The sequence below is a fragment of the Gordonia aurantiaca genome (genome assembly GCF_039939235.1).
GTDB lineage: Bacteria > Actinomycetota > Actinomycetes > Mycobacteriales > Mycobacteriaceae > Gordonia.
In genome coordinates this window covers 1-56,770 of the sequence record NZ_JBDUUF010000007.1, presented here as the reverse complement: position 1 = coordinate 56,770, position 56,770 = coordinate 1, and the positions used below count along the sequence as shown (strand labels likewise).

General features: G+C 68.3%; 53 protein-coding genes, 1 tRNA gene, 1 other RNA gene and 1 pseudogene (1 of these 56 cut by a window edge). 23 read left to right on the top strand and 33 right to left on the bottom strand.

Annotated features, from left to right (window positions below):
- The 7 genes from nuoF to ABFT43_RS14475 form a co-directional block, all read right to left on the bottom strand.
- Positions 1-1,899 carry the 5' portion of an NADH-quinone oxidoreductase subunit NuoF gene (nuoF, locus tag ABFT43_RS14505; protein WP_347961059.1) on the bottom strand. The gene continues 153 nt to the left of window position 1, outside the view, so only the first 1,899 of its 2,052 coding nucleotides appear in the window; its start codon is at positions 1,897-1,899; its stop codon lies beyond the left edge, outside the window.
- Positions 1,896-3,287, bottom strand: a complete 1,392-nt coding sequence (nuoD, locus tag ABFT43_RS14500) for an NADH dehydrogenase (quinone) subunit D (RefSeq protein WP_347961058.1) — start codon at positions 3,285-3,287, stop codon at positions 1,896-1,898. The genes nuoF and nuoD overlap by 4 nt, the downstream gene beginning before the upstream one ends.
- Positions 3,287-4,009 (bottom strand): NADH-quinone oxidoreductase subunit C, encoded by a 723-nt coding sequence (locus tag ABFT43_RS14495; protein WP_347961057.1) that lies wholly within the window; start codon positions 4,007-4,009, stop codon positions 3,287-3,289. The genes nuoD and ABFT43_RS14495 overlap by 1 nt, the downstream gene beginning before the upstream one ends.
- Positions 4,006-4,560 carry a NuoB/complex I 20 kDa subunit family protein gene (locus tag ABFT43_RS14490; protein WP_347961056.1) on the bottom strand — a complete coding sequence of 185 codons (555 nt, stop codon included), beginning with the start codon at positions 4,558-4,560 and terminating at the stop codon, positions 4,006-4,008. The genes ABFT43_RS14495 and ABFT43_RS14490 overlap by 4 nt, the downstream gene beginning before the upstream one ends.
- Positions 4,561-4,599: 39 nt before the next feature.
- Complete coding sequence (locus ABFT43_RS14485) at positions 4,600-4,995, bottom strand: NADH-quinone oxidoreductase subunit A (protein ID WP_347961055.1); 396 nt, start codon at positions 4,993-4,995, stop codon at positions 4,600-4,602.
- A gap of 127 nt (positions 4,996-5,122) precedes the next feature.
- Entirely contained in the window at positions 5,123-5,563 is a 441-nt protein-coding gene (locus tag ABFT43_RS14480; protein WP_347961054.1) for a hypothetical protein, read from the bottom strand.
- A gap of 87 nt (positions 5,564-5,650) precedes the next feature.
- Entirely contained in the window at positions 5,651-6,727 is a 1,077-nt protein-coding gene (locus tag ABFT43_RS14475) for a D-alanine--D-alanine ligase family protein (protein ID WP_347961053.1), read from the bottom strand.
- A gap of 180 nt (positions 6,728-6,907) precedes the next feature.
- Between ABFT43_RS14475 and ABFT43_RS14470 the strand changes: the two genes are divergently transcribed.
- On the top strand, positions 6,908-8,218 hold the full coding sequence (locus ABFT43_RS14470; RefSeq protein WP_347961242.1) for a UDP-N-acetylmuramoyl-tripeptide--D-alanyl-D-alanine ligase: 1,311 nt from the start codon (positions 6,908-6,910) through the stop codon (positions 8,216-8,218).
- Here ABFT43_RS14470 and ABFT43_RS14465 read toward each other — a convergent pair.
- The 5 genes from ABFT43_RS14465 to ABFT43_RS14445 all read right to left on the bottom strand — a co-directional run bounded on the left by ABFT43_RS14465 (position 8,215) and on the right by ABFT43_RS14445 (position 14,262).
- Positions 8,215-9,264, bottom strand: a complete 1,050-nt coding sequence (locus ABFT43_RS14465) for a helix-turn-helix domain-containing protein (protein ID WP_347961052.1) — start codon at positions 9,262-9,264, stop codon at positions 8,215-8,217. The genes ABFT43_RS14470 and ABFT43_RS14465 overlap by 4 nt on opposite strands.
- Positions 9,261-9,938 carry a hypothetical protein gene (locus tag ABFT43_RS14460; RefSeq protein WP_347961051.1) on the bottom strand — a complete coding sequence of 226 codons (678 nt, stop codon included), beginning with the start codon at positions 9,936-9,938 and terminating at the stop codon, positions 9,261-9,263. The genes ABFT43_RS14465 and ABFT43_RS14460 overlap by 4 nt, the downstream gene beginning before the upstream one ends.
- Before the next feature lie 85 nt (positions 9,939-10,023).
- Positions 10,024-11,433: a glutamate decarboxylase gene (locus ABFT43_RS14455; RefSeq protein WP_347961050.1), complete on the bottom strand. Its 1,410-nt coding sequence runs from the start codon at positions 11,431-11,433 to the stop codon at positions 10,024-10,026.
- A gap of 128 nt (positions 11,434-11,561) precedes the next feature.
- The gene (locus ABFT43_RS14450) at positions 11,562-13,523 is read right to left on the bottom strand and encodes a YhgE/Pip domain-containing protein (protein WP_347961049.1); all 1,962 of its coding nucleotides are present in this window, start codon (positions 13,521-13,523) and stop codon (positions 11,562-11,564) included.
- A gap of 7 nt (positions 13,524-13,530) precedes the next feature.
- Positions 13,531-14,262, bottom strand: coding sequence for an ATP-binding cassette domain-containing protein (locus tag ABFT43_RS14445; RefSeq protein WP_347961048.1), 732 nt, complete (start codon positions 14,260-14,262; stop codon positions 13,531-13,533).
- A gap of 717 nt (positions 14,263-14,979) precedes the next feature.
- Between ABFT43_RS14445 and ABFT43_RS14440 the strand changes: the two genes are divergently transcribed.
- Positions 14,980-15,795, top strand: a complete 816-nt coding sequence (locus ABFT43_RS14440) for a tyrosine-protein phosphatase (RefSeq protein ID WP_347961047.1) — start codon at positions 14,980-14,982, stop codon at positions 15,793-15,795.
- Between the two features lie 39 nt (positions 15,796-15,834).
- On the opposite strand, the gene ABFT43_RS14435 is transcribed toward ABFT43_RS14440, so the two are convergent.
- Complete coding sequence (locus tag ABFT43_RS14435; RefSeq protein ID WP_347961046.1) at positions 15,835-16,632, bottom strand: MerR family transcriptional regulator; 798 nt, start codon at positions 16,630-16,632, stop codon at positions 15,835-15,837.
- 61 nt (positions 16,633-16,693) lie between these two features.
- Positions 16,694-17,188, bottom strand: coding sequence for a hypothetical protein (locus tag ABFT43_RS14430; RefSeq protein WP_347961045.1), 495 nt, complete (start codon positions 17,186-17,188; stop codon positions 16,694-16,696).
- 117 nt (positions 17,189-17,305) lie between these two features.
- Here ABFT43_RS14430 and tgt point away from each other — a divergent pair, with 117 nt between their 5' ends.
- The 3 genes from tgt (at position 17,306) to ABFT43_RS14415 (ending at position 21,216) form a co-directional block, all read left to right on the top strand.
- Positions 17,306-18,562 carry a tRNA guanosine(34) transglycosylase Tgt gene (tgt, locus tag ABFT43_RS14425; protein ID WP_347961044.1) on the top strand — a complete coding sequence of 419 codons (1,257 nt, stop codon included), beginning with the start codon at positions 17,306-17,308 and terminating at the stop codon, positions 18,560-18,562.
- Between the two features lie 223 nt (positions 18,563-18,785).
- On the top strand, positions 18,786-20,213 hold the full coding sequence (locus ABFT43_RS14420; RefSeq protein ID WP_347961043.1) for a hemolysin family protein: 1,428 nt from the start codon (positions 18,786-18,788) through the stop codon (positions 20,211-20,213).
- On the top strand, positions 20,206-21,216 hold the full coding sequence (locus ABFT43_RS14415; RefSeq protein WP_347961042.1) for a hemolysin family protein: 1,011 nt from the start codon (positions 20,206-20,208) through the stop codon (positions 21,214-21,216). The genes ABFT43_RS14420 and ABFT43_RS14415 overlap by 8 nt, the downstream gene beginning before the upstream one ends.
- A 27-nt stretch (positions 21,217-21,243) precedes the next feature.
- On the opposite strand, the gene gluQRS is transcribed toward ABFT43_RS14415, so the two are convergent.
- Entirely contained in the window at positions 21,244-22,158 is a 915-nt protein-coding gene (gene gluQRS / locus ABFT43_RS14410; RefSeq protein WP_347961041.1) for a tRNA glutamyl-Q(34) synthetase GluQRS, read from the bottom strand.
- A 158-nt stretch (positions 22,159-22,316) separates the two neighbouring features.
- On the opposite strand from gluQRS, the gene ABFT43_RS14405 reads away from it, so the two are divergent.
- The gene (locus tag ABFT43_RS14405) at positions 22,317-23,366 is read left to right on the top strand and encodes an ATP-dependent DNA ligase (protein WP_347961040.1); all 1,050 of its coding nucleotides are present in this window, start codon (positions 22,317-22,319) and stop codon (positions 23,364-23,366) included.
- Positions 23,367-23,372: 6 nt separating this feature from the next.
- A complete protein-coding gene (locus ABFT43_RS14400) occupies positions 23,373-24,455 on the top strand; it encodes a DNA polymerase domain-containing protein (protein ID WP_347961039.1) in 1,083 nt (360 codons plus the stop codon).
- Positions 24,456-24,480: 25 nt separating this feature from the next.
- On the opposite strand, the gene ABFT43_RS14395 is transcribed toward ABFT43_RS14400, so the two are convergent.
- Together ABFT43_RS14395 and ABFT43_RS14390 are read right to left on the bottom strand one after the other, a co-directional pair.
- A complete protein-coding gene (locus ABFT43_RS14395; RefSeq protein WP_347961038.1) occupies positions 24,481-25,437 on the bottom strand; it encodes a calcium/sodium antiporter in 957 nt (318 codons plus the stop codon).
- A gap of 115 nt (positions 25,438-25,552) precedes the next feature.
- A complete protein-coding gene (locus ABFT43_RS14390; protein WP_347961037.1) occupies positions 25,553-26,401 on the bottom strand; it encodes an NmrA/HSCARG family protein in 849 nt (282 codons plus the stop codon).
- Between the two features lie 80 nt (positions 26,402-26,481).
- On the opposite strand from ABFT43_RS14390, the gene ABFT43_RS14385 reads away from it, so the two are divergent.
- The 6 genes from ABFT43_RS14385 to ABFT43_RS14360 all read left to right on the top strand — a co-directional run bounded on the left by ABFT43_RS14385 (position 26,482) and on the right by ABFT43_RS14360 (position 33,490).
- A tRNA-Ser gene (locus ABFT43_RS14385) sits at positions 26,482-26,570 on the top strand.
- Positions 26,571-26,713: 143 nt separating this feature from the next.
- Positions 26,714-26,808, top strand: an RNA gene (gene ffs / locus ABFT43_RS14380) — signal recognition particle sRNA small type.
- Positions 26,809-26,883: 75 nt separating this feature from the next.
- On the top strand, positions 26,884-28,158 hold the full coding sequence (locus tag ABFT43_RS14375; protein ID WP_347961036.1) for an aminotransferase class I/II-fold pyridoxal phosphate-dependent enzyme: 1,275 nt from the start codon (positions 26,884-26,886) through the stop codon (positions 28,156-28,158).
- A gap of 109 nt (positions 28,159-28,267) precedes the next feature.
- On the top strand, positions 28,268-29,719 hold the full coding sequence (locus ABFT43_RS14370) for a glycosyltransferase 87 family protein (RefSeq protein WP_347961035.1): 1,452 nt from the start codon (positions 28,268-28,270) through the stop codon (positions 29,717-29,719).
- 43 nt (positions 29,720-29,762) lie between these two features.
- The gene (locus ABFT43_RS14365) at positions 29,763-32,612 is read left to right on the top strand and encodes a DNA polymerase III subunit gamma and tau (RefSeq protein ID WP_347961034.1); all 2,850 of its coding nucleotides are present in this window, start codon (positions 29,763-29,765) and stop codon (positions 32,610-32,612) included.
- Positions 32,613-32,662: 50 nt separating this feature from the next.
- Complete coding sequence (locus ABFT43_RS14360; RefSeq protein ID WP_347961033.1) at positions 32,663-33,490, top strand: M15 family metallopeptidase; 828 nt, start codon at positions 32,663-32,665, stop codon at positions 33,488-33,490.
- 67 nt (positions 33,491-33,557) lie between these two features.
- On the opposite strand, the gene ABFT43_RS14355 is transcribed toward ABFT43_RS14360, so the two are convergent.
- The gene (locus ABFT43_RS14355; protein WP_347961032.1) at positions 33,558-34,877 is read right to left on the bottom strand and encodes a class I SAM-dependent methyltransferase; all 1,320 of its coding nucleotides are present in this window, start codon (positions 34,875-34,877) and stop codon (positions 33,558-33,560) included.
- Positions 34,874-36,256 carry an FAD-binding oxidoreductase gene (locus tag ABFT43_RS14350; RefSeq protein ID WP_347961241.1) on the bottom strand — a complete coding sequence of 461 codons (1,383 nt, stop codon included), beginning with the start codon at positions 36,254-36,256 and terminating at the stop codon, positions 34,874-34,876. The genes ABFT43_RS14355 and ABFT43_RS14350 overlap by 4 nt, the downstream gene beginning before the upstream one ends.
- An 81-nt stretch (positions 36,257-36,337) precedes the next feature.
- Here ABFT43_RS14350 and ABFT43_RS14345 point away from each other — a divergent pair, with 81 nt between their 5' ends.
- The 7 genes and pseudogenes from ABFT43_RS14345 (at position 36,338) to ABFT43_RS14315 (ending at position 40,620) form a co-directional block, all read left to right on the top strand.
- Positions 36,338-36,775: an SRPBCC family protein gene (locus tag ABFT43_RS14345; protein WP_347961031.1), complete on the top strand. Its 438-nt coding sequence runs from the start codon at positions 36,338-36,340 to the stop codon at positions 36,773-36,775.
- Between the two features lie 88 nt (positions 36,776-36,863).
- Positions 36,864-37,763: a pseudouridine synthase gene (locus tag ABFT43_RS14340; RefSeq protein WP_347961240.1), complete on the top strand. Its 900-nt coding sequence runs from the start codon at positions 36,864-36,866 to the stop codon at positions 37,761-37,763.
- A 132-nt stretch (positions 37,764-37,895) separates the two neighbouring features.
- Complete coding sequence (locus ABFT43_RS14335; protein WP_347961030.1) at positions 37,896-38,225, top strand: hypothetical protein; 330 nt, start codon at positions 37,896-37,898, stop codon at positions 38,223-38,225.
- Positions 38,203-38,619 carry a YbaB/EbfC family nucleoid-associated protein gene (locus tag ABFT43_RS14330; protein WP_347961029.1) on the top strand — a complete coding sequence of 139 codons (417 nt, stop codon included), beginning with the start codon at positions 38,203-38,205 and terminating at the stop codon, positions 38,617-38,619. The genes ABFT43_RS14335 and ABFT43_RS14330 overlap by 23 nt, the downstream gene beginning before the upstream one ends.
- A 60-nt stretch (positions 38,620-38,679) precedes the next feature.
- Entirely contained in the window at positions 38,680-39,291 is a 612-nt protein-coding gene (gene recR, locus ABFT43_RS14325; RefSeq protein WP_347961028.1) for a recombination mediator RecR, read from the top strand.
- Between the two features lie 9 nt (positions 39,292-39,300).
- Positions 39,301-39,869 (top strand): annotated as a pseudogene (locus tag ABFT43_RS14320) (uridine kinase family protein).
- Between the two features lie 19 nt (positions 39,870-39,888).
- Positions 39,889-40,620, top strand: a complete 732-nt coding sequence (locus ABFT43_RS14315) for a uracil-DNA glycosylase (RefSeq protein WP_347961027.1) — start codon at positions 39,889-39,891, stop codon at positions 40,618-40,620.
- Positions 40,621-40,643: 23 nt separating this feature from the next.
- Here ABFT43_RS14315 and ABFT43_RS14310 read toward each other — a convergent pair whose 3' ends face one another.
- From ABFT43_RS14310 to ABFT43_RS14300, 3 genes are all read right to left on the bottom strand, one after another.
- The gene (locus ABFT43_RS14310) at positions 40,644-40,997 is read right to left on the bottom strand and encodes a hypothetical protein (protein ID WP_347961026.1); all 354 of its coding nucleotides are present in this window, start codon (positions 40,995-40,997) and stop codon (positions 40,644-40,646) included.
- A gap of 151 nt (positions 40,998-41,148) precedes the next feature.
- Entirely contained in the window at positions 41,149-41,871 is a 723-nt protein-coding gene (locus ABFT43_RS14305; RefSeq protein WP_347961025.1) for a type 1 glutamine amidotransferase, read from the bottom strand.
- Entirely contained in the window at positions 41,868-43,169 is a 1,302-nt protein-coding gene (locus ABFT43_RS14300) for a MurT ligase domain-containing protein (RefSeq protein WP_347961024.1), read from the bottom strand. The genes ABFT43_RS14305 and ABFT43_RS14300 overlap by 4 nt, the downstream gene beginning before the upstream one ends.
- A 75-nt stretch (positions 43,170-43,244) precedes the next feature.
- On the opposite strand from ABFT43_RS14300, the gene ABFT43_RS14295 reads away from it, so the two are divergent.
- Positions 43,245-44,312, top strand: coding sequence for an alpha/beta hydrolase (locus ABFT43_RS14295; protein WP_006901630.1), 1,068 nt, complete (start codon positions 43,245-43,247; stop codon positions 44,310-44,312).
- A gap of 63 nt (positions 44,313-44,375) precedes the next feature.
- On the opposite strand, the gene ABFT43_RS14290 is transcribed toward ABFT43_RS14295, so the two are convergent.
- The 3 genes from ABFT43_RS14290 to ABFT43_RS14280 form a co-directional block, all read right to left on the bottom strand.
- The gene (locus tag ABFT43_RS14290; RefSeq protein ID WP_051997250.1) at positions 44,376-45,389 is read right to left on the bottom strand and encodes an EamA family transporter; all 1,014 of its coding nucleotides are present in this window, start codon (positions 45,387-45,389) and stop codon (positions 44,376-44,378) included.
- 108 nt (positions 45,390-45,497) lie between these two features.
- Positions 45,498-45,863 (bottom strand): thioredoxin, encoded by a 366-nt coding sequence (trxA, locus tag ABFT43_RS14285; RefSeq protein WP_006901628.1) that lies wholly within the window; start codon positions 45,861-45,863, stop codon positions 45,498-45,500.
- Positions 45,864-45,959: 96 nt separating this feature from the next.
- Complete coding sequence (locus ABFT43_RS14280; RefSeq protein WP_347961023.1) at positions 45,960-47,192, bottom strand: MFS transporter; 1,233 nt, start codon at positions 47,190-47,192, stop codon at positions 45,960-45,962.
- A 143-nt stretch (positions 47,193-47,335) separates the two neighbouring features.
- On the opposite strand from ABFT43_RS14280, the gene ABFT43_RS14275 reads away from it, so the two are divergent.
- On the top strand, positions 47,336-48,217 hold the full coding sequence (locus tag ABFT43_RS14275) for a LysR family transcriptional regulator (RefSeq protein WP_006901626.1): 882 nt from the start codon (positions 47,336-47,338) through the stop codon (positions 48,215-48,217).
- A gap of 72 nt (positions 48,218-48,289) precedes the next feature.
- Here the strand turns inward: ABFT43_RS14275 and ABFT43_RS14270 are convergent, their stop codons facing one another.
- The 7 genes from ABFT43_RS14270 to ABFT43_RS14240 form a co-directional block, all read right to left on the bottom strand.
- Positions 48,290-49,441: an acyl-CoA dehydrogenase family protein gene (locus ABFT43_RS14270; protein WP_006901625.1), complete on the bottom strand. Its 1,152-nt coding sequence runs from the start codon at positions 49,439-49,441 to the stop codon at positions 48,290-48,292.
- Complete coding sequence (locus tag ABFT43_RS14265; RefSeq protein WP_016895397.1) at positions 49,438-50,172, bottom strand: TetR/AcrR family transcriptional regulator; 735 nt, start codon at positions 50,170-50,172, stop codon at positions 49,438-49,440. The genes ABFT43_RS14270 and ABFT43_RS14265 overlap by 4 nt, the downstream gene beginning before the upstream one ends.
- A gap of 302 nt (positions 50,173-50,474) precedes the next feature.
- Positions 50,475-50,795, bottom strand: a complete 321-nt coding sequence (locus tag ABFT43_RS14260) for a putative quinol monooxygenase (RefSeq protein ID WP_109239855.1) — start codon at positions 50,793-50,795, stop codon at positions 50,475-50,477.
- 93 nt (positions 50,796-50,888) lie between these two features.
- Positions 50,889-51,908 (bottom strand): LLM class flavin-dependent oxidoreductase, encoded by a 1,020-nt coding sequence (locus tag ABFT43_RS14255; protein ID WP_347961022.1) that lies wholly within the window; start codon positions 51,906-51,908, stop codon positions 50,889-50,891.
- A 58-nt stretch (positions 51,909-51,966) separates the two neighbouring features.
- Positions 51,967-53,178 (bottom strand): aminoglycoside phosphotransferase family protein, encoded by a 1,212-nt coding sequence (locus ABFT43_RS14250; protein ID WP_347961021.1) that lies wholly within the window; start codon positions 53,176-53,178, stop codon positions 51,967-51,969.
- A 13-nt stretch (positions 53,179-53,191) separates the two neighbouring features.
- Positions 53,192-54,130: a hypothetical protein gene (locus tag ABFT43_RS14245; protein ID WP_347961020.1), complete on the bottom strand. Its 939-nt coding sequence runs from the start codon at positions 54,128-54,130 to the stop codon at positions 53,192-53,194.
- A 36-nt stretch (positions 54,131-54,166) separates the two neighbouring features.
- Positions 54,167-55,756 (bottom strand): phytoene desaturase family protein, encoded by a 1,590-nt coding sequence (locus ABFT43_RS14240; protein ID WP_347961019.1) that lies wholly within the window; start codon positions 55,754-55,756, stop codon positions 54,167-54,169.
- Positions 55,757-55,895: 139 nt separating this feature from the next.
- Between ABFT43_RS14240 and ABFT43_RS14235 the strand changes: the two genes are divergently transcribed.
- Positions 55,896-56,288, top strand: a complete 393-nt coding sequence (locus ABFT43_RS14235; RefSeq protein WP_347961018.1) for a TetR/AcrR family transcriptional regulator — start codon at positions 55,896-55,898, stop codon at positions 56,286-56,288.
- Here ABFT43_RS14235 and ABFT43_RS14230 read toward each other — a convergent pair.
- On the bottom strand, positions 56,285-56,770 hold a 486-nt coding region (locus ABFT43_RS14230; protein ID WP_347961017.1), incomplete at its 5' end, for an integrase core domain-containing protein. The genes ABFT43_RS14235 and ABFT43_RS14230 overlap by 4 nt on opposite strands.

Sequence of the window (56,770 nt, the reverse complement as noted above, 5' to 3'; positions counted from 1 at the left end):
TGCGCAGAACGACTTCCCGACGACGGTGTTGGTGACGTCGGCGAGGGTGTCGAGATCCGCAGCGGTCCCACCCTCGTGCTCGAGACGGTCGAGGAGTTGCACGAGCCAGTACGTGCCCTCGCGGCAGGGCGTGCACTTGCCGCAGGACTCGTGCGCGTAGAACTGCGTCCACCGCAGGACAGCGCCGACCACGCACGTCGTCTCGTCGAAGATCTGCAACGCCTTGGTGCCCAGCATCGACCCGGCCTCGCCCACTCCTTCGTAATCCAGTGGGACGTCGAGATGTTCGGGCGTCAGCAGCGGAGTCGACGACCCGCCCGGCGTCCAGAACTTGAGCCGGTGACCGGTGCGGACGCCGCCCGCGCGTTCCAGGAGCTGCCGCAGCGTGATGCCCAGCGGCGCCTCGTACTGACCGGGATGGGCGACGTGCCCGGACAGCGAGTACAGCGTGAATCCCGGTGACCTCTCGGTGCCGAACGACCGGAACCACTCCACACCATTGCGGATGATCGGCGGGACGCTCGCGATGGATTCGACGTTGTTCACCACGGTCGGGCTCGCGTACAGGCCCGCGACCGCCGGGAACGGCGGTCGCAGCCGCGGTTGTCCGCGACGACCCTCGAGCGAGTCGAGGAGCGCGGTCTCCTCGCCGCAGATGTAGGCGCCGGCGCCGGCATGGACGACGAGGTCGAGGTCGAAGCCGGAACCGAGGATGTCCTTGCCCAGAAAACCCGCGGCATAGGCCTCCTCGACCGCGGTGCGCAGACGTCGCAACACCGAGGCGACCTCACCGCGCAGGTAGATGAACGCGTGATGGGCCCGGATCGCATATGCCGCGATGACGATCCCCTCGACCAGCGAGTGCGGCGAGGCGAGCATCAAGGGCATGTCCTTGCAGGTGCCGGGCTCGGATTCGTCGGCGTTGACCACGAGGTAGTGGGGTGCCGCGGGGCCGGGGTCCGACGGTTTCTGCTGCGGGATGAACGACCACTTCATGCCGACCGGGAACCCCGCGCCCCCGCGTCCCCGGAGGCCCGAGGCCTTCACCATCTCGATGATGTCGTCGGGCGGGGTGGCCAGCGCGGTCTTCAGCGCGCGGTACCCGTTGTGCCGCAGATAGTTGTCCAGGGTCCAGGACTCGGGTTCGTGCCAGTGGCGCGAGAGGACGGGCGCTTCGGGCGGTTCGTCCTCGACGATCGCCGACGGCGGTTCGGGGACGGTCACCGGCGGTGCGTCGGTCGTCCCCGCCAGCTCGCGAGCCGTCTGCCGGAACGTGCACAGCCGTCCGGTGCCGCGCGTGGGTTCGACACCGACGCCGGCACGCAGGTCCTCGACGAGCTCGACGGTGGACTCGGGGGTCTGGTTGTCGAAGAACTCCCAGTTCACCATCACCACCGGCGCGAAATCGCAGGCGGCATTGCATTCCACGTGCTCGACCGTGATGCGGCCGTCAGGGGTGGTCTCGCCCGGCTGCACGCCGAGGTGGTCGCAGACGGTGCGGAGGATCTCGTCACCGCCGAGTGTGGCGCACAAGGTGTTGGTGCACACGCCGATGAGGTAGTCGCCGGTCGGCGTGCGCCGGAACATCGAGTAGAAGGTCGCGACCGACGCGACCTGGGCGGGCGTCAGATCCAGTTGCGCCGCACAGAATTCGACGCCCGCCCGCGTGATGTACCCGTCCTCGGACTGGACCAGGTGGAGCAGCGGCAGCAGCGCCGAGCGGGCCTGCGGGTAGCGCGCGATGATCGACGCGGCCTGCGCGGAGAGCCGCTCGGTCACCTCGGCCGGGTACCGCTCCGGGCCGCCGAACGTGATGGTGGGCGCCGGGGCACAGGGCGACGGCGGCGTCGGCTCCGGCGGGGGAGAGGTCGACAGGTCCACGAACACGGGATCGGTCATCGGTCCACGCCTCCCATCACCGGGTCGAGACTGGCGACGGCGGTGATCACGTCGGCGACCATGCCGCCCTCGCACATCGCCGCCACCGCCTGCAGGTTCGTGAACGACGGGTCGCGGAAGTGGACGCGGTACGGTCGCGTGCCGCCGTCGCTGATCATGTGGACGCCGAGTTCACCGCGCGGCGATTCGACCGCGACGTACACCTGGCCGGCCGGCACGCGCATGCCCTCGGTGACCAGCTTGAAGTGGTGGATCAGGGCCTCCATCGAGGTGCCCATGATCTCGGCGATGTGCTCGGGCGAGTTGCCCAGGCCGTCCGGGCCGAGCGCGAGGTCGGCGGGCCAGGCGAGCTTGCGGTCGGCGATCATCACCGGTCCCGGCTTCAGCCGGTCTAGGCACTGCCGGACGATGCGGATGGACTCCTGCATCTCCCTCACACGGATCAGGTAGCGGCCGTACGAATCACACGTGTCGGCGGTGATGACGTCGAACTCGTAGTTCTCGTATCCGCAGTACGGCTGCGACTTCCGCAGGTCGTGCGGGTAACCGGTGGATCGCAGCACCGGTCCGGTGACGCCGAGCGCCATGCAGCCGGTCAGATCGAGGTAGCCGACGCTCTGGGTGCGGGCCTTCCAGATGTGGTTGTCGGTCAGCAGGTCCGAGAGTTCCTGCAGTCGGCCGGGCAGTTGGTCGATCACCTTGGCGATCTGCTCCGGGGCGTCCGGCGGTAGATCCTGTGCGACACCGCCGGGCCGGATGTACGCGTGGTTCATCCGCAGGCCGGTGATCATCTCGAACAGGTCCAGGATCAGTTCGCGTTCGCGGAAACCGAGGAACATCGCGGTGACCGCGCCGAGTTCCATACCGCCCGTGGCAAGGGCCACGAGGTGGCTGCTGATGCGGTTGAGCTCCATCAGCATCACGCGGATCACCGACGCGCGCTCCGGGATCTCGTCGGTGATGCCGAGGAGCTTCTCCACGCCCAGGCAGTAGGCGGTCTCGTTGAAGAACGGCGACAGGTAGTCCATCCGGGTCACGAAGGTGACGCCCTGCGTCCAGTTGCGGTATTCGAGGTTCTTCTCGATCCCGGTGTGCAGGTACCCGATTCCGCATCGGGCCTCGGTGACCGTCTCGCCCTCGATCTCGAGGATCAGGCGCAGCACGCCGTGCGTCGAGGGATGCTGGGGTCCCATGTTGACGACGATGCGTTCGTCGCCGGGCTGCTGTTCGGCGCGTGAGCGTACGTCGGAGACGATGGAATCCCAGTCCTGTCCGGAAACCGTGTATGTACGAGTCGGTTTCACGTCCTGGTCGGGCACGTCGACGCCGTTCGCGGGTGCGGCGCGGGACGGCCCGGTGCTGCCGGGGCCGGTGACGGTGTCGGGCATCAGCTGTACGACCTCCTCCGGTCTGGTGGGTCGACGCGGGTTCCCTTGTACTCGACCGGCACTCCGCCGAGTGGATAGTCCTTGCGCTGGGGGTGGCCGTCCCAGTCGTCGGGCATCTCGATCCGGGTGAGCGAGCGGTGACCGTCGAAGACGATCCCGAAGAAGTCGTAGGTCTCGCGCTCGTGCCAGTCGTTGGTGGGGTAGATGTCGCAGATGCTGGGGATGTGGGGATCGGTGTCGGGGGCCGACACCTCCAGGCGCACCCGCCGGTTGTGGGTCAGGGAGGCCAGGGGATAGACCGCGTGCAGTTCGCGTCCGGGATCAGCCGGGTAGTGCACGCCGTTGACGCCGAGACACAGCTCGAAGCGCAGGTCCGGGCAATTCCGAAGGGTGAGAGCGACTGTCGGCAGGTGTTCACGCCGCACGTGGATCGTCATCTCGTCGCGGAAGATCACGATCTTCTCCACGGCGGCGTCGAAGTCCTCGCCGAGTTCGCGCTCCAGCACATCGGCAACCTCGTCGAAGTACCCGCCGTAGGGCCGAGACGAACTCGGCGGCAGGGTGATCGGCGCGACTAGACCGCCGTAGCCCGACGTGTCCCCGGTGCCCGGCGCGCCGAACAGTCCGTGCCGGACGCCGATCACCTCCGGATCGGGTGGCCGCCCCTCCGGGGCGCGTGACCCGGGTGGCCGGGGATCGGGGTCGACGTGTTCGGGATTCACCGCAGCAGACCCTTCATCTCGATGGTCGGCGTCGCCTCCAGCGCGGCCCGTTCGGCCGCCCAGATCGCCTCCTCGCGGTTGACCCCGAGCGGCATCTCCTGGATCTTCTCGTGGAGCTTCAGGATCGCGTTGAGCAGCATCTCGGGCCGCGGCGGGCAGCCGGGCAGGTAGATGTCGACCGGGACCACGTGGTCGACGCCCTGGACGATCGCGTAGTTGTTGAACATCCCGCCCGACGAGGCGCAAACACCCATCGCCAACACCCATTTGGGCTCGACCATCTGGTCGTGGATCTGGCGGAGCACCGGCGCCATCTTCTGGCTGACGCGGCCGGCGACGATCATCAGGTCGGCCTGTCGCGGGGAGGCGCGGAAGGCCTCCATCCCGAAGCGTGCGAGGTCGTAGCGGCCCGACGTCGTCGACATCATCTCGATTGCGCAGCAGGCGAGTCCGAATGTCGCGGGCCACAGCGAGCCCTTGCGCATGAAGCCCGCCAGCTCCTCGACAGTGCTCAGCAGGAAACCGCTCGGGAGTCTCTCCTCGAGTCCCATCCTGACCTCCTGGTGCAGTCGTGATCTGGCGAAAAGTCCTCAATCCCAGCTCAGTCCGCCCCGACGCCACTCGTAGGCGTAGGCGACGGAGACGTTGACGATGAACAGCAGCATCGCGGCGAGTCCGAACCAGCCGAGGGAGTCGAAGGCGACCGCCCACGGGTAGAGGAAGACGATCTCGATGTCGAAGATGATGAAGAGCATGGCGGTCAGGTAGTACTTGATCGGCACGCGCTGCACCTGACGCACTGCGCCCTCCTCGCGGGAGGACGGCAGCAGGAAGCTCTTCTCGACCGGTTCGATACCGCACTCGTAGGCCTCGAGTTTGGCGCGGTTGTACCGTTTCGGGCCGATGGCGACGCCGACGAAGACGCTGAAAACGGCAAACGCCACGCCGATTGCCCCGAGGATCATGATCGGGACGTAGGCGTTCAAAGCGTGGACCCCTCCTCGCTCAGGGTGCCGACATCCACGTGGTTGGTGGCTCGGCTCGGCGACTGTCCTCACCGTGCAGGCGGCGGGTTGTCAACCTTCCTACACGCGTGTGAGCTACACCACAAGCCTAGGTGTTCGTCCGTCGGGAGTCACCATTTTCGGACAGTTCGGCGTTTTGGAGCATCGCCACGAACGCCTCCGGCAACGCGATCGGATCGACGGGCAGATGGGCGTAGGCGTCGGCGTGCGACCATTCGGCCAGCCACCGGTCGTCGGCGCGCCCGAGGAGCACGAGCACCGGCGGGCAGGGGTCGAGTTCGTCCTTCATCTGCTTGGCGACGCCCATCCCGCCGTAGGGGGTGGCCTCGCCGTCGGCGATCACGGCGTCGACGACACCGGCGTCGAGCTGGCTGAACAGCATTGGAGCGGTGGCGACTTCGGTGAAGGTCAGCTCGGGCAGCATGCTCGTGGGCCGTGAACCCAGGGCGGCGATGACCTGTTCCCGGGTGTCGGGATGGTTCGAATAGACCAGTACACGCAGCGCCCGGGGAGCCTGGGTGTCGGTCACGGGTGCGATGCTACCGCCGTCGGGCGTCCGGTTCGGGGAGTTCGCGGCGAAGACGCGCGAGCCGGGCCGGATCGCCCGGTGCGACGCTCAGTGCTCGGTGGAGAACCCGACGCGGCGACGATGGACGTCGAGGGCGTGGGTCACGAGCTGGTCGATGAGGTCCGGGTAGGCGATGCCGGTCGCCTCCCACAGCTTCGGGTACATCGATCCGGGGGTGAAGCCGGGAATGGTGTTCACCTCGTTGAGCAGCCAGCCGCGGCCGCTCTCCTCGTAGAAGAAGTCGACGCGCGCCATGCCGGTGCAGCGCATCGCGGCGAACGTCCGGGCGGCCAGTTCGCGGACCTGTGCCACCGCCTCGTCGGACAGCGGCGCCGGGATGACGAGCTTGGCGGCGCCGGTGACGTACTTGTCCTCGTAGTCGTAGAAATCGCTGCCGGGCACGATCTCGCCGGGCACTGAGGTCTCGGGCGCGGTGTCGCCGAGCACGGCGACCTCGATCTCGCGGCCGTCGACGTTCTCCTCGATGATCACGACGTCGTCGTAGCGCAGGGCCAGGTCGATCGCGGCGTCCACCTCGGCGGCGTCATGCGCCTTGCTGATGCCGACCGACGATCCGAGGTTGGCGGGCTTGACGAAGACCGGCAGGCCCAGTTCCTCGACCACACGGCCGACCACGGCCTGCGGGTCGTCGACACCGTCGCGGAACTCGATCCAGCGGCATTGCGGGATGCCGGCCTGGGCGGCGACGACCTTGGCCATCGCCTTGTCCATGCAGACCGCCGACGAGAGCACGCCCGCGCCCACGTACGGCAGCTTGAACAGCTCGAGCATCCCCTGGATGGTGCCGTCCTCGCCGTGCGGGCCGTGCAACAGCGGCAGCACCACGGTGACCGCCTCGTCGGCATGACCGCGAAGTTCGGTCAGCGGCTCGATGACGGTGCCCGCGACCTCGAGAGAATCGGGGAGGGGCGTGCCGTCGGCCAGTGCGGCGATCGCCTTGTCGTTGCGCAGCCAGGCGCCGTCCTTGGCGATGCCGATGGGCACGAGGTCGTATTTCGCCCGGTCCGCGGCGGCCAGGACGTGCGCGGCGGTGACGCGGGACACGTCGTGCTCGGCGGAGACGCCACCATAGAGGACCACGAGACGCAACAGCGGCGATGACATGACTGTCACGATACGGGGACCGGCAGAGGAGTTCTCGCGGTGTCCGCGCCGATGTGGAGTTCGACACCGTGGACGTCGCCGGCGGACCGTGACGGGGCGAGGTCGTATACGGCCCTTCGCGGCCCCTCGCCTGGTCGTGGGGCCGGCGCCGTCGTCGGCTAGCGTGAGGACGTGCATTTCATGGCGAGTGAGGTCGCTGCGGCGACCGGCGGTGAGTTGATGGGCCCCGACGTGCGGATCGACGGGGCGAGCATCGACTCCCGCAACATCCGGCCGGGTCAGCTGTTCGTCCCGATCGTCGCCGAACGCGACGGCCACGACTTCATCCGCTCGGCACTCGACGCGGGGGCGCCCGCCTACTTCACCTCCCGGCCCGAGGCGATCGGCGGCACGGCCATCCGGGTCGCCGACACGGCCCTCGCGCTCGCCGACCTCGGTCGCGCGGTGCGCCGTCGCATCCCGGACCGCGTCGTCGGGGTCACCGGCTCGGTCGGCAAGACATCCACCAAGGACCTGCTGGCCGGCGTTCTGCAGACCACCTACCGGACCGCCGCGAGCGAGAAGTCCTTCAACAACGAACTCGGCCTGCCCCTGACACTCGCCGGGGCGTCCGACGACGTGGAGGCCGTGGTCCTGGAGATGGGCGCCCGCGGGATCGGGCACATCGAGTTGCTGTGCTCGATCGCGAGCCCGACGGTCGGCGTCATCACCCGTGTCGAGGGCGCGCACCTCGAGTTGTTCGGCGACATCGAATCGGTGGCCCGGGCGAAGGGCGAGCTCGTCGAGTCCCTGCCCGCCGACGGTATCGCCGTCCTCAACGCCGACCACCGCTACGTCGCGGCGATGGCCGACCGGACCTCGGCGCGCGTGCTGAGGTACGGCCTGTCGCCCGACGTCGACGTGTACGCGTCCGACATCGTCCTCGACGAGGAGCTGCGCGCGTCGTTCCGCCTGCACACCCCCTGGGGCTCGACGGAGGTGCGTCTCGGCGCACGCGGCGAGCATCAGGTGCCCAACGCCCTGGCCGCCGCGGCTGCCGGTGGCGGACTGGGGGTCTCGGTGGAGGACATCGCGGCCGGGATGTCCCGGGCCGAGTTGTCCGGGCTGCGAATGGAACTCGCGCGGTCGGCGAACGGCGTCGTCGTTCTCAACGACGCCTACAACGCCAATCCCACGTCGATGTCGGCGGCGCTGAGGTCGCTGGCCGCACTGCAGGCCGGCCGGCGGGTCGCGGTCCTCGGAACCATGGCCGAGCTCGGTGACGAGTCGGCGGAACAGCATCTCGCGATCGCGCAGGAGGCGCAGGCGCTCGGCATCGAGGTCATCGCCGTCGACGAACCGCACTACGGCGACACCGCCCGGCACCTGTCGGGCGTCGACGCGGCCGTGGCCGCGCTCGCCGACCTCGCGGCGGGGGACGCCGTGCTGGTCAAGGGAAGCCGGGTCGCCGCCCTGGAACGGGTCGCGCAGGCGCTGCTGGGCCGCGCCTAGCGGCTGCGCGAGTGGTCCAGATGGATCACGCCTTCCTCGGCGTTCGCGCGTGCCCGGTATTCGCTCGGGCCGCAACCGAACTCGGCGCGGAACCGATTGCGCATGGTGGGGCTGGACGGGAATCCGGAGTGTCGCGCGACGTCGGCGATCGAGAGATCCGGACGCGTACGCAGGAGCTCGCAGGCGGTCTTGAGCCGTCGCTCCGCGATGCGTGCGGCCAGCGAGTCCTCGGTGTCCTCGAAGTGCCGGTAGAGCTGTCGGCGGCTGATGTGCAGGAGCCGCGCGAGCGTGTTCGGGGCGAACGACGGGTCGCGGTGATGGCGTTCGATCAGATCGGCGACCGCCTCGTGCACGAACAGCGCGTTGTCGGTGATCGGGCGGTTCTCGTAGTCGAGCTGACCGAGCGCGGCACGCACGAGCTCGATGGCCGCCATCTCGGTCTCCTCGGTGGCCTCGGAGACCTCGACCGCGGTGTCCGCGGCGAACCGGAGGATGAACGACGCGGTGGCCCTGGCCAGCAGGGTGTGGGAGGCGACCGGGCGCCGCGCCTGCTCGGCGATCCGGCGCTGCGGACCGAGGAGCTCGAGCGGGATGAACAGGCCTGCCGGGTCGTTGATCTCCGCGGTGCGTTCGACGTACGGCGACGCGTTGCTGAGGAAGGCCAATTGCCCCGGCCGGTACGCGAAGTCGCGTGAGCCCTGGCGGACCGTGTGGCGGCCCTTCATGGTGTGCACCGCGATGATGAGGTGATCGGAGGGCTCTTTGACGACGAGTTCGGGAGTGCGGGTCAGCTCGAACGGTGTATGCAGGGCGCAGAACGGCAGGACCGTGGACAGCTTGCGCAGATACATGAACGAATCGAACTTCTCCGGGTCGTCGACATGCATCTCGGTGAACGGACTGTAGTTCTCCATGCCCTCCGGCCCGGAGAGGCGGAGGGGTTTGGCCCGTCCCTCGTTCCGGTCCGCGCCGATACGACTACGCCAGGAGTTGACGACCGGTTTCGGAATGCCGAATTCCGTTGCATCATCGAACAGTTCGCTCATGCCGCGGTGGCCTCCTGCTTGCCGCGGGTCCACGCGGGGAGAACGACCAGCGAGGCCAGGAAGAAGCAGATCGCGCCGATGAAGGTGCCCCAGTTGGCCAGCGATGCGTCGGCGGTCACGCCGCTCTTGGAGACGTATGCGCCCACCGCCGCGACACCGAATGCGATGCAGCCGATCAGGTTGATCTGGACCGACCACCAGCCGGCGGCGCCCGGATCGAACCAGCGGTGCGCGTGGCGGTATCCGCGCACCGCGAGGAAACCGCTGATGAGGAAGAGGATCGATCCTCCGGCGTCCGGTGACCAGACCAGATCCCGTTGCGCGGGAATCGAATGCGCGGTGAGGGCCGCGGTGGTGCTGACGTTGAAGAGGATCGTGCCCAGCGACTGCGTGGAGGCCGCGAGCCAGTCGGCGCGCACCATGATCCCGCTGCCGTAGTCGACCTTGGTGGTCACCGGGCCGCTGAGCAGCACCTGGATGAGACCGGCGGCGGTGAAGAACCACGCGCCGATGAAACAGCAGAGGTTGACGGCGCCGGAGCCGGCCCAGGAGCCGAACCCTGGTGCGGAACTCAGCGCGAAGAGTGCCGAACCGATCATGAAGCCCCAGCACTGCTTGTTCAGTGTGGGGACGAAGATCGTGCTGCGCCCGGGGGACGACGCGGCAACGGTCATTGTTCTTACCTGCCTGTCCTGTGACGAGGTCCCCCGGCCCGACGGGGGTCGGGTGGGGGGACCTCGTCGTGTGAGGATCTACCGATCAGTGATGGAAGTGGCTCCGCGGGCCCTCGGCCGGGATCGGGCCCTCCAGACGATCGAGGAACTCGACCTCGGTCTTGATGTCGGCGATGAGCGCACGCGCGAGGTCATGGCTCAGGCCGGCACGGACGACGATGCGCTGGACGGTCAGGTCGGCCAGGTCGTCGGCCATCGGGTAGGCCGGGACCAGCCAGCCCTTCATGCGCAGGCGATCCGACAGGTCGTAGAGGTTCCAGTTGTCGGTGTGGCCCTTCTTCAGGCGCCACGCGAACACCGGGATGGTGTCGCCCTTGCTGACGAGCTCGAAGGCGTCGATCTTGGCGATCTCCGACGACAGCCACTGGGCGACGTCGAGCGAGCCCTGCTGGACCTGGCGGTAGCCCTCGCGGCCGAGACGCAGGAACTGGTAGTACTGCAGCAGCACCTGGGCGCCGGGGCGCGAGAAGTTCAGGGCCAGGGTGGGCATGTTGCCACCGAGGTAGCTGCAGTGGAAGACCATGCTCTCCGGCAGCGCCTCGGTGCTGCGCCACACGACCCAGCCGACACCCGGGTACACGAGGCCGAACTTGTGGCCCGAGGTGTTGATCGAGACGACGCGCTCGACGCGGAAGTCCCATTCCAGATCGGGCTGGCAGAACGGGGCGATCATCGCGCCCGACGCGCCGTCGACGTGGATCTTGACGTCGAGGCCGGTGTTGGCCTGGATCTCGTCGAGCTTGGCGGCGATCTCCTTCACCGGCTCGTACATGCCGGTGTAGGTCTGGCCCATGATGGCGACGACGCCGATGGTGTTCTCGTCGACGTACTTCTCGAGGTCATGGCCGTCGAGGACCATGTGCTCCTCGGTGATCGGGACCCAGCGCGGCTCGACCTCGAAGTAGTTGCAGAACTTCTCCCAGCAGACCTGCACGGCGGTGGACAGCACCAGGTTCGGCTTCTCGATGGACTTGCCCTCGGCCTTGCGGCGGGTCTGCCAGTGGCGCTTGAGGGCGAGACCGCCCAGCATGCAGGCCTCCGACGAACCGATCGTCGAGGTGCCGATGGCGTTCTCGACGTCCGGGTTGTGCCACAGGTTGGCGAGGATCCGCCAGCACCGGTCCTCGATGGCGGCCGTCTGCGGGTACTCGTCCTTGTCGATCATGTTCTTGTCGACGGTTTCCGCGTACAGCTTCTTGGCCTCGTCGTCCATCCAGGTCGAGACGAAGGTCGCGAGGTTCAGCCGCGCGTTGCCGTCGAGCATCGCCTCGTCGTGGACGATCTGGTAGGCGGTCTCGGGCAGCAGCATGTTGTCGGCCAGCGAGAACTTCGGCAGATCGGTGGCCTCACCCGGACGGGTGAAGACGGTACGCAGGATCAGGTCGTCGCCGATGTTGGTGGTCGCGCGGGCGTGCGAAGTCGGTTCGGGGGTCAAGGTGTTTCCTCCTGGTGTTCGGATGCTTCAAGCGATCGGTACCGAATGGGGGTGAGTGGGGTGGATGGTTGTATTCGACCACCCCGGGGTGACAGTTGGTGGCGGGTTTGGCTGTTTCTGAGACCTCCCTAGACCTCCACCGGCGGATACAGGCGGTCCATCGTGTACTGACGGTTCCGCCGCGCTGCCCACGCCGAGATGAGCAGGCAGACGATGGTGATCCCGGCGAGGACGCCGATCGCCAGCCACAGTCGATAGTCGATGCCGCCCACGGTGAGCTGTCTCAGGCCTTCCACGGTGTAGGTCATCGGGTCGACGTAGTGGATGTACTGGAATGGTTTGGCCGTGGTCGGGACGGGGTAGATACCGCCCGCGGACACCAGCTGGACCATCAGGAAGGCCAGTGTCACGACACGTCCCACGGCTATGCCGAACACCGCGTCGAACATCTGGATCATCGCCATGAAGGTCGCGACGACCAGCAACAGGAACAGGAACGTCGCGATCGGATGGACGGCCCGGAGGCCGACCGCGAACGTGACGACCGAGTACAGGATGGCCGCCTGGGCGAAACCGATCGTGAAAGCCGGTGCGTACGAGGCGAGTACGACGCGCATCGACGAGAAGCCCTGGACGATCGGGCGGGACTGCAGCGGGGTCAGCAGCATCCAGGTGATGATGCCGCCGACGAACAGCGCGAGGGACATGAAGAACGGCGCGAAACCGGTGCCGAAGGTCGGTGCCTCGTGGGTGTAGTCCTCGTGCAGCGTGACCGGCTGCGCGAGGGTCGAGGCGATCTCCTCCTTCTGCTTCTTGGACCACGACGGGATCGCCTTGACGCCCTCGTCGAGACCGGACGCCAGCTCCTTCGAACCGGCGTACAGCTGCTCGGTGCCCGAGGCCAGTTCGTCCGCGCCGGCGCTCAGCTCACCGAGGCCGGTGCTGAGTTCCGCGGAGCCACTGGCGAGTTCGTTCGCGGCTCCGCGTGCGGCCATGATGTCGTTGCGCAGACCGCCGTTCTCGGCCAGCGAGAGACCGAGCCGCAGCGGGCTGTTGGGGTTGCCGAGCTGCTGCGAGAGCAGGGTGGCGTCGGTGTTCAGCTGGCTCAGCTGGTTGTTCGCGTCGGGACCGAGACCGCTGGTGCGCAGGAACTGCTGGGCCGGCGCCAACGCCCCGGCGAGGTTGCGCATCGCCGGGTCGCTGGACGCGTTCAGCCGCTGGATGACGTTGTCGAGCGCCTGGCTGGCCTGTGACTGCTGGTTGGCCGCCGCGCTGAGTTCCTTCGAGGCGGCTCCCGCGTTACGGGCCAGACGATCGGCGGCTGCGTTGACCTCGGCGGCCGACAGACCGGTCTGGTCGGCGCCGAGCGCGTTGAGCAGCGGGTCGGTGGCCTTGATCAGTGCGGAGTCGAGTTCCCCGAGTCCGCTCGCGAGCTGTGCCGCGCCGTTCTTGGCGGTCACCAGATTGGTGGCGATCTCCTGGGCGCCGGTGTTCGCGGACTTGAGGCCGGCCTCCAGCTCGTTGGCGCCGTCGGCGGCCTCGGTGAGCTTGCCGGTCACCGAACCCACGTCGTTGAGGACGATGTCGAAGGTCTGGGCGCCCACCTGGGCGCTGACCTTGTTGACGACCTGCTGAGCGGCATCCTGACCGATGATGGTCGCGAGGTAGTTGTTGGCGTCGTTGTAGGTGAACACCAGCGGTGCCGACTTCGGTTCATCGCTCGTCGGCGACGCGATCGCCGCGCTGAAGTCCTCGGGCAGGGTGATCGAGAAGTAGTACTTGCCGTGCGCGACGCCGTCGGCGGCCTCGGCCGGGGAGACCTCGTGCAGGTCGAGCTGCTTGGATTCGATGAGCCCCGCGGCGACCTGCTCGCCGGCGTTGAGCTTCTCGCCCATCACGACGGCACCCTTGTCCTCGTTCACGAGGGCCACGGGGATCTTGTCGGCGGCGGCGAACGGATTCCAGAACGCCCACAGGTACATCGCGCCGTAGAGCAACGGCATGAGCATGATGACGACCAGGGCGAGCCGGGGCATGGTCCCGCGGTAGTACCGCTTGACGTCACTGCCCGGGGAGAATGCGGCAAACATGTTCTTGCTACGTCCGATCTTCGTGCTCGAGGCCGATGAACTGGCCGTCTGTCAGATTGGCGACGGGGATGACGTCGCGCACGCCGCCCGACGGCGACACCGCGTTGATGTCGGCGGTGATGACCGTCTGGCTCCGGCCGAGGTCGACGAGCCGTTCCATCAGATGGATCTGGTTCTCCCGGCGCGTCAGCTTGTCGACACCGCCGACGACCAGCAGCGGCGGCTGCCGGTGGTTGCCGATGGCGATGCGGAACAGCGCCGCGGTCAGTTCGGGCAGCTCCTCGACGAAGGACTCTAGGTCGGGCAGCGGGTACGGACCGAACACCGGTCGGCAGACGCGCTCGAGGTCGTCCTCACGGGCCGGGGTGACCCACTTCCACCACGGAGAAGACCAGCGGATCAGTTCGGTGACGACGTCGCGGACACGGATCGCCTGCTGGATGCCGTCGACCTCGTCGATCCATGCGACCGCGGCCTGGTTGAAGAGATGCTGCGCGTCGTTCGTCCGCCCGAATGCAGAGAGTTCTCCCGAGCTGGGCCGCATCCGGCCTGCCAGGGTGAGCAGTAGCGCGGTGCGCCCGCGCCCGTCCGGTCCGGCGAGGACGGTGACGCCGCCGGTCAGCACACGCAGGTCGATCGGCCCGAAGATGTGGCCCCACGAAGCCTCCACGGACAGGCCGCGGCCTTCGATCAATGGGGTGTCGGAGGGGGTGCCACCTGGCTGTGGGGCTTTACTCATCGTCGGCGCCCGGTCCGAAGGCCACATTGCTCATCTTTCTCTCGTGCTCGGTTTCTCGTGCTCGGTCGGCGCCGAGTTCTGGTGCGCGCCGACCCTGCGGGCCGGAGCTTGCGTGTGGATATGGGGTCCCGATGGGTTCCCGATCGTCAGGGGACTTGGTGTCCCTGTCGCGCGCACGCGGACGCGCGTTACCGCTCGAACGTGTTGGATCGATCGGTGAATTTCGTCTTTCGGCACAAATTCATGAGTCCGGACCGGATGGTTCAGGTGTGAACCGCCGTTTCGGACCTGCCGTGAACTTAGCCCAGGCCGATCAGGCATGACAACGTGAGGATGCAGGTGAGCACATCGGCGTGCGGCACAAATTCAGCGCGGTGGCCTGGTGCCTCCCCGGTCTGCCTGCAACGGTGCGGCGAGCGCTCTAATCAGGCGGTTCAGGTAATGACGGAGAATGCTCATGCTCGGCAAGAATCCTGTCGGTGGGACGTTTGATGTCAACTATTCGGGGGACGGAAACGGTCAACCGCGACAAGCGGGCAAGTTGGCACGATATTTTTGTTACCGTCGGGTAGGGAGAACATTGCGCCTGACTTCGGACCAGAGGAGGCAGTGAGGTGCCGCTCTCGAAGGACCGACGGGGTCGCCTCGGCACATAATCGTCATTACGCGATGCTTCCTGGCCGTACCCATTCCGGATGGCTGGGAGAATCGCTTTTCATGGCACAGAAGACACACGCCCACGCGATCCCCCTCGCCACCGTCCCCAACCTCCGTGATCTCGGTGGATGGACCACCGGCGACGGACGGCAGGTGCGGTCCGGGCTCGTGTACCGGTCCACCGAACTGCACCGCCTGGCAGGCGACGACCGGAAGAAGTTCGAGTCCCTCGGGATCACGACCATCTTCGACCTGCGCACCGCGGCCGAGCGTGAGGCCGCACCCGACCCGGAGCTGCCCGGTGTCACGGATGTGCCGCTCGACGTCCTCGCCGACTCGTCGACGGCGATCCCCGCCCACCTCAACGAGGTGCTCGCGAACCCGGCCATGGTGGCCAAGGCGAACGAGGCGCTCGGAGGCGGTAAGGCCGAGACCCTGATCGAGGGCACCTACCGGCAGATCGTCAACCTGCCCAGCGCCCGCGCGGCCTACAAGAAGTTCTACGAGGACCTGGCGGAGCCGTCGACGTCGGGCGCCGCGCTCTTCCACTGCACCACCGGTAAGGACCGGACGGGGTGGGCCGCGGCGACCTTCCTGTCGGTGCTCGGTGTGGGCCGGGACGAGGTCTTCGAGGACTACCTCCTGACGAACGACGAACTCATCCCGGCCCTGCACCCGGTCTTCGCGGCCTTCGAGAACGCCGGCGGCGACCCGGAGATCCTGTCGGCGATCCTGGGTGTCCGGCGCGAGTACCTCGAGGGCGCCTTCGACGAGATGACGAAGGAGTTCGGCGATGTCGAGGGCTACTTCGTCGAGGGTCTCGGACTGGATTCCGCCGTCGTCGAGACGCTCCGGAAGCGCTACCTGGACGAGTGAGACCGGCGCCGATGCGGCGAAGCAGGGGTGACCGGCCGGTCACCCCTGCTTCGCGGCGTTGGCCCGGATCACCTCGCGGACGTAGACCGCGAGCCCCGCGGCCACCTGGTCGTAGTGTGCGGTGAACCGGGGGTCGGCGACGTACATGTCGGCGAGTCCGATGTGCATCTCGTGGCTGCAGTCGTAGAACCGGCCGATCTGTGCGCGGTGCTCTTCGGCCAGCGCGTCGGCCTCGTCCGATCCCGGGGTCACGCCGCGCAGCATGGCGTCGGCGAGACGTCGTTCGAGGTCGTCGGTCTCGACCTTGATGCGCGCCCAGTCCTCCTTGGTGTACCGGGCCGCCCGCGCCCGGCTCTGCCGCCACGCGTCGGTGTCCCCCCAGCGTTCGGCCGCCTCGGCGGCGAACTCCTCACCGCGCCAGTCGTCGCCGAAGATCTCGGCCTGCTCGGCCGCCGACAACCGGATTCCCTGCTTCTTGGTGGCCATCATCTCCTCCACTGCCGCGACCATCCGTCGCAGGTGATCGATCCGCCCGGACAGCAGTTCGCGCTGGGTGCGGAGGTGATGCAGCTCGTCTGCATCCGGATCGTCGAGCAGGGTCGCTATCCGCTCGAGAGGAAAGCCGAGTTCGCGGTACGTCAGCACCCGGTAGAGCCGTTCGACGTCGGCGTCGTCGTAGACGCGGTAGCCGGCCGCGGTACGGCCCGAGGGCGTCACCAGCCCGATCCGGTCGTAATGATGCAGCGTCCGGACGCTGACACCGGCCATACCCGCGACCACCCCGACCGTCAGCGGCCGCGTGGGTCGCGACTCGGCGGAACGTTCCTCATCACTCACATCGGCCACCTTCGAGCCTGACGTCGCGTCAGGGTCAAGCCCCTTTCGCGCGGGAAGCCGCCTAGGGTGCGAAGCCGATGACCGAGGTGTCCTTCTGGCATGCCGCGAGCACGCCGGTCAGCTGCGACGGGCCGCAGGTCCAGTCCGACACCTTGTGTTGCGCGCCCGTCGCGATCTTCGGGCCGTACTCGTCGCCGATCTCTTTGGCGGTCGCGCAGGCGACGTCGCCGGCGAGGATCGTGACGGTCAGCGCGCCATCGGGGCCGGGAATCGTGCCGCATTCGGTGCCCGGACCACCGGCGGCCGACGTGCCGGCCGCGGAGGCGGCGCTCGACGTCGCGGGCTTCGACACCGGCTTGCGTCCGGCCACGACCGGCGGCGAGGTGGACGGGCCCGCCTGCTGTTCGACCGCCGCCGTCGCGCTCGCGGAGGTGTCGGTGACGTCCTGGCCCTCGCCACACGCCGTCAGCGTGAGCAGGGCGAGCGATGCGCCGGCCACTGCGGCGAGGCCGGTGGCGGACTTTCTCGGGCGGGTCAGCACTCGGGGGCTCGGCATGGTTCCACCGTATCGAACCCCGCACCGGCGATATGGAGGGCACGTCAGGCCGCCCCGGACGCCGCCGGACGCGTCGCCGGTTTGGGATGACCGGCCCCGACCTGCGAGGATGCACCGGTGAGCAGTACCGAGAGTCATGTCGCCGAGCGTCCCTTCACCATCGGCACCACCCTGCCGGGCACCCGTGGCCGCACCGGGGTGATCTCGACTCCCCATGGCCGGATCCGAACGCCCGCCTTCATCCCGGTCGGCACCAAGGCCACGGTCAAGACCGTCCTGCCCGAGTCGGTCGCCGAGCTCGGCGCGCAGGCCGTGCTGGCCAACGCCTACCACCTCTACCTGCAGCCCGGGCCGGAAATCGTCGACCAGGCCGGCGGCCTCGGAAAGTTCATGAACTGGCACGGGCCGACCTACACCGACAGCGGCGGATTCCAGGTCATGTCGCTCGGCGCGGGTTTCAAGAAGGTCATCTCGATGGAGGTCAACCCCGACGACGCGCTCACCGCGAACGGGCGTGAGCGCCTGTCGCGCGTGGACGACGACGGTGTCACCTTCAAATCGCATCTCGACGGGTCGGCACACCGTTTCACCCCCGAGGTGTCGATGCAGATCCAGCATCAGCTCGGCGCGGACATCATCTTCGCTTTCGACGAGCTGACCACGCTCATGAACACCCGTGAGTACCAGGTTAATTCGCTGGAGCGAACCCGGTCATGGGCGATCCGCTGCCTCGCCGAGCACAACCGGCTCAGCGTCGAGCGCGCGCACCGTCCGCAGCAGGCGCTGTGGGGTGTGGTGCAGGGTGCGCAGTACGAGGACCTGCGCCGCAAGGCATCCCGCGACCTCGTCGCACTCAGCGACGCCGACCGCGCGGCGGGCGGAAAGGGCTTCGGCGGCTACGGGATCGGTGGCGCGCTCGAGAAGCACAACCTGGGCACCATCGTCGGCTGGGTGAACGACGAACTGCCCGAGGATTCGCCGAAGCACCTGCTGGGCATCAGCGAGCCCGACGACATCTTCACCGCGATCGAGAACGGCGTCGACACCTTCGATTGCGTCTCGCCCACCCGGGTGGCCCGCAACGGTGCGATCTACTCGCTCGACGGTCGCTACAACATCACGAACGCCAAGTACCGCAACGACTTCCGCCCGCTCGACCCGGAGGTCGAGAACTACAGCTCACAGTACAGCCGCGCCTACATCCATCACCTGTTCAAGGCGAAGGAGGGGCTCGCCGCGACGCTCGCGACCCTGCACAACGTGTCGTTCATCGTTGCGCTGGTCGACCGCGCCCGGCAGGCCATCGAAGACGGGAACTACTTCGAGTACCGCGACGAGTTCCTGCGTCGCTACTACGGCGGCAAGAAGGATTGACCTGCGCAAACCTGCGCCGGTGGAACTTGCGCACCGATGGGCGACTCGGCACCCTGTATGGGTAGACCCGAGCACGACGAGAGAGAAAGATGAGACGCGGAAAGCGCCGAAAACGCCGACGACACCCGTCGGCACCCAGCACTGAATCGAGTTCATCCCACGCGGTCCACCGCGTGGCGTTCCACCCCGACGCCCCGTCCGTCGCCGGCGATCGGATGTCGCCGTGCTGACCGTACTCGGCATCGTCCTGGGGATTCTGGTGGTCCTGGTGATCACGGCCCTGACCGGGTACTTCGTGGCCCAGGAATTCGGCTTCATGGCGGTCGATCGTTCCCGCCTGAAAGCCCGCGCCGAATCCGGCGACGCCGCCGCCGGGCGCGCACTCTCCGTCACCCGCCGAACCTCGTTCATGCTCTCGGGGGCGCAGCTCGGCATCACCGTCACCGGCCTGCTGGTCGGTTACGTCGCCGAGCCGCTCATCGGAACGGGGATCGGTGACCTGCTGGGCGGAGTAGGTATCCCCCTCGGCGTCGGTGTGGTGATCGGCACCGTCATCGCGATCGGGTTCTCGACCGTCGTGCAGATGGTCTTCGGAGAACTGTTTCCCAAGAATCTCGCGATCGCCCGCGCCGAACCCGTCGCATTGTGGCTCGCCCGTTCGACGACCATCTATCTCACGGTCTTCGGCTGGCTGATCGCGCTCTTCGACAAGGCGTCGAACCTTCTGTTGCGCGCCCTGCGGATCGAGCCGGTGCACGACGTGGAGCACTCGGCGTCGGTGCGGGACCTCGAGCACATCGTCGCCGAGTCGCGGGATGCGGGCGAACTGCCCGACGACCTGTCGATCCTGCTCGATCGTGTGCTCGAATTCCCCACGCGCACCGCCGAACACGCGATGATCCCGCGCCCGCACACCGATCACGTGGACGCCTCGGCGACCGCCGAGGAGGTGCTCGCGCGGATGAGTGCGGGGCACACCCGCTACCCGGTCATCGCCGGTCCCGGCGACGAAGTGCTCGGCGTGGTCCACCTGCACGACCTCCTCGAGTGGTCACACGCGGTGAAAATGGTCCCGGCGCAGGCTGATCGGAATGCCACCGCGCGTGATCTGTGCCGCCGGGCCGTCGTCGTCCCGTCGACGCTGCCGCTTCCCGAGGTCCTCGAGAACCTCTCCGCCGCGGCGGAGGAGATGGCCATCGTCATCGACGAGTACGGCGGTTTCGCCGGCGTCGTGACCGCCGAGGACATCGCCGAGGAGCTCGTCGGCGAGATCGACGACGAGCACGACCCCGAGACCGTGGCGGTCGTCGAGGAGACCGACAACGGCTGGCTCGTGCGCGGCGACGCCCATGTCGACGAGGTGTCCCGGGAGATCGGACTCGAACTGCCGGAAGGGGATTACGAGACCATCGCCGGCCTGGTGATCGCCGAATACGTCGGACTGCCCGAGGTGGGGGATACCGTGACCATCACGATCGACCCCGATCCCGCCGCGATCCTGGACGACGAGGAGCCCGCTCCGCGGGGCGTGCTCGTGACGGTTCTCGAGGTCGACAAGCACGTACCCGCACTCGTGTCCATGACAGAGGCAGTGGAGCAGAGCCCCGATGCGGTCGTCGAAGGGGCCGGAGGCGAGGCCGACGATGAGTAACCCGTGGATCGTCGCGGTCGTCACCGTCGTGCTGATCGCCGCGAGTGCGTTCTTCGTCGCGGTCGAGTTCGCGCTCATCGCGGCCCGTCGTCACCGGCTCGAGGACGCCGCGTCCTCGAGCAGCAGTGCCCGCGCCGCGCTCCGCAGCGCCTCGGAACTGTCTGTTCTGCTGGCGGGGTCGCAACTCGGCATCACCGTCTGCACCCTGGCCCTCGGCTCGGTCACCAAACCGGCCGTGCACCATTGGCTCACGCCGGTCTTCGAGACGTGGGGCCTGCCGCACTGGTCGGCCGACATCGCCGGCTTCGTGCTGGCCCTGATCATCGTGACCTTCATCCACCTGGTGGTGGGGGAGATGGCCCCGAAGTCGTGGGCGATCGCGCACCCGGAACGGTCCGCGATCGTGCTCGCGCTGCCGATGCGCGGGTTCATGTGGGTGACCAGGCCGGTCATCGTGCAGCTCAACCACCTGGCCAACTGGTGCCTGCGGCGGGTCGGTGTCGAGCCGGTCGACCAGGTCGCCGCCGGACAGGACAGTGACGCGCTGCGTCATCTGGTGGAGCACTCCGCGACCGTCGGCACGATCGACGAGCGATACCACGCACACCTGACCAGCGCACTGGAACTGGAGCCGCTCACGCTCGGCGAGGTCGTGACCCCCAGCGACCGTCTGGGGTCGGTGCCGCCCACCGCCGACGCCGACCAGATCCAGACGGCCGGACGTACTTCCGGCCATCTGCGCCTGCTGGTGCGCGAGCCGGTCGATGGCACCGTGCACGGTGTCGTGCACGTGCGCGACAGCCTGCAGACCCCGCCCGGGACCACGGCCGCCGACCTGATGCGGCCGGTGCTGCGGATCGAATCCGACCGCCCCGTCTACGAGGCGCTGGCCACCATGCGCGAGCGCCGGGCACACCTGGCTCTGGTCACCGATTCCGGACGGGCGATCGGGCTGATCACGCTCAACGACCTGCTGCACAGATTGCTGGCCACGACCGCCTGAGCGCCCCGACCTCACGGTCGGACACCCTCAGCTCCACTCCTCCTGGTGCAACAACCAGGGGGCCCGGGGGAGCTCGTCGGGATCGAAGCGGTCCAGGATCGTCGCGAGGTCGACGGTCTCGCCGGTCGCGGCCAGTCCCAACGACCGTGCGATGTGCGACAGGACCCGCTCGGGTGACACGCCCTGGGCGGCGAGGTCGGCGAGGGTCACCGCGCCGTCGCGCTTGGACAGCCGCACACCTTCGGGGTTGAGCACCATGGGCACGTGGGCGTACGTCGGCGGCCCGTCGCCCAGCAGGGTCGCGAGGTACGCCTGCCGTGGCGCGGACGACAACAGGTCGTCGCCGCGGACCACCTGGTCGACGCCCTGCGCGGCGTCGTCGACGACCACGGCGAGGTTGTAGGCCGGGGTGCCGTCGTTGCGCTGGATGACGAAGTCGTCGACCATCCCGGTGTAGCTGCCGTGGAGCAGATCCGTCACCGTGAATTCGGTGGTCTCGGCCCGGATGCGGATCGCCGGTGGCCGGCCCGCGGCGATCTTCTCGGCGCGCTGCTCGTCGGTCAGGTCGCGGCAGGTTCCCGGGTAGGCGCCCTGCGGTGCGTGCGGCGCCGACGGGGCCTCGAGGATCTCCCGTCGCGTGCAGTAGCACTCATAGGTGCGTCCCGATGCGCGCAGGTCGGAGATGATCTGCCGGTAGACGTCGCGGCGGTCGGTCTGGTGGACGACCGGCTCCTCCCAGTCCAGTCCGAGCGACGCGAGGTCGGCGAGTTGCCGGGCGTCGGCCCCCTCGACCGCACGATCGAGGTTCTCCATCCGGATGAGGAACCGGCGGCCGGTGGTACGGGCGAACAGCCACGCCAGCACCGCGGTACGGAGGTTGCCGACATGCAGGTCACCCGAGGGTGACGGCGCGTACCGGCCCGCTGCCTGCTGTGTTGACATCGGGGTCGAGGTTACCGGGTCGGGCGCAGCGGCCTCCGTGACGATGAGAACCGGCCGTGCCGCCGGTCTGTCCCCGGCGATGACGTCGGATCACGCCACGACCCGCCAGGATCGGCGAATCGTTGCGCCCGCCACGAGATGTGAGGAACAGTGAATCCATGGATCTACCGGTGATGCCACCCGTCGCCCCGATGCTGGCGAAGGCGGTCACCGCCGTGCCGCATCAACCCGACGGCGAGACCCTCTGGTCCTATGAGCCCAAATGGGACGGTTTCCGCGCGCTGATCTTCCGCGATGGCGACGAGGTGGCCATCGGCTCCCGCGGAGGCAAGGATCTGGCGCGGTACTTCCCGGAGATCGTGGAGGCCGCCAGGGCCGAGTTGCCCGCCAAGGTCGTGCTCGACGGCGAGATCGGCGTGCCCGCCCTCATCGGCGGCACGCACCGGCTCGACTGGGACTCGCTCGCGCAGCGCATCCATCCGGCCGAGTCGCGGGTGAACATGCTGGCCGAGAGAACACCGGCGATCTTCATCGGGTTCGACGCGCTCGCACTGGATTCCACCTCGGTCAAGGACGAACCCTTCGACGTGCGCCGCGCGACGCTGCTGCGCGCGGTCGGCCCCGGCGGCCGGGACCGGCGCATCCACGTCAGTCGTGTGACCACCGACCCGGTGGTCGCCGAGGACTGGTTCTCCGCCTTCGAGGGCGCCGGACTCGACGGTGTGGTCGCCAAGCGGCTCGACACCCCGTATGTCGAGAACAAGCGCGAGATGCTCAAGGTCAAGCACAAGCGCACTGCCGACTGCGTGATCATTGGTTACCGAATCCACAAGTCCGGCACCGGGCTCGGCTCGATGCTCCTCGGCCTCTACGGCGACGACGGCGAACTGCGGATGGTCGGCGGTGCCGGCGCGTTCTCCGACGCCAAGCGCATCGAACTGCAGAAGATGTTCGAGCCGATGCGGCTCGATCCCGAGAAGGCCTCACCGGGTGAACCGACCCGCTGGCGGTCGGAGAAGTCCGGCGAGTGGATTCCCATCCGCCCCGAACTCGTCGCCGAATTCGCCTACGACCAGATGGAGAACCAACGCTTCCGGCACACGGTGAAGTTCCTGCGCTGGCGTCCCGACCGCGATCCGCGCAGCTGTGGATACGACCAGCTCGAGGTCCCGCTCACCTACGACCTGCACGACGTCCTCGAAGGGTAAGACACCATGCCATCGCGCTCTCCCGCAGAGGAGCTCGACGTCGACGGGATCGCCGTACGCCTGAGCAACCCGGACAAGATCTACTTCCCCGAACTCGGCGACGCCGGCGGGCGTAAAAGGGATCTCGTCGGCTACTACCGGACGATGGCACTAGGCGTCGACGGCAGCGGCGAGGGGCCACTGATGCGCGCGACGCGCGACCGGCCGACGTTCCTGCAGCGCTTCCCCGACGGTGTCGAGGGCGAGGAGATCTACCAGAAGCACATCGCGAAGAAGCGACCCGATCACGTGCAGTCGACACCGATCGTGTTCCCCTCCAAGCGCACCGGCGATGCGATGCGGCCGACCGTCCCCGCGGACCTGGTGTGGGCGGCCAACCTCGGCACCGTCACGTTCCACACCTGGCCGACGCTTCATCCCGACAATGATCATCCCGACCAGCTGCGCATCGACCTCGATCCGCAACCGGGCACCACGTTCGACGACGTGCGACGGGTCGCGATCGAAGGGTTGAAGCCGCTGCTCGACGAACTCGGCTACTCGGGTTTCGTGAAGACCTCGGGCGGTAGGGGCATCCATGTCTACGTACCCATCGATCCGCAGTGGGACTTCATCGCCACCCGCCGCTGTGTCATCGCGATCGCCCGTGAACTCGAGCGCCGCGATCCCGACAGCGTGACCACCTCGTGGTGGAAAGAGGAACGCGGAGAACGCATCTTCATCGATTTCAACCAGAACGCCCGCGACCGCACGATGGCCGCGCCGTACTCGGTGCGGCGCAGCCCGACCGGCCGGGTGTCCACGCCGGTGACGTGGGCCGAACTCGCCGACGTCCACCCGGACGACTGCACCATGGCCACGGTCCCGAAGATGCTCGCCGACCGTGGCGATCCGTGGGCCGACATCGCCGACCACCGGCGCGGCATCGAGAAGCTCCTCGAGATGGTGCAGCGCGACGACGCGAACGGGCTGGGGGACATGCCCTATCCGCCGAGCTACCCGAAGATGCCGGGCGAGCCGCCGCGGGTGCAGCCGTCGAAGAAGGTCGCCGCGCACTGGGACGAGAAGGGCAACCGGATCGAGGACTGAGCCCGCGCGGCGGCATCACCCGCGGCTACGTCCGGAAGGCCAGCAGAACCCCCAGGTAGACCACGTACAACGCCACGAACCCGATCCCCTCCGGCCTCGACACCCGGCGTCCGGAGAGGAACACCGGGATACAGAGCACGGCCACCGCGGTCATCAGCGGGATGTCGACGCGGATCAGATCGTCGGTCACCTCGACGGGCTTCACCAGTGCGGTCACGCCCAGGATGAACACGATGTTGTAGACGCTGGAGCCGATCAGGTTGCCGATCGCGAGGTCGCGGTCGCCGCGGATCGTCGACATCACGGTGGTGACCAGTTCGGGCGCCGACGTGCCGATCGCGACGATGGTCAGGCCGATGAACGCCTCGCTCACCCCGAGGTCGGTCGCGATCGACACCGACCCGTCGACCAGCCAGTCGGCCGCGACCACCACCGCGACCATGCCGCCGAAGAGCTCGAGGGCACGCAGCCACAGCGGACCGCCCTTCGCGGGCAGCTCCTCGGCGATCTCCGCCTCCACGGGCGTGGCCCGTTCGCGGAGTTCCCAGCGGATCGCCGCGACCGTGTAGCCGATCCCGAGGAGCAGGAGGATCACGCCGTCGATCCGGCCGAGCGAACCGTTGAGACACAGGACGAGCATCAGGACCGCGCTGATCGACATGGTGGGCAGGTCGAGCCGCAGGGTCTGCTTCGCCAGGGCCAGCGGCACCATGGCCGAGGAGAGGCCAAGGATCAGCAGGATGTTGACGATGTTGGTGCCGGCGATGTTGCCGACCGCGAGCGGTCCGGCGTCGTTGAGCGTCGCGTCGAGGCCGACTGCGAGCTCCGGCATGCTCGTACCGATCGACACGATGGTGAGGCCCACGAGCAGGGGGGACACCCCGAGCCGGGTGGCGACCGCGGACCCGCCGCGGACGAGGAACTCCGCGCCGAGGACGAGTCCGGTGAGGCCCGCGAGGATCAGTCCGACGTCTACGAGCATGCGTGTGTCCCGGCTGTCGGGGGAGAAGGACGATGCGCGTGCGTCATCCGACGATCATGGGCCATCGGCGCGCCATCCGCCGTGCCGTGCGAGCCGTGCCCGGGACGGCGCCGGGTCACCTGGGCAACGCCCGGGTGGCCCAGGCGGCGAACGACTGCCAGCCGACGTCGGGAAAGCGGGCGTGCAGCGCCGGGATGTCGATCTCGTTGCCGCGTGCGGAGAGGAACGTGAACATCTTGCTCCGGCCGGGGTCCGGGATGCGCTCGGGGTCATAGGATTCCGCGCTCACCCGGGTGCCCAGCACCTCGCCGATCACCTGTGCCATCTCGGCCGGGGTCGGTTGGTCGGAAGCAATCTCGATCCGTTCGCCGACGTGGGCGTCGGGGGCAGCGAACAGCCCCGCGACGAATCGTCCGAGGTCTCGGCGCGAGAGTTGCTGCAGTGGTTTGTCCGTCGGCATCGCGATCGGCATCACCCCCGCGGCCAGCGCGTCGGAATCGGCCAGCAGGTTGTCGTAGAAGTACGACGGCGCGACGATCGTGTACCGCAGGTCGGTCGCCGCCAGCAGCTTCTCGACCTCGAACTTGGAGTCGAAATGCGGTACGCCGGTGGCCTGGTCGGCCGAGGCCGCGGAGGAGAACACGAGATAGGGGACCGATGCCGCGGTGGCCGCCTCGATCAGCGCCTTCCCCTGCGCGATCTCCGCGGACGCCCCGCCTGGGGACGGTGTCGTGAGCGCGAACACCCCCGTCGCCCCGACGAAGGCGTCCGTGAGTCCCACTCCGCTGACGATGTCGCCGACCGCGAGTCCGGCGCCCCGCTGTGCCAGGGCGGCGGCCTTCGACGACACCGGATCACGGACCACCGCCCGCACCGCGACACCGGCGTCGAGCAGCGCGTCGACCACCGCGCCGCCCTGTCCGCCGGTCGCTCCGATCACGACGACAGGAGAGGAATCGGACATGGCAAAGACCCTAGTGCGGGTGATGTCGCTCGCAAGCGGTTTGGGCGAGCGGACATCCGGCCGCTATCATCGCCAGCGTTGGAGGATTCGCCTAGTGGCCTATGGCGCTCGCCTGGAACGCGGGTTGGGTTAACAGCCCTCAGGGGTTCGAATCCCCTATCCTCCGCCACGAGAGGCCCGCGGTGATCGCAAGATCGCCGCGGGCCTTCGTCGTCGCCGCGGTCCGACGAGCCTCCGGCGAGTCGTTGTCGCAGGTCATCGCGTTCGTGGAGGGTCGGTGTCGACGAACTCCGGACCCTCGCTACACTGGACGACGGATCCCGCGCGGCGTGCATCCTGTGAACTCCCCCAGGGCCGGAAGGCAGCAAGGGTCAACGGGCTCTCTCGGGTGCGCGGGGTCCCCTAATCTCCCAGATTCACATTTCTCTGGTCTGCGGCGTCGGAACCCCCGCATTCGGCGTCGTGCCGCGAAAGGTCCTACGTTGAATTTCCACTCGATGAGTGCCGACCAACTTCGCGACACCCAGGCGGACCTGAAGAAGCGTTACGAGGCGCTCAAGGCCCTCGGATTGAAACTCGACCTCACCCGCGGCAAGCCGGCCCCCGAGCAACTCGACCTGTCGAACGCGCTGCTCTCCCTGCCCGGCGAGGACTACCGCGACGGTGCCGGCACCGACACCCGCAACTACGGCGGCGTCAAGGGCCTGCCGGAGCTGCGCGCGATCTTCGGTGAACTGCTCGCCGTCGACCCGGAGAACCTCATCGCCGCGGGCAACTCCAGCCTCGAGCTGATGCACGACCTCACCGTCTTCGGGCTGCTGCACGGCACTCCCGACTCCGACGAGCCGTGGGGTCGTCAGAAGATCAAGTTCCTCTGCCCGGTTCCCGGCTACGACCGCCACTTCGCGATCACCGAGAGCTTCGGCATCGAGATGATCCCGGTCCCGATGCTGCCGGACGGCCCCGACGTCCGCGTGTGCGCCGAGCTGACCGCGAACGATCCCGCGATCAAGGGCATGTGGGCCGTCCCGACCTACTCCAACCCGACCGGCGTCACCTTCTCCGAGGAGGTCACCCGCGGCCTGCTGGAGATGCCCGCGGCACCCGACTTCCGCATCTACTGGGACAACGCCTACGCGGTGCACACCCTGGTCGACGCCCCGCCCACGCCGCTACCCGTCCTGGAGATGGCGGCGCAGGCCGGCCACCCGAACCGGGCGTACGTGCTCGGCTCGACGTCGAAGATCACCTTCGCCGGTGGCGGGGTGTCGTTCTTCGGCTCGTCGCCGAAGAACGTCGCCTGGTTCACCAAGTACCTCGGCCTCAAGACCATCGGCCCGGACAAGGTCAACCAGCTGCGTCACCTGCGGTTCTTCAAGGACGCCGACGGTGTGCGCGCCCACATGGCCCGGCACCGCGAGATCATCGCACCCAAGTTCAAGATCGTGCTCGACATCCTCGAGAAGCGACTGGCCGAGTCGAAGGTCGCCTCGTGGTCGGAGCCCGAGGGCGGCTACTTCATCAGCCTCGACGTCGTCGACGGCGCGGCCCGCCGCACCATCGAACTGGCCAAGGAGGCCGGGATCGCGCTGACCGCGGCCGGTTCGGCGTTCCCCTACAAGACCGATCCGCACGACCGGAACATCCGTCTGGCGCCGACCTTCCCGAACACCGAGGACCTGCGGGCCGCGATGGACGGCGTGTCGACCTGCGTGTTGCTCGCCTCTGCCGAGACCCTCCTCGCACAGCATTCCTGAGCCGCGCCATGCGACACGCCGCGGTGAAACGCCGAGGTGGCGTTAGATTGCTCTCATTCCAGGGCGAGTGCATCGGTATGCACGGTCTCGTATGCCACTCTTGTAAATCGTGAATCTGCCCAGGCCGGTTCTTCTCGCATCCGGGTTCGCCATCGTCGGGGTCATCGCTCTGGCCCTTCAGGATGTCGTCGTGCCCTGGGGAGCCCAGTTCTGGGGCCTGATGAACAATCAGATCGACCTCGCCGTCTACCGGCAGGGTGCGCAGGCGGTCACCGAGGGCGCGAACCTCTACGACGTGAAGATGATCGGCGACCTCGACTACACGTACTCGCCGTTCTCCGCGTTGCTGTTCACGCCGCTGGCGCTGATCTCCTTCGACGTCGCCCGTTGGCTGTGGACGATCGGCATCGTCGCGGCGTTGTACGCGGTCGTCATGCTCGGCTTCCGCAACCTGGGCCGGCCCGTCACCTGGCCGTTGCGGGTCATCGGGATGTCGCTCGTCGCGGTGGCGATGCTGCTCGAACCGGTCCGCACGACCATCTGGTACGGCCAGATCAACGTCTTCCTGATGCTGCTGATCCTGGCCGACCTCACGAGGCCCGACTCCTCGAAGACCAAGGGCATCGGCGCGGGCATCGCCGCGGGCATCAAGCTGACCCCGCTGATCTTCGCCGGTTACTACGCGGTGCAACGGAACTGGCGCGCGTTCACCGGCGTGGTGGGCGGGTTCGCGCTGACCGTGCTCGTCGGTTTCGTCGTGCTGCCGCGGGACTCGTGGGCGTACTGGACCGACAAGCTGTTCGAGTCCGAGCGGGTCGGCTCGGCGCAGTTGCGCGGCAACCAGTCGCTGCGCGGGATGCTGGCCAACCACCTCGACACCGACCATCCGCCGACCCTGCTCTACGGGGCGCTGGCCCTCGCAACCCTCGTCGCCGGGTTCGCGGTGGCGACCTACGCGCATCGACGGGGACAGGAACTACTGGCGCTGAGCATCATCGGCATGACCGCCTGCATGGTGTCGCCGATGTCGTGGGGCCACCACTGGGTGTGGTTCGTCCCGATCATCGTCATCGGCGTCCACCTCGCCCTCGACCTCCGGCTCGACCAGGCGCGGCGCGGACTGGCCGCGGTCGGCGCCGTCGCGCTGTTCCTGCTCGTCTTCGCCTGGCCCACGCACGTGCCCGCGCTGGTGCCCGACGGGTACTACACCGGCCTGTACGTGAAGACCCGGGTCACCTGGATGAACTGGTTCACCGTCAGCCCGTACCTGTGGTGCTACCTCGGCATCCTGCTCGCCACGGTCGTCGCGCTCCGGGCCGCGGACCGTCGCGCGGTGCCGCCGCATCCGGCCGCCCCGGTCATCGCGCCGGGTGTCGCGGCGGCGGTGATCGCCGACGGCGGACTGCCCGGCGAACCGACGGCGTCGGCATCGTCGGAGGGCGGTCCCGGACCGGTGGCACCGGGCGCCGAGCGGACCGTCGAGCGGGGCGATGACCTGGTCGGAACGGACGGTGAGCCGATGGCCGACAACCCGGACACAGGGGCCTCGCCCGCAGTGTGAGGCGGGGTCTTCGGATGTCACCGCTCGCCGGTACTCTCGACGCGTGGCTCTGTATCGCACCTATCGCCCGGCTACCTTCGCCGACGTCGTGGGGCAGGAGCACGTCACCGAACCGTTGAGCCGTGCCCTCGACTCGGGGCGCATCAATCACGCCTACCTGTTCTCGGGTCCGCGCGGTTGCGGCAAGACGTCGTCGGCGCGAATCCTGGCGCGGTCGTTGAATTGTGTCGAAGGCCCCACCTCCCGTCCCTGCGGCAAGTGCGCCTCGTGCATCGCGCTGGCCCCGGGCGGTCCCGGCAACCTCGACGTCATCGAACTCGACGCCGCCAGCCACGGTGGTGTGGACGACACCCGCGAACTCCGCGATCGCGCGTTCTACGCACCCGCCGAGTCGCGCTACCGCGTGTTCATCGTCGACGAGGCCCACATGGTCACCAACGCGGGCTTCAACGCGTTGCTGAAGATCGTCGAGGAGCCACCCGAGCACCTGATCTTCGTGTTCGCGACCACCGAACCGGAGAAGGTGCTGCCCACGATCCGGTCCCGCACGCACCACTACCCGTTCCGCCTGCTCGCGCCGCCCGTCATGCGCGGCCTGCTGGAGAAGATCTGCGAAAAGGAGGGCGTGCGGGTCGCGCCCGAGGTGTACCCGCTGGTCATCAGGGCCGGCGGCGGTTCGCCGCGTGACTCGCTGTCGATCCTCGATCAGCTCCTGGCCGGCGCCGACGACGAGGGCGTCGCCTACGAGCGAGCCCTCGCGCTGCTCGGCGTCACCGACATCGCGCTCATCGACACGGCGGTGGAGGCACTCGCCGAGGCCGACGGGGCGGCGCTGTTCGGCGCGGTCGAGAAGGTCGTCGACGCGGGTCACGATCCGCGCCGCTTCGCCGTCGACCTGCTCGAGCGTCTGCGTGACCTCATCCTGCTGCAGGCCGTTCCCGACGCCGCCGACCGCGGTCTGGTCGAGGCGCCCGGCGATCAGCTGGCGCGGATGCAGGCGCAGATCTCCAGGCTGGGTCCCGCATCGCTGACACGGTTCGCCGAGATCGTGCACGACGCCCTGGGTGAGATGCGCGGCACGACCTCGCCGCGGTTGCTGCTCGAGGTGATGTGCGCGCGGATGCTGCTGCCCGAGGTGTCCTCCGACGATGCCGCGTTGCTGCAGCGTCTCGAACGCCTGGAAGCCGGCATCGGTTCGACGTCGATCCCGGTCCCGCCGAAACCCGCTGAGCCCGAACCGGAACCGAAGTACATCCGGCCGTCGCAGCGCAAGGCGATGGAGGAGGCCAAGGCCGCCGAAGCGGCCCGCCGCGCCGCCGCCGAGGCCGCGGAAGCCGATGTGGCGGAACAGGTTCGGGCCACCGCGCCGGCAGAGCCGACCCGGGTCACTGGGTCGGCAGAGCCGACCGCGGTCGCACGGCCTGCGGCCACCCGGCCGACGCCTCCGGAACCGACCGCGCCCGAGCCGCCCCGTCCCGCGCCGGCCGAGCCGGAACCGACTCGACCGCAACCGGCTGCGGTCGAACCTGTTGCGCAGGAGGCCGCTCCGACCGCGGTTGCGGACTCGGCAACGCGCGATCACGTGGATGGCGTCGCGACAGCTGCCGTCGATACCCCGGCCGACGACGAGGAGATGCTCGAGGAACTGGCCGTCGAGCAGCCCGGTCTGCTCGATCCCGACGTCGAACTCGAGGCCGCCGCGGAGGTCGACACCGCCGAGATCGGCGCAGACGCGATCGGTGCCGGGGCGATCGACGCCGGGGCGATCGACGCCGAGTCGCTCGCCGACATCGACTCCGAGGACACGCCGGCGCTGATCGACATCGAAACCCCCGCGGAGCGGGACGACACCGAGGCCGCCCGCGAACCGGTGGACCGACAGGGGGCCGAACCCCGGCCGGTTCCCGACGCGCCGGAGCCGGTCGTCGAGGATCTGACGGCGCCGTTGTTCGACGAGCCGGTGCCGCCGGCCACCGAGCCGGCGACGCCGACGGTGCCCGAGGCGCCGACAGCGCCCGAGCTGCCGACAGCGCCCGAGCCGGCACGGGCAGCCGAGCCCGTCACCGCTCCGGAACCCCCACGCAGCCGTCGGGTCGAACCCGGGCGTGCCCCGGAACCGGCTCGTGCCCCGGAAGTGCCCCGTGCCCCGGCACCCGAGACCGTCGCCGAACCGGCCGCGCCCGCGTCCGACCTCGACGACATCCCGCTGCCGGACGAGCCGGTCGACGAGTACTCGGTCCCGCCGCCGGATGCGATGCCGGCCCGGTCGCGTCGGCCGGAGCCCGCGCCCGCGCCGGAACCCGAGCCGGAGCCGGCGCCGTCGGGTGGCCTCGACGTCGAGGCGGTACGCAAGCGATACCAGGACATCCGGGCCGCGGTTCGGCAGCGCTCGAAGAGCCTCGAACCGATGCTGTCGGCGGCGGTCATCGTCGCCCTCGAGGGCGACACGGTCGTGCTCGCCCACCCGGTCGAGGTCCTCGTCGGACGGCTCTCCGCTCCGCACGCGGTGGCGATCATCCGGGAGTCGCTCGCCGAGGTCTTCGGTGTCCCGCTCGACGTCCGTACCGTGCATCAGCCTCCCGGCGCGTCCGCACCCACCGGTGGCCGGGGCGGTGCACCCGCGGCGGCGCGACAGCAGTCGAAGCCGAAGCCGTCGTTCTCGCGCCCGAGCCGCGGCCGGGGCCAGAGTGCGCCCGAGGCACCGGCCCCCGAGCCGCCGCCCGAGCCGGAACCCGAGCCCGAACCGCCCCGCGCCGATGAGGACATCCCGGAGGACGAACGTGCCGAGATGGTCGCCGAGGCCCGGACGGCCGCGCCCGACCAGCGTCTCGACCCCGACCAGGTTGCCCTCGAACTGCTGAAGACCGAGCTCGGGGCACGCCCGATCGAGTGACGACCCGACCGCCGACATCTCGATGTGGCGCTGAAAGGGACGAGGACCCGATGACGACATCCTCCCGGCGCGTGATGCTGACCGTGGTCATTGCGGCCGCGATGTCGCTGACGGCCGCTGCAGCCTGTGCCGAGGCCAGTCCCGGGGCCACGCCGGCGACACCGGGTGCGGCCTCGACCACCGGACCGTCGTCAACCGGACCGTCGTCAACCGGACCGTCACACGCCGGTTCGGGGCGCGGCGGGCCGTCGTCCACGCTCGCGCCCCCGACGGCGGTCGACGCACGGGCCCGGGCGGTCGGCCTCGTCGACGTGCGCACCGTCGTGCCGGACGCGGCCCTGGACCTGCGCTACGCGACGACGAACAACTTCGTCGGCGTACGCCTGTATCCGGCGAACGCCCGGTGCCTGGTCCACGAGTCACTGGCCCCCGGACTCCGCACCGCGGCGCAGCAACTCCGGCAGCGGGGCGAGATCCTGGTGTTCTGGGACTGCTACCGGCCGCACTCGGTGCAGCAGAAGATGTTCGAGAAGGTTCCCGACCCCGCATGGGTCGCGCGGCCCGGTCCGTACTCGACGAGTCACGAGTCGGGACGGTCGGTCGATGTCACGCTCGCCGTCCGGAACCCGAACTGTCCCGCGCCCCGAAGAGCGGCCCAGCTGTGCCGCGTCGACATGGGCACCGACTTCGACTCGTTCACCCCGAACGCCACCGCCTATGCGACAGAAGGTGTGTCCGCCGCCGCCCAGGCCGCACGAGCGCGCCTGCGGCAGGCGATGGCCGCAGGCGGGCTGAGGGTCTACGCGGGGGAGTGGTGGCACTTCGACGGACCGGGCGCAGCCGTGCGTCGTCCGATCATCGACGTGCCGCTCACCTGAGAGAGACCGAACGCCGACGCCCCGCCGGAATCGACTGGCGGGGCGTCGGCGTTTGCTGTCGGGAACGTCAGGCGTTCCACCACGGACGCAGCGGAACCTGGTGGCCGCCACGGTCGTCCAGCTTGGTGGCCAGCACGTGGTGCAACTGCACGATGTTGCGGTTGAAGCCGATCCGGCATCCCGCCATGTACAGGCCCCACAGGCGTGCGGTGCCCTCGCCGACCTCTTCCACGGCCTCGTCCCAGTGCTCGACCAGGTTGGCGTTCCAGTCGCGCAGGGTCATCGCGTAGTGCTCGCGGAAGTTCTCCTCGTGGATGACCTCCATGCCGCCGATGTCCTGCAGCTTCGAGATGATCTTGCCCGATCCGGTGAGCTCCCCGTCGGGGAACACGTAGCGGTCGATGAACGATCCGGCCTTGGCACGGGTGGCGTTGTCGGGTCGGGTGATGCAGTGGTTCAACAGCATGCCACCCGGACGCAGCTTGTCGCGCATGAAGCCGAAGTAGGCCGGGTAGTTGCTGACGCCGATGTGCTCGGTGAGGCCGATCGACGAGACCGCGTCGAAACCGGACTCGGTGATGTCGCGGTAATCGCTGTGGCGCACCTCGGCGAGGTCCGAGAGACCCTCGTCCACGATGGCCTTCTGCGCCCACTCGGCCTGCTCGGCGGACAGCGTCGCGCCGAGGGCCTTCACGCCGCGCTTGGCGGCATAGCGGACCATTCCGCCCCAGCCGCAACCGATGTCGAGGAGACGGTCGCCCGGCTCGAGGCGCAGCTTCTCGAAGATCAGTCGGTACTTGTTCTCCTGCGCGGTCTCCAGGGTCGCGTCGTGATCCGGGTACACCGCACACGTGTAGGTCATCGACGGGCCGAGCACCCACTCGTAGAACCGGTTTGAGACGTCGTAGTGGTAGTGGATCACCTCGGCGTCGCGGGACTTGCTGTGGCGCAGGCCCTCCGCAAAGCGACGCCAGCGCGGCACGGCCTCCTGCGGCGGCGGGGCGATCGGCTTGAAGTGCTCGATGCCGAGCGAACGGGCGATCTGCGCGAGCTGTAGCGGCGACGGGCGGTGGAAGGAGAGATCTTCGGCGAGCGCCTTCAGCGCGGGGTAGGGATCGCCGGGGTGGGCGCCGACGAGTTCGAGGTCGCCTGCGATGTAGGCGCGTGCGAGACCGAGATCGCCGGGGGCGGTCACCAGGTACGTCGTGCCACGCGGCGTCTTCAGGTTGAGGCCGTACCGGGCGTCCACCGGGCCGGCGGCGCTGCCGTCGTATGCCGTGATGCGGATCGACAGGTTGCCGCCGAGCAGGGTCTCGAAGATCTCGGCGAGCGTCATCTTGCCCGGGTGCGAGTCCGTACTCGCCGGTGCGTCCTTGAATGTCGTCATTGGCTTTTCACCGCTTTCGCGTAGAGGTCCAGAAGGCGGCCGCGGGGGTCGTACCGCTTCTTCAGGAGCCGATAACTCTCACCACCGTAGAGTTCGTCGAACTCTTCCGGCTCGTAGAAACTCTCGGAGTACAGCGACTTGTGGCCGTCGAGTTCGGCGACCTTGCGTTCGATCAGCCGGTTCGTGTGGCCGGGTTTGCCCGGGGTGACCGGCACGGCCGACCAGAACCCGACGTTGACGTAGGTGCGGCGGGGCTCCAGGGGATAGAGGGGCCAGGGGCGCACCGGATCGCTCCCGGGCAGCGCCGGTTCGCGAAGACGCAACGGGCACAGCCATATCGGTTCGATCGGGATGTTCTCCAGGAACCATTCGACGTACTCGGTGGTGCGTTCGATGGGCACCTCGATGTCCTGTACCACGCGCTCGTTCGGAGGAAGCCCCTTGCGCTTGTTCAGCAGGTCGCCGATGTTGTAGCGGTGATCGAGCGCGACGAGCTTCCAGTAGAAGCTGCTGCGCAGGTACCTCTTCGGCCAGAACCGTCGGATCCTCGGGTTCTGCGCGCCGAACGCACGTGAACACCAGAACCAGTCGGTGTCCCAGCGCCACAGGTAGTCGTGGATGGTGAGGCGGTCGGTCTTCTTCGACTGGATTGACCGGTAATAGATGTCCATCCCGGTGTAGTCGCTGACCGGTCCCTGTTCGTCGGTCTGCCGGCCGAGGGTCAGGTAGGACTCGCCGGCGGAGAAGACCACACCGTCGAGGTAGTCCACGCGTTCGCCGTCGTAGGACCTGTCGGCGATGATCCGGTCCATCGTCGCCTGCAGCTCGGCGATCGAGCCGAACCGCACATGACGCAGCGCCACATAGGGTTTCACCGGTTCGAGCTCGATCTTCAGGCGCACCGAGTAGCCGAGCGTGCCGTACGAGTTCGGGAACCCGTAGAACAGGTCGGAGTATTCGTTCGTCGGTGTGGCCGTGATGATCTCGCCGTCACCGGTCAGGATGTCGATCTCCAGCACCGACTCGTGCGGGAGCCCCGAGCGGAACGAGGTGCTCTCGATGCCGAGTCCGGTGACCGCGCCGCCGAGCGTGATGGTCTTGAGTTGCGGGACCACCAGAGGTGCCAGACCATATGGAAGGGTCGCCGCCACGAGGTTCTCGTAGGTGCACATCCCCGCCACGTCTGCGGTGCGGGTGTCGAGATCGACCGAGATCACCCGATCGAGCCCGGAGACGTCCAGTCCGGGATGTGGATTGGCTGCGCGTTTGCGGAAGAGATTGGACGTCTTCTTCGCAAGGCGCACTGTCGCGTGTGGAGGAATGGCACGGTAGCTGGCCAGCAGGGTGGACACCCCCTGGTCAAATGCCTCTCCCCCCATCTCCAGCCCAGAGCTCACCCGGCTAGCCTAGGACGTGTTCAGTTCGCCCGCCAATCGTTCGGTCCCGAGGAGTGTGCAAACGTGGGTCAGGTATCCGCATCGCAATCGATCGACATCGCGGCCGCTCCCGACGCCGTGATCGGCGCCCTCGCCGACTACACCGAGGTCCGTCCGGCGATCCTCCCGGCCCAGTACCGCGACTACGAGGTCATCAGCGGCGGCAAGGGCGACGGCACCGTCGTGCACTGGATCCTGCAGGCCACCTCCAGGCGTCAGCGCGACGTCCGGGCGACCGTCAGCGTGACCCCGGACACCGTCACCGAGCGCGATGCGAACTCCTCGATGGTCACCACCTACACGGTCGCGAGGTCGGGCAGCGGCTCGAAGGTGACGACCACCACCACCTGGAACGGCGCCGGCGGCATCGGCGGCTTCTTCGAGAAGACCTTCGCACCCAAGGGCCTCAACCGGATCCAGGCCGAACTGCTCGGCAACCTGAAGAAGCAGCTGGAGCGCTGATCGGCGCGGTTCCGCCGACAGCGCTCCCGACGTTCCGCCGACCGTGACCCCGATCCGGCGCAAGCGCGGCCGGGCACGACCGTCGCCGCTGCCCATCCGCGACGGTGTGGATTCCACGCGCGTGGTGCTGCGGGCCGGTCCGGACACCACCGTCGGCGAGGCGTTGCTCGCCTCCCCGGCTCTCGCCGGCCTCACCCCCGACGACCTGCACGCGCGTGCCGCGGCGGGCGAGGTCGTCGACGCCGCGGGCCGGCCGGTCGACCTCGACGCGCCGTCGCGGGTCAACACGTCGATCTATCTCTACCGGGACCTGCCCGAGGAGGTGCCGATCCCGTTCGACGTGCCGATCCTGTACCGCGACGACAACATCGTCGTGGTCGACAAGCCGCACTTCCTGTCCACGATGCCGCGGGGCAGGCACGTCACCCAGACCGCGCTGGTGCGGTTGCGGCGCGAACTCGGCAGCGACACCATCTCGCCCGCGCACCGGCTCGACCGGCTCACCGCGGGCGTGCTCCTGTTCACCCTGCGCCCCGAGGTACGTGCCGCCTACCAGGACCTGTTCGCGTCGCGGCGCGCGCGCAAGGAGTACCGCGCGCTCGCACCCGTGGACGAGCGGCTGCGCGAGACGGTGACCGTGTCCGACCGCATCGAGAAGACCTCCGGTGACCTGCGCGCCCGCGTCGTCGACGGCCCGGTGAACGCGATCAGCGAGATCACGCTTCTCGACGTCACCGACCACGGTGGGGTGTACCGCCTCGTCCCGCACACCGGCCGCACGCATCAGTTGCGGCTGCACATGGCGTCACTGGGGGTGCCGATCGTCGGTGACCCGCTGTATCCCGAGGTCCGCCCCGAGCTCGCCGAACGACCCGACCGCGGGGACTTCTCGGCCCCGCTGCGGCTAGTCGCCCACGTCCTGGAGTTCACCGACCCGATCGACGGGACGGAGCGCAGGTTCGTGAGTCGGCGCCCGGTGGCGCCCTGAGGACAGTCCCTCGACGCGGCCTCCGGCGATCCCGCCGACGCCGGCTCGACGTCGGGTCCGGGACCGGGGGTCTTGCGAGGGCTGGTCTCGGCGGGTCGGACGGGGGAGCGGTGAGCATCTACGCTGGCCCTCGTGACCATCCGCGCGTCGTACGAACGGCACCCAGACCTGGGGTGCGAGGCAGTCGTGTTCATCGACGACGAGTCGATGGCGTGTTTCCAGATCCAGCGAGACCTGACCGGTGGGCCGCGGGCCGGCGAGTACTGCGTGACCACCGGCGCGAGCGCGCCCGTCTACGGCGGGATCGTCGAGTGGCGCCGGACCGACGCCCGGTTCGAGTTCTCCCTGACCCCGCGGGCGGGCCGGCTGTTCGGCGACGACGTGCTGTCCTTCGAGATCAGTCCGGTCGACGACGCGACGGTCGACGACATCGCCGCGCATGTCGACCGATTGCTGCGGTGACCCGCGGGCTACCCTGGACACCGTGACGCAACCTTTCGATCCCAGCGCATTGTTCGGCGACGGCCAGGGCGGCGAGAACCCGATGGCAGGTCTGCTCGCCCAGGCACAGCAGATGCAGGAGAAGCTGCTCGCCGCACAGGACGAGATCGCGAACGCCGAGATCGTCGGAAGCGCGGGTAACGGCCTGGTCACGGTGACCGGCAACGGCACCGGCGAGGTGACCTCGGTGTCCATCGACCCGAAGATCGTCGACCCCGACGACGTGGAGACCCTGCAGGATCTGCTGCTCGGCGCGCTCGACGACCTGTCGAAGAAGCGCGAGCAGCTCGCGAGCGAGAAGATGGGCCCGCTCGCCGGTGGTCTCGGCGGCGGCATCCCCGGGCTCGGCGGCTGACCGCCGCACCGCGCCCCTCACCCCTCCCGCCGACTCTCGACACGAAAACCCGGGCACGCGATGTATGAAGGACCGATCCAGGATCTGATCGACGAACTGGCCAAGCAGCCGGGTCTCGGTCCCAAGGGCGCGCAGCGGATCGCGTTCCACCTCCTGGCCGGGGAGAAGTCGGAGATCGACCGGCTGATCGCGGCACTCGGCCGGGTCCGTGACGACGTCATCTTCTGCGCCGAGTGCGGCAACGTGGCGGCCAACCGGCTGTGCCGCATCTGCTCCGATCCCCGTCGCGACGCCACCAAGATCTGCGTCGTCGAGGAACCCAAGGACGTGCACGCGATCGAGCGGACCAAGGAGTTCAAGGGTCGCTACCACGTGCTCGGCGGAGCCCTCGACCCGTTGTCGGGGATCGGACCCGACCAGCTGCGCATCCGCGAACTGCTGCGCCGGCTCGGCAACCAGGCCGACGGTGTCGACGTCACCGAGGTCATCGTGGCGACCGACCCCAACACCGAGGGCGAGGCCACCGCGACCTACCTGCAACGCATGCTCAAGGATTTCCCCGGACTGTCCGTGACGCGGCTGGCGTCGGGCCTGCCGATGGGCGGCGACCTCGAGTTCGCCGACGAACTGACCCTCGGCCGGGCACTGTCGGGCCGGCGGATTCTCGCCTGACCCGCACTGATGACCGCCTCGCCACCGGCGATCGACGCGGCCGTCGTGGCCCGCGTGGAGGACCTCGCCGATCAGCTCGACGCCGGGATCGTCGCCGTCGACGGACCGTCGGGCGCCGGTAAGTCGACCGTCGCCGACCTGCTCGTCGATCGGCTGCGCGCCCGCGGGGTAGGGGTGACGCTGGTACGGACCGACGACTTCGCGACCTGGGACAACCCGGTGGCCTGGTGGCCCGAACTCGAGGCCGACGTCCTGCACTCGTTCGTCCGGCGCCGCGACTTCCGGTACCGCCCACGGGTGTGGCACGACGGCGTCGCGACGCCGGGGCCCGCGAAGTGGGTGCAGTGGCAGCCGCTGCTGATCATCGAAGGGGTCTCGTCCGCTCGTCGGCGCGTTGCCGAACGACTGACCCATGCGCTGTGGCTCGACGGGGGTACCGCCGAGGAACGCCTCGAACGCGCCGTCGCGCGGGACGGCGAGGGGCCCGGGTCCACCTGCGGGAGTGGCAGGAGTTCGAACGCGGCTGGTTTGCCGTGGACCGTACGCGTGAGCGGTGCGTGGTACTGGACCGGCCGTGAGAATGGTTAGGGTCGGGTCATGCCCACCCGAAGGCGCCGCTACCGCGATCTGGCCGAGCTCGACGCTCACCTGATCGACTGCCGTGCCTGCCCGCGCCTGGTGGCATGGCGCGAACAGGTGGCGCGGGAGAAGCGACGCGCCTTCGCCGACGAGGAGTACTGGGGCCGCCCGGTCCCCGGCATCGGGCCGTCGGACGCGAAGCTGCTGATCGTCGGCCTGGCGCCCGCGGCGCACGGCGGAAATCGCACCGGTCGTATGTTCACCGGCGATCAGAGCGGCGATTTCCTTTTCGCGGCAATGTATTCCGTGGGACTGGTCAACCAGCCGCATTCGGTGTCGCGCGACGACGGCCTGGAACTCTTCGACACCCGGATCACGGCTCCCGTGCACTGCGCCCCGCCGCAGAACAAGCCGACCGTCGAGGAGCGTGACCGCTGCGCCCGGTGGTTGCATGCCGAACTCGGGCTGCTCGCCCCCACCGTCCGCGCCGTGCTCACACTCGGCCAATTCGGTTGGCAGTCAACGCTTCGCACGTTCGCGGAACTGGGGTGGACGGTGCCCAGGCCCGCGCCGAGGTTCGGGCACGGGGTATCGACGACGCTGGTCCGTGACACCACGACCCTCGAGGTGTTCGGTTGCTATCACGTCAGCCAGCACAACACCTACACCGGCCGACTGACCGTCGAGATGCTCGTCGACGTGCTGCGGAGCGCCGCGCGGTCTGCGGGGATCGACGTCGAAGGCGAGTGAATTCCGCTATGGCGCGGGAATTCTCATTCCTCGTCGAACTGGGACTCCATGGCCTCGATGATCCGCGCCTCATAGCTTGCGCGATCGATGAACCGGGCCTCGAAACCCTCCTCGGTACGTTCGCCGGCGGCGACCGCCTCGGCCAGCGCGACAATGCGCCACCGGTGTTCGTCGTCGTCTCCGAGCCGCCGAAGGGTCCCGACCATCCGCTCGAGGACCTCCTCGTGGGAGTCGGCCGTGACCGACCAGTCCTCGCCGCCGTAACGTCCCGTCCAGACGCCGTTCTCACAGGTGAGAATGGCGTGCTGGACCACGTGCAGCATCTTGTTCCCGGTCACGGTGCACCTCCGCAACTCCGACGTGTGAGTCGTGCTCATCCTGCCCGACGATCGGTGCGTGCGTGGCTGATTCAGCGGAAACCCGTGTCGCGACCCGGGGTCCCGATCCTGTCTGCGCGTTCCGGTTGCCGAACCACTCTCGACCCGGACATGGCGACGTACCCGTGTCCGAACGGATCGACGGGCCGTACTACCGCCGTCGGCCCGCGGCCAGGCGTTCCCTGCGCAGGCGCTCGACCTCGGGGAGGTCGAGCGGCGCGAGCGAGTCGACGCCCATCGCGGTTGCGAGCAGGTGGTCGGCCAGCTCGGGGTTCCGGGCGAGCGCCGGGCCGTGCATGTAGGTGCCGATGACGCTTCCCTGGACGACGCCCTCCGTGCCGTCGCCCACACCGTTGCCGACACCGTGCCTGACCTTGGCCAGCGGCTTGGCGTCCGGGCCCAGTTTGCTTCCGCCGCGATGGTTCTCGAAACCGGTCAGCGGCTGGGTCAGCGCCGGGTGGACCGGTTCGGTGACCAGCTCGCCGATGGACCGCTTCTCCTGCGGCGACGTGGTCAGGTCGAATAGCGAGATGCCGTCGACACGCTCACCGGCCGAGGTCTCGTACCAGTGGCCGAGCACCTGGATCGCCGCGCAGATCGCCAGCACCGGACGTCCCGCGGCGGCGGCCTTCTGCAGGCCCGGGTAGCGGGTGAGATGCCGGGTGGCCAGGCGCTGCGCGTAGTCCTCTGCGCCGCCCAGGGTGTAGACGTCCAGCGAATCGGGCACCGGGTCGTCGAGGGTGATGTGGACGACCTCGGCGTCGATGCCGCGCATGATCGCGCGCCGCTTGAGGACGAGGGCGTTGCCGCCGTCGCCGTAGGTGCCCATGACGTCGGGCAGGACCAGACCGATGCGGAGAGTGGACTCGCTCACTGTTCGCCCTTCCGTGCCCGTGCGGCGCGCTCCATCGCGACCCCGAGATCGCGGAACGCGGTGTAGTTGGCCAGCACCTCGACCCGCCCCGGCGGGCACGAGGCGATCGCCTCCATCGGGTCCGGGATGGTGGTGTGCTCGGCGCCCGCGTAGAGCAACCGCACCGACAGGTCGGCGGCCCGCTCGCCGGAGGCGACGACCTGCATCGTCTCGAAGGCCTCGAAGCGCACGTCCCAGAGCCACGACAGGTCCTCGCCGTCGGGGACCTGGCCGTTGACGGCGATCACCAGGCCGTCGGCGTCCTGGTCGATCATCGACAGCGCCTCCTGCCAGCCGGCCGGGTTCTTCGCGAGCAGGGTGCGGACCGAGTGGTTGCCGATCTGGTGCACGCCGTAGCGCCCGGCGACCTCGCCCACGGTGCCGACCGCGGCGACCGCCTTGGCCGGGTCGGCGCCCATCGCGACGGCCGCGGCGACGGCCTGCGTCGCGTTGCCACGGTTCGCCCGACCGGGCACCGAGAGGGTCATCGGGGCGGAGAAGCCGTCGGGGCCATAGATGTTCTCGTCGTCGAACCACCACTGCGGGGTGGGGCGGCGGAAGTTCTCGTCCCCGGTCGACCGCCAGCCGTCCCCGGACCGCACGATCGGCTCGCCGGTGCGAGGGCAGCTCACCGAGTCGCCCACCCAGCTCGCGCCGGCGGCGACCCAGATGACGTTCGGGGCGTCGAAGGCCGCCGAGGTGACCAGCACGTCGTCGCAGTTGGCGACGACGGTCGACGACGGATGTTGCGCGATGCCCTCGCGGAGCCGTCGCTCGATCATGTTGATCTCCCCGACCCGGTCGAGTTGGTCGCGGGAGAGGTTCAGCAGCACCAGCACCTCGGGGTCGACGGCGTCGCTGACGTGCGGCACGTGCAGCTCGTCGACCTCGAGCGCGGCGTACGGCGCGGTGCGGGTCAGGGTGAGCGTGGCGATGATGCCGGCGTCCATGTTCGCGCCGTCGGCCTGCGTGGCGACCTCGCCGAGCTCGGCCATCGCCGCCGCGGCCATCCGCGTGGTCGTCGACTTGCCGTTGGTGCCGGTGATGATCGCGGTGCGCTTGCCGGCCGCGAGGCGGCGCATGATCTCGGGGTCGATCTTGGCGGCGACGAGGCCGCCGATCATCGACCCCTTGCCGCGGCCGGTGGCGCGCGACGCCCACCGGGCCGCCGCGGCCGCGGCCAGCGCGACCGAGGTGCGGACGGGTAGACGGGTGCCCCGGCGGGATGCGGAACCGGCGGACGATGGACGGTCGGACATGGCCACGAGTGTTCCACAGGCTCGCACGCCGGGTTGCTCGTGGCGGCTGCCGACCAGCAAGTAGGCTCTGCGGATGTGAGCCGCGACACGCATCAGACACTGTCCCTGCCCGCTCGACTCCAGGCCGGCCTCATGCGCGGGGCGTCGAAGATCCCGCCGGGTGTCCTGGCACTGGCCGGCCGGTGGGCCCCCACCAACTCCGACGGCGAGCGACTCGCCCCCGAGATGTTCGCCGTGGGCTGGGCCGCCGAGCACGTGCCGGGCGTCGGCCTGGGCAACGACGACGTCGCCGAGTCCCGCAAGCAGATCGACGATTCGGCCGCAGGCCTCGCCGAGGACCTCCCGCCCATGGCGGCCGAGGAGGACCTGGTCTTCGACGGCCCCGGTGGCGAACTGAGGGCCACGAGGTACCGGTCGAAGACCTCCTCGCGAGGCATCCTCCTCTACTTCCACGGCGGTGGCTGGGTCATCGGCAGCCGCATCAGCCACGACGGCTTCGTGCGTCGCCTGGCGCACGACACCGGCCTCGACGTCGTCTCCGTCGAATACCGGCTGGCCCCGGAGAACCCGTTCCCGGCCGCGGTGGAGGATGCGGTCGCGGCGTGGCGATTCGTCGTCGACGCGGCGCCGCGCTGGGGCGTCGACCCGCGGCGCATCGTCGTCTCGGGGGACAGCGCCGGGGGCAATCTCGCCACCGTGCTGGCGCGCGAGGTGCGCGGCGAGGACATCGCCCCGCTGCTGCAGCTGCTGATCTACCCGGTGACGGACCTGTCGAAGAAGAGCGCCTCGCGCCGGGAGTTCCCGTCGGGCTTCTTCCTCACCGAGGAGCGGATGACGTGGTTCAGCGACCACTACGTCCCCGACCTCGCCCAGCGCACCGACCCGCGGTGCTCGCCGCTGCTGGCCGACGACCTGAGCGGTCTGGCGCCGGCGCACGTCGTCGTCGCGGGCTTCGACCCGCTGCGTGACGAGGGCCTGGCCTACGCCGAGCGGCTGAAGGAGGCCGGTGTCCCGGTCACCGTGCAGCGCGAGGGCTCGCTGATCCACGGCTTCGCGAACATGACCCTCATCAGCCCCGACGCGCGGGCGGCCGTCGACCGGATGTGCGCGGCCGTGCGCGACGCCGTCACCGCCGCGCAGTAGGGGAACAGTCGGCCGAGTCGGGGCACGCAGGACCGGAACACACGGAGCGGAGAGCACCGGGGGTCAGGGGCACGCCGAGCGCGCCGCGGGCCGGGGCGCGGTCTCCCCGTCGGCCCGCCCTCCCCGGTCTGGTCCGGTGACGGGTTCGGGCCCGGTGGCCTGTGGGACCGGGGTCGGACGCACCCGCGGACGTGAGCGCGGGCGCGCCATCACGCCGACCGCGCAGCCGACCACGACGACGGTCGCGCCGATGATCTCCCCGACGGTGGGTACCTCGTCGAGGAAGACGAACGACGCCGAGATGCCGACGACGGGCACCAACAGCGACATCGGGGAGACGCGGCTGGCGTCGTTGCGGCTGAGCAGGAGCGTCCACAGGCCCGCGCCCACCAGCGTGCCGAGGACGGCGAGATAGATCAGTCCGCCGAGCGCGCGCAGGCCCGTCTCGGTGCCGATGGTCATGAGGGCGTCGATGCCTGCGGTCGGGCCCTCGACGATGAGGCTCACGACATAGAGGGGCGGACCCGCGACGACGGCCATCCACAGGGTCATGCGGAACGAGTCGTCGGGCTGCGCGAGGCGGCCGCCGATGTTGCCGATCGCCCAACTCAATCCGCCGAGGACGGTCAGCCCGATCGGGATGAGCGCTGCCGCGCCGATGCCGCTGCCGGTGGCGCGATCCCAGGCGATGACGCCCATCCCGGCCACGGCGACGAGGAGCCCCAGGACCTGGAGCAGCGTCATCCGCTCACGGAGGAACAGCACGCCGAGGACGACGGTGAAGGGGGCCGAGGTCTGCAGGACCAACGAGGCCAGGCCTGCCGGCATCCCGAGGTCCATCGCCAGGAAGAGGCAGATGAACTGCACGGTGCCGAATCCGGCCACGTACAGCAGGAACCACTTCAGGCGGACCTTCGGGAATCGGACGAAGGCGATGACCGGGAGCGCCATGACGGCGAAGCGCAGGGCGGCGAGGAACAGGGGAGGGAAGTGTTCGAGGGCGAGGTGGATCGCCACGAAGTTGAGTCCCCACAAGAACACCACGCCGAGCGCGAGCAACCGGTCACGAGAGGACATGTCCTTCATCGTCGAGGTCACGACGATGAAGGACAATCGAATTTAATCGAAGCCTTGCTGAAGTTCTCCTACAGAGATGGGTGCCCTACAGCGACGGCTCCGGCGGCATCACTGTTGCTGAGCGGCGGCGACCTTGGCGCGCACGTCGTCCATGTCGAGGCCCTCGACCGCACTGATGAGTTCCTCGAGCTGGGCCGGGGGCAGCGCGCCCGGCTGGTTGAACACCAGGATCCCGTCGCGGAACGCCATCAGGGTCGGGATCGACTGGATGCCCAGGCTGCCGGCGAGCTGTTGCTGCTCCTCGGTGTCCACCTTGCCGAAGAAGATGTCGGAATGTTCCTCGGAAGCCTTCTCGAAGACCGGGCCGAACATGCGGCACGGACCGCACCAGCTCGCCCAGAAGTCGAGCAGCACGATGCCGTCCTTCGTGACAGTCTCTTCGAAGGTTTCCAGGGTTACGTCATGTGATGCCATGGTCGGCACAACCATTTCCGACGCCCCGGCATTCCATGACCGTTCTGTTGATTCCGAATCCGCGCTGTGTCCGGCGGGTCCAGCCCGGCCGGGCACTCAGGCCGGCTTGTATGCCTCTCGCGCGAGAACGCCCCACCCGACCAGCAGGGCGGCAACGATCAGCCCGGCCGCCAGCGGCAGCAGTGAGCCGTAGCCGAACCTCGCGGCGAGGGACGACGGGACCGTCGCGCCGACGATCGCGCCCGCGGCCACCGCGCTGTTGAACAGTCCCATCGCGGACCCCTGGCCGTCGAGGGTGAGGTCGGCGGCCATCTTGGTCGCGCCGATGTAGTCGAACGGGTAGCCCAACGCCACCAGTATGAGCCCGGCGATGCCGATCCAGGAGTCTCCCGACGGGTGCCAGATCCAGGCGGCCGTCATCACCGCCAGGCCGGTCAGCGTGATCAGCAGACCCGTGCGCAGGACCCAACCGCAGCCGTACCGGTCCGCGAGGCGCCCGCACGCGGGATACAGGCAGGCTCCGACGACCGAGGCCAGCAGGTACCAGGACGCGGTGTGCGACGACGACACGGCGAAGGCGTCCTTCATCACCAGCGGCATCACGTTCAGGAAGGTCTGTACGGCGGTCATCGCCAGGAACCACGACGCGAGGAACCGGCCGAACGGTCCCCGCAGTTCGCGACGCAGGCCGCCCGGCGTCGGCAGTGCGGAGTCGGGGCGGGCGGGGTCGGAGCCTGCGGACGCCAGGTGGGGGAGGCGTAGCCGGCCCAGCAGGGTGCCGAAGACGATCACGACACCTGCGACGTACCAGCCGGTGTGGACATGGCCGTCGGCGAACACCGCTCCGATCGCCAGTCCCGACACCTGGCCCATGCCGAACACGAAGCGGAACCATCCGATGCGCTCGTCCCACTCGTCCTCCGGATGGCCCTCGGTGATGAACACGCTGCCCAGGGTCTGCACGGCTCCCGCGGTGGCACCGGCGACCACGGCCGCGACACACCAGCCGAGGAGTCCGTCGGACAAACCGAACCCGATGGCCGCGACACCCATCAGGGGGAATGACCCGAGAAAGATCGTCCGCTGTCCGCCGGTGCGGTCGGCGATCTTCCCGATCACCGGCGCGAAGAGCTGGCCGCCGAAGAACGCGGCGAGCGCGGCGGCGACCGCCACCGTGCCCCGTGAGGTCACGGTCAGCGGGATGAGCAGCGGCACAATGCCGTTCACGAGCAACCCGGCGAGTGCATAGGCGCTGAACCAGGGCTCGATACTGCCCCGCATGCCCACCCGGGCCGTCTGCGGGGTGGTCGACGCCTCGCTCGTAATCACGGTCCTCACTCTCTCGGGAGACAACGCGCGACACCGTAGCCCGGGCGCGGCCCCTGATCGCAGCGCCACGAGCGAGCGGCACGATCGCAGCGCTGTTCTGGCACAAAAGGCCGCTGGCGGGTTCGCCGGGTACCTTGACCTCCATGGAGGTGCGCCGACTGCGTCTGCTGCGCGAGTTCGCCGACCGCGGGTCCATCGGCGCGGTCGCCGAGGCGCTGCACATGACGCCCTCGGCGGTCTCGCAGCAGATGAAGGTGCTCGCCGACGAGGCGGGAGTGCCGCTATTCGAACCCGACGGCCGTGGCCTGCGGCTCACCGAGGCCGGGCATGCCCTGGTGCTGCGGGCAGACGAGGTCATCGCAGCGGTGGAACGTGCGCAGGAGGAGATGGCGTCGTACCGGTCGGGCAAGGCCCGCGTGCGGCTGGCGATGTTCCCGTCCGGGTCGACCCTGCTGCTGCCCAGCGTCCTCGATCGGGCCGCACTCGCGGGAATCGAGGTGGACGCGTTCCACCTCGACGTCGGTTATGCCGACGCCGCGCCGGCGCTCGCGGACTTCGACATCGTGGTGACCCACCGCGACGAGCGGACTCCCGCGGTCAACCACTCGCGGGTGCGGGTCACCGAGCTGATGCGCGAACCGGTCGACGTCATCGTGCCCCTCGACAGCCCGTTGGGCGCGTCGGATCGGGTCACGGTGTCCGAACTCGCCGAGCACGACTGGATCAGCGTCGAGGGCGGATTCCCCGTCGACGATGTGCTGCAGTCGATCTCGGCGGTGACCGGGGTCGCGCCGAGGGTGACGCAGCGGATGCTCGACTTCACCACCATCGAGGCGCTCGTCGCCGGCGGGCACGGTATCGCTCTGATGCCGCGCTTCGCGGTGCGGCACCCGGCGGTGAAACGCCTGGAACTCAAAGGGGTTCGGGCCGCCCGCGTCTACGAGGCGCTGTCGAGGCCCAGGTCGCGCACCGTGGTCGAGCGGGTCGTCGAGCAGATCGCGGCGGCGGCAGCGGAGCATTCCTGAACGACAAGGGCCGCCGGCCCACGCATTTCGCGTGAACCGACGGCCCTTTCGTGAACCCCGTGAGAGAGCGGGTCAGAAGCCGAGGCTCTTGCCCACGATGTCCTTCATGATCTCGGTGGTGCCGCCGAAGATCGTCTGGATACGGGCATCCTTGTAGGCGCGGGCGACCCGGTACTCGTTCATGTAGCCGTAGCCGCCGTGCAACTGCAGGCAGCTGTCGATGACGCGCTTGGCGAGCTCGGTGCACCACCACTTGTTCTTGGACGCGTCGACGGCGTCGAGCTCACCGTCGAGCACGCCCTGTAGGCAGCGGTCGATGTAGATCTCGGCGATGTCGAGCTCGGTGGCCATCTCGGCGATGGTGAAGCGGTTGGCCTGGAAGGTGCCGATCGGGCGGCCGAATGCCTTGCGGTCCTTGCAGTACTGGACGGTCTCCTCGAAGACCGCGCGGGCGCCGGCGATGGCGCCGATGCCGATCGACAGGCGCTCGGAGGGGAGGTTCTGCATGAGGTGGTAGAAGCCCATGCCCTCCTGGCCGAGCAGGTTCTCGACCGGCACGCGCACGTTGTTGAAGTGCAGCTCGGCGGTGTCCTGTGCGCGCAGGCCCATCTTGTCGAGCTTGCGGCCGCGCTCGAAGCCCTCCATGCCGCGCTCGACGACCAGCAGCGAGAACGCCTTGTGACCGGCCGCGGGATCCGGGTTGGTGCGGCAGACGACCACCACGAGGTCGGCGTTGATGCCCGAGGAGATGAAGGTCTTGTTGCCGTTGAGGACGTAGTGGTCGCCCTCGAGCTTCGCCGAGGTCTTGATGCCGGCGAGGTCGGAGCCGGCGCCCGGCTCGGTCATCGCGACGGCGAGGATGGTCTCGCCCGTGGCGATGCCCGGCATCCAGCGCTTCTTCTGCTCTTCGTTGGCGAGGTGCACGAAATACGGTGCGACGACGTCGTTCTGGAGGCTCAGGCCGGGCGATGCGCCGTCGAACTTGGCGAACTCCTCGACGACGACCGCGTTGAAGCGGAAGTCGTTCATCGCGCCGCCGCCGCCGTACTCCTCGGGGATGTTGAAGCCGAGGAGACCGGCGTCGCCGGCCTTCTTGTAGACCTCGCGGTCGACGATGCCCGCTGCGGTCCATTCCTCGTTGTGCGGCAGGCACTCACGGATCAGGAACTGGCGAGCGGTTTCCCGGAGGGCTTCGTGCTCTTCTTCGAAGATGGCGCGTTTCATGGCTGCTTCCTTTCCTTCAGGCTTCGGTTGCTGTCGTTGGAGTCGTTGTCGGTGGTCTGGGTGTCGCCGAGGTGGTCGACGTTCTGCGCGCCCACGACACGCAGCGAGATCAGTGCGTAGGACCGGGCGACCTCGGCGGGGGTGCGGGCACCGGAAGGGCGGTACCAGGTCGTGACCGCCTGGCAGGCGCCGAACAGGTACCGCAGCACGTCCTTGATGTCCTCGTCGAACCGGAACTCGCCCGACTCGCGGCCCGCCTCGATGACCTCGGCGAGCATGTTCTCGGTCTCCGTGCGCATCGCGACGTAGTTCTCGCGGCGCGGGTCGTCGGCTGCGAGATGGCGGAATTCGTGTGCGACGCTTGCCAGTTCGAGGTCGCTCGTCATGTGCAGGACGATGGATTCGATGGCGTTGGAGAGCTTCTCCGACGGCGTGTCGCCGGCCTCGATGGCGGCTCCCACCCAGGCGAGGACCGAGGTCATCGCCGCTTCGAGGAGTTCGACGAGAATGCCGAGCTTGTTGTCGTGGTGGTAGTAGAGGGTCGGCAGGGAGACGCCGGCGCGCGACGCGATGTCGCGGATGGAGGTTCCGTGGAAGCCGCGCTCGTAGAACGCGCGCTTGGCGGCCACGAGGGTGGGCGGGAGCGGGACGGGTTCGCGCCGTCGCCAGTCCACGCCCTCGGTGTCGATCGTGAACCGCCGTGGTGCGGCGTCCTTGCCTGCCTCAGCCACGGTCGGCGGCGGTGACGGGGGCGAGCGGTCCGACGGGCCCCGACCCGGACGCGCCGGTTCCGGGCGTGCCGACCGTGGGGCGGTTGGGGTCGACGACTGCCGCTACGGGCATGGGTTCCTCTCGAGTGTGATGTCGGCGGTCGCGGCCGAGACACGTCGCAGGCGGGCGCCGTGTGTCGTCGCGAACGTGACCGGGCACGGCATGGCGCCCATCACTTATCTAACGATCGTTATACGGTTTAGCATGCCGTCGCCCGCGGATGCAACACCGCCACGGATCAGGGCGGAGAGGCTCGGGTGTCCTAGATCGCGCCCTTGGCGGGATCGCCGGCGGGGACCGCGGTGAAGGTCTTCACGTCGAGCGGTCCGGCGAGCAGGGGGCCGAGGGCCTTGCCGAGCTCGGCGAGCGCCGGCGCCTTGCTGTGCGCGCCGAGCGCCTCGAGGGATTCCCACCGCTCGATCATCACGAGATCGGTCGAGTCCCCGGTCGCCTCGTGCAGCGCGTACTTCACGCAACCGGGCTCGTCGTGCACCTTCGGGATCGCGGCGAGCACGGCGTCGCGGACCGCCTGCTCCTCGCCGGGCTGGGGGGAGATGGTGGCGACGACGATGACCTCGGGCATCGGCGGGCTCTCCTCTGACGGGCGGACATTGATGTCGTCGTGAGGTTATGGGAGCCGGTGGCGTTCTCGTGGCGGTTTCGTCGAGAGCACGCGTCAGCGCCAGCCGAGGGCCGGTGCGACGTGGGTGAGGATCGACTCGATCACGTGCGCGTTGTATTCCACACCGAGTTGGTTGGGGACCGTCAGCAGCAGGGTGTCGGCCGCCGCGATGGCCTCGTCTTCCCGCAGTTGCTCGATGAGCTTGTCCGGCTCCTCGGCGTAGCTGCGGCCGAACCGCGCGACCGAGTTGTCGATGATGCCGACCTGGTCGGACTCCTGGCCGCCGCGACCGAAGTAGGCGCGGTCCCGGTCGTCGACGATCGCGAAGATGCTGCGGCTCACCGACACCCGCGGCTCGCGCGGATGGCCGGCCTCGACCCATGCCTTGCGGAACCGCTGGATCTGCTCGGCCTGCAGCTGGTGGAAGGGCACGCCGGTGTCCTCGGTGAGCAGCGTCGACGACATGAGGTTCATGCCCTTCTCCGCGGCCCATTCCGCCGTCGCGCGGGTGCCGGCGCCCCACCAGATCCGGTCGCGGAGGCCGGGCGACTGCGGTTCGATCGGCAGCAGGCCCGGCGGGTTGGGGAACATGGGCCGGGGATTCGGCCGCGCGAACCCGCCACCCTCGATGACACGCAGGAACACCTCGGCGTGCTGGCGGGCCATGTCGGCGTCGGTGGAGCCCTCCGGCGGGACGTACCCGAAGTACTTGTAACCCTCGATGACCTGCTCGGGGGACCCGCGGGAGATGCCGAGCTGCAGCCGGCCCTCGGAGATGAGATCGGCGGCGCCGGCGTCCTCGGCCATGTACAGCGGGTTCTCGTAGCGCATATCGATGACGCCGGTGCCGATCTCGATGCGGCTGGTCTTGGCGCCGATCGCCGACAGCAGCGGGAACGGCGACGCCAGCTGGCGTGCGAAGTGGTGCACCCGGAAGTACGCGCCGTCGGCACCAAGGTCTTCAGCGGCGACGGCCAGGTCGATCGACTGCAACAGGGTGTCGGATGCCGACCGGACCTGCGATCCGGGCGACTCGGACCAGTGGCCGAAGGAGAGAAAACCGATCTTCTTCATGACCGGTAAATGAAACCACGGTCCGTTTTATTCCCGGCGTCTCGATCAGTCACGAGCGTCAACGTGGAGAGGTTGCGCTGTTCCTCCCGCTCGACGCGAGCACCGCGTCCACTGTCTCGTGATCGACCATTGCGGTGCTGATCCGAGTCATCAGTTCGACGGCGAGGACTCGCGGTTGCATCTCGGGAAACCCGCGTGGTGGCCGAAGCGTGGGAGCCCAGAACAGCAACCCTCCGATGAGTTGTTGCCGGTACCTCAGCCAGGCTTCATCCAGCGACTCCGACAATCCCGCCCGCTGGTGGTACCTACGTACGAGGTCGCGCTCCCAGTCCCGACGCTGGGGCACCGTGAGCAGTGTCGGGATCGCATAGGCGAGGTCACGAGACCAGTGTCCGATACACACCGTCTGCCAATCGAGAAGGCCCATCCTGCCGTCGCGGGTCACATACCAGTTGCCGCGGTGAGGATCGTTGTGCAGCAATGTTGCAGGAAGTTCGTCGTGAATCTGGATCGCTTTCACGCACGCCTGCCAGAGACGGTCGCCGACGACCGTCATTCCACGGGAACAGAAGTCGTCTCCCTGAAACGCACGCACCGCCTTCGCGACATCGGCAATGCCGAGAGCACGACGCCAGAAGCCCGAGAACGTCGGCAACGCATCAGTCCTGAGACCCGCAATAGTTCGGTGGACATCTGCCAAGAGATCGACCGCATCCTCCGCCTGCTCCCGTGCGAACACAATCGACGGATCGGCCGGGAAGGTGGCGCCTTTCGTGTCGACCAGGTCCTCGATCAGATGGATGGAGCGAAACGTACGAGCGTCCACCGCGGAGTGGTAACCATAAGGAATCTCCAACTGTCCCAGCCGTGGACGGAAGTGGTTGTAGAACTCGGCTTCCTCCGCCATCGTCACGGAGTTCGCCAGTCGAGTCACGATCGTTGGTGTGCTCTTGACGAACATCGACGTCGGGAGTCCGGCCTCCGTCGACGAATATCGGACGGACATGTGTCCTCGAACGTTGGTTCCCGATGTGACCGGCGTGTAGGTGAACGATTCAACGGCGACGTCGGCGGGCATCTTGTCCCGCAGCACCGAGGTCAACCACTCGCTCGTGACGAGTCCGGGCTGCGACGGTACCTCGTCGATCCCGCTGACCGGCCTGGGGAACACCCGGTCCCGCGCCCCGAACGTGACCGCTCTGGTCAGCGTTCGGAGCATGCGGGCGGGCGATGCCCGAATCTCGTCGATTCCGGGTTCATCCCGTGTCATGCGTTCCTGGGCTTCAGCGGTTCTGGAGAAGCCCAGCGCGTTCCGGTGCCGCCGAGGACTTCAGTGGGATTGCGGCGTCGGCTGGAAGCGGGGCGAACAACAGATCACGGAAGCTGAAATCGCTGCGGATCGTGACACCGGCACGTTCCTGGGCGCGCCGGATTTCACCGAACAGGATCCAGGCGACGATCAACGCGAGGGCGATCGTGATCAGTCCGCCCAGGAACACGAGGGCCGTTGAACCGTTGCCGTTGACGGCTTCGTCGAAGTTGCTGTTCTTGGCGATGAAGATCGGGAAGCATGCTGCACCGTTCCAGCCTGCGTACACCAACGGGATAGTGATGAGGGGCAACAGGCGGCCCAACCCGACCATGCGGTGACGCAACGAGTACAGCACGAAGGCGATGACGACAGTCGACACGGCATCGGTGACGAACCACCAGATCGGTGCACCCAGAACCAGGAACGGATCGACGCCGTAATACTCGTAAAGATCGAACGTTGCACCGGTGGACTGCAGTGCCCAGTCGAAGAAGAAGGCCGTGGCGATCGAGCCGAGGAAGTACTTGCGCGGCATGCCGAGCGCGATGGCCCGATAGTCGATGAACGACAGCAACCCGAAGAAGAAGGAGTACCCGACCACGACGTAGAGGGGGATGTGGCGGCCCATCAACTCGATGGTGACCAACGCGTTGTCGGATGCGAACCACAGCAGCCCGACGTAGTCGGCGAGGGTTTCGAACGGGGCGGTGAGCAATCCGCCGGCGAGCATGATCAAGCCGAGGATCTCTCCCCGCCTGGTCAACCAGGCGCCGTACCCGATTGCCACGGCCGAGATTACGAGGCAGGCGACGGTGAACGTCCAACTCAGTCCGCTCGGGGCCGAGAGGTCGTATGGGGGAACGGGATACTGCGGGGCCTGGTCTGCGGCCAGCACGAGTAACGATGACATGGTTTCTCCTGGTTGTGATGAGTCGAACGAAAGTCGTTACGAGCCAGAGCCGGCGCGAAGGACTGCTCGGGCAGCTCGCTGCCCCGGGATTCCGGAAACGCCGCCACTCGGATGGCTACCGGCGCCGCCGAGGTAGAGGCCGGTGACATGCTTGTCGGAATCGGCCCAGCCCCTGGCCGGCCGCAGCGGCCCGAGCCGGGTGACAGCCTGGTCGACGTGGTAGATGCAGCCGTTGGGGGCACCCAGTCGATCCTCGAGATCCCGGGGGGTCTCCACGACCCGACCGAGTTCGAATTCCTCGATCCCCGAGATGGTTTCGGACGCGGTTGAGACGAGCTGCTTCGCGAAGGCGTCCTTGGCCGAATCCCAGTCGCCGTTGATGTTCACCGGCGACGGCGCGTAGAGGTACAGGACGTCATTGCCCTCCGGCGCCTGTGATGGATCAGTGGCGGTGAGAATCGTTGCCCACCAGGGGAGATCGTCGGGAATCTGACCGGTTCGAGCCTTTGCCTCGGCGGCGAGCACCTGGTCATAGCTGCCCCACATCAGGGTGGGCTTACGCATGTCGATGCCGTCGGCGCGTCCATGGTGGGGCAGGCTGAGTAGACCGCCGAGGGCTATGTCGACCTTGAAACACCCGATGTTCGCGGCGTTCGCGGGTGCGTTGCGCAATCCGATCGCGCCCGGGGTCTGTTTGCTGTCGAGCATCTTGCCGACGAGTTGCGGCGGGATCGCGGCAATGATCGCGTCGGCGTACAGGCGTTCGCCGGTCGCGAGGGTAACCGACTGCGCGGCACCGTCGACGACCTCGATCGACGTGACCTCGGCTCCCAATCGGATCGTCCCGCCGAGCGAGTCGAGCTTCCGGGCGAGGGCGTCCGGAATAGCCTGCATACCGCCGACCGGTCGCCCGACCCCGTACTTGTGGAGCGGCGCCGTCGCCAGGGCGGCGATACCGCTGCCGTCCGCCGTGATTGACCCGAGGATGTTGCCCATCGCGGCGAAAGCTCCACGGACGGCGTCACTCTCGAACAATCCGTCGATGACCTCGGCTGCAGAGGTGCTCAGCGCCGCGCCGAGGAGGCTTCGAGTCGCCTTGTCCCGGATGCCGCTCGCGACCGCCTTCAGGGCTTCGGTAGAGAAGCGATCAGGACGGCCGGACCCGTACGCATCCTGGATGTCGAGCGCACGCCGGGCGGCGCCGACGAACTCGGCGTAGGTTTCGGCGTCGGTGTGGGAGAACCGGCGGATGTCGGCGATGGTCTTCCCAACATCCCGCTGGAGGACGAGCGACTGTCCGTCGGGTCCAAGCCACGCCCATGCCGGATCGTGATCGATGAACCGAAGTCCGTGTCGGTCGAGAGCAAGGTCGGACTCGACGGTAGAAGCACGCCAGTACACCGCGTCGATGGCGCACTGGCTCAACAGATGCTGGGGGTACTCCGGGAGGAGGGGCGCTGACGCCGTCATTCCGCCGATGCGGTCGCCAGCCTCCAATACCGTCACACGGCAGCCCTCTTCGGCCAGGTAGCAGGCCGCCGTCAAGCCGTTGTGTCCGCCACCGATGACGACGACCCGGTCTGGTTTCTCGGCTTGCCCGCCACCAACCCGTTTACTTCCGAACACGCGAGACCTCGAATCATGAAGTACACCCGACAAGGAGTGACAAATGTGATTGAATGAGTACAGTTAGTAACATGTGTGTCAGGTCACGGTCAACCCTCCGGGGTTCGGTGCTTTCTGGATTTCGTGTCAGGATTGGCGGGTGAGTCCCGATGCGACACCTGCCCCGTTGGCTTGGGCTGCGTCGACGGCGTCGAAGCCCGAAAGTCGCACCGACGCTGCGCTTCTCGATGCGGCAGCGGTGCTGCTGGGTGAGATCGGGGAACGCAATCTGACCATCGACCAGGTGGCCGAACGTGCGGGACGCTCACGAATGACGGTCTTCCGTCGCTTCGGTAGCCGCGAGGAGTTGATCACCGCGACGTACCGGTGCGAACTCCGTCAAGTGATCGAGAGCGTGACGGCTGCTGCTAAGTCGACGAGCACCGTGCTCGACCGTGTGGAGCTGCTCTTGAGCCACTTCCTCGACAGCGCCACCGGAAACCCGGTCAGTGTCGCATTGAACCGTCCTGGGTCGGATGGAGACCTGGTTTAGGCCACCTCCGCTTCGGAGGCGACGGTCTCACGGTAGCGCGTCTCGTACTCGACCGGCGGGCAGTAGCCGATTGCCGAGTGCAACCGTTCGGTGTTGTACCAATGCACCCATGCGGCGGTTTCGCGTTCGACCTCGGCTCGTCCGGTCCAGGATCGCTGGCGGTCGATGAGTTCGCTCTTGTACAACCCGATCGTCGATTCCATCAACGCATTGTCCAGGGCATCGCCAACTGAGCCGATCGAGCCGGCCAGGCCGGAGTCGCGTAGCGCCTCGGTGAAGGCGAACGAGGTGTATTGACTTCCCGCATCGCTGTGATGAATCAAACCTGTTGCAGTAAAGGAGAAGTCGGTCCTTCTTCGGGTGAACAGGGCCTGCTCGAGAGCGCTGGTCACCAGCGGTGTCGTCTTGCTCGTCATCACCCGCCAACCCAGGATCCGTCGCGAGTACACATCGACCAGAAACGCTGTGTAGACGAATCCCGA

Bases quoted from the DNA above. Each gene is read 5' to 3' on its own strand.
- ABFT43_RS14460 (WP_347961051.1), bottom strand. From the start codon at position 9,938: ATGACCGTTGCCGCGTCGTCCCCCGGGCGCAGCACGATCTTCGTCCCC.
- recR (WP_347961028.1), top strand. From the start codon at position 38,680: ATGTATGAAGGACCGATCCAGGATCTGATCGACGAACTGGCCAAGCAG.
- ABFT43_RS14475 (WP_347961053.1), bottom strand. From the start codon at position 6,727: ATGTCATCGCCGCTGTTGCGTCTCGTGGTCCTCTATGGTGGCGTCTCC.
- ABFT43_RS14430 (WP_347961045.1), bottom strand. From the start codon at position 17,188: ATGCCGAGCCCCCGAGTGCTGACCCGCCCGAGAAAGTCCGCCACCGGC.
- ABFT43_RS14355 (WP_347961032.1), bottom strand. From the start codon at position 34,877: ATGACGACATTCAAGGACGCACCGGCGAGTACGGACTCGCACCCGGGC.
- ABFT43_RS14450 (WP_347961049.1), bottom strand. From the start codon at position 13,523: ATGTTTGCCGCATTCTCCCCGGGCAGTGACGTCAAGCGGTACTACCGC.
- ABFT43_RS14290 (WP_051997250.1), bottom strand. From the start codon at position 45,389: ATGTCCTCTCGTGACCGGTTGCTCGCGCTCGGCGTGGTGTTCTTGTGG.
- ABFT43_RS14260 (WP_109239855.1), bottom strand. From the start codon at position 50,795: ATGCCCGAGGTCATCGTCGTCGCCACCATCTCCCCCCAGCCCGGCGAG.
- trxA (WP_006901628.1), bottom strand. From the start codon at position 45,863: ATGGCATCACATGACGTAACCCTGGAAACCTTCGAAGAGACTGTCACG.
- ABFT43_RS14270 (WP_006901625.1), bottom strand. From the start codon at position 49,441: ATGAAACGCGCCATCTTCGAAGAAGAGCACGAAGCCCTCCGGGAAACC.
- ABFT43_RS14440 (WP_347961047.1), top strand. From the start codon at position 14,980: ATGGCACAGAAGACACACGCCCACGCGATCCCCCTCGCCACCGTCCCC.
- ABFT43_RS14390 (WP_347961037.1), bottom strand. From the start codon at position 26,401: ATGTCCGATTCCTCTCCTGTCGTCGTGATCGGAGCGACCGGCGGACAG.
- gluQRS (WP_347961041.1), bottom strand. From the start codon at position 22,158: ATGTCAACACAGCAGGCAGCGGGCCGGTACGCGCCGTCACCCTCGGGT.
- ABFT43_RS14275 (WP_006901626.1), top strand. From the start codon at position 47,336: ATGGAGGTGCGCCGACTGCGTCTGCTGCGCGAGTTCGCCGACCGCGGG.
- ABFT43_RS14415 (WP_347961042.1), top strand. From the start codon at position 20,206: ATGAGTAACCCGTGGATCGTCGCGGTCGTCACCGTCGTGCTGATCGCC.
- ABFT43_RS14300 (WP_347961024.1), bottom strand. From the start codon at position 43,169: ATGTCCGACCGTCCATCGTCCGCCGGTTCCGCATCCCGCCGGGGCACC.
- ABFT43_RS14330 (WP_347961029.1), top strand. From the start codon at position 38,203: ATGTCGACCGATTGCTGCGGTGACCCGCGGGCTACCCTGGACACCGTG.
- ABFT43_RS14465 (WP_347961052.1), bottom strand. From the start codon at position 9,264: ATGAGCGAACTGTTCGATGATGCAACGGAATTCGGCATTCCGAAACCG.
- ABFT43_RS14350 (WP_347961241.1), bottom strand. From the start codon at position 36,256: ATGGGGGGAGAGGCATTTGACCAGGGGGTGTCCACCCTGCTGGCCAGC.
- nuoD (WP_347961058.1), bottom strand. From the start codon at position 3,287: ATGCCCGACACCGTCACCGGCCCCGGCAGCACCGGGCCGTCCCGCGCC.
- ABFT43_RS14310 (WP_347961026.1), bottom strand. From the start codon at position 40,997: ATGAGCACGACTCACACGTCGGAGTTGCGGAGGTGCACCGTGACCGGG.
- ABFT43_RS14360 (WP_347961033.1), top strand. From the start codon at position 32,663: ATGACGACATCCTCCCGGCGCGTGATGCTGACCGTGGTCATTGCGGCC.
- ABFT43_RS14400 (WP_347961039.1), top strand. From the start codon at position 23,373: ATGCCATCGCGCTCTCCCGCAGAGGAGCTCGACGTCGACGGGATCGCC.
- ABFT43_RS14395 (WP_347961038.1), bottom strand. From the start codon at position 25,437: ATGCTCGTAGACGTCGGACTGATCCTCGCGGGCCTCACCGGACTCGTC.
- ABFT43_RS14245 (WP_347961020.1), bottom strand. From the start codon at position 54,130: ATGTCATCGTTACTCGTGCTGGCCGCAGACCAGGCCCCGCAGTATCCC.
- ABFT43_RS14445 (WP_347961048.1), bottom strand. From the start codon at position 14,262: ATGAGTAAAGCCCCACAGCCAGGTGGCACCCCCTCCGACACCCCATTG.
- ABFT43_RS14255 (WP_347961022.1), bottom strand. From the start codon at position 51,908: ATGAAGAAGATCGGTTTTCTCTCCTTCGGCCACTGGTCCGAGTCGCCC.
- ABFT43_RS14470 (WP_347961242.1), top strand. From the start codon at position 6,908: ATGGCGAGTGAGGTCGCTGCGGCGACCGGCGGTGAGTTGATGGGCCCC.
- ABFT43_RS14490 (WP_347961056.1), bottom strand. From the start codon at position 4,560: ATGGGACTCGAGGAGAGACTCCCGAGCGGTTTCCTGCTGAGCACTGTC.
- ABFT43_RS14315 (WP_347961027.1), top strand. From the start codon at position 39,889: ATGCCCACCCGAAGGCGCCGCTACCGCGATCTGGCCGAGCTCGACGCT.
- ABFT43_RS14405 (WP_347961040.1), top strand. From the start codon at position 22,317: ATGGATCTACCGGTGATGCCACCCGTCGCCCCGATGCTGGCGAAGGCG.
- ABFT43_RS14250 (WP_347961021.1), bottom strand. From the start codon at position 53,178: ATGACACGGGATGAACCCGGAATCGACGAGATTCGGGCATCGCCCGCC.